Annotated in this window: 57 protein-coding genes (2 of these 57 cut by a window edge); 30 read left to right on the top strand and 27 right to left on the bottom strand. The window is 67.4% G+C overall.

Going from position 1 to position 56,635, the window contains the following annotated elements; translation table 11 throughout:
* The 3 genes in view from ACZYYX_RS25200 to ACZYYX_RS25190 are tightly spaced (at most 29 nt apart) and all read left to right on the top strand, a layout consistent with a single transcriptional unit that may run on beyond the window.
* On the top strand, positions 1-869 hold the 3' portion of the coding sequence (locus ACZYYX_RS25200) for an acyl-CoA dehydrogenase family protein (protein ID WP_463817465.1). 361 nt of this gene lie to the left of the window's left edge; 869 of the gene's 1,230 nt are visible here — the last part of the coding sequence; its start codon lies off the left edge, out of view; the stop codon is at positions 867-869.
* A gap of 29 nt (positions 870-898) precedes the next feature.
* On the top strand, positions 899-1,948 hold the full coding sequence (locus ACZYYX_RS25195) for a hypothetical protein (protein WP_463817464.1): 1,050 nt from the start codon (positions 899-901) through the stop codon (positions 1,946-1,948).
* 18 nt (positions 1,949-1,966) lie between these two features.
* Positions 1,967-2,608 (top strand): GPR1/FUN34/YaaH family transporter, encoded by a 642-nt coding sequence (locus ACZYYX_RS25190; RefSeq protein ID WP_463817463.1) that lies wholly within the window; start codon positions 1,967-1,969, stop codon positions 2,606-2,608.
* 290 nt (positions 2,609-2,898) lie between these two features.
* On the opposite strand, the gene ACZYYX_RS25185 is transcribed toward ACZYYX_RS25190, so the two are convergent.
* Genes ACZYYX_RS25185 through ACZYYX_RS25170 form a run of 4 tightly spaced genes read right to left on the bottom strand, consistent with a single transcriptional unit; the run spans position 2,899 to position 7,400 of the window.
* Positions 2,899-4,209, bottom strand: a complete 1,311-nt coding sequence (locus ACZYYX_RS25185; protein WP_463817462.1) for an NtaA/DmoA family FMN-dependent monooxygenase — start codon at positions 4,207-4,209, stop codon at positions 2,899-2,901.
* 1 nt (position 4,210) lies between these two features.
* Complete coding sequence (locus ACZYYX_RS25180; protein ID WP_463817461.1) at positions 4,211-5,530, bottom strand: LLM class flavin-dependent oxidoreductase; 1,320 nt, start codon at positions 5,528-5,530, stop codon at positions 4,211-4,213.
* Positions 5,527-5,865 (bottom strand): hypothetical protein, encoded by a 339-nt coding sequence (locus ACZYYX_RS25175; protein ID WP_463817460.1) that lies wholly within the window; start codon positions 5,863-5,865, stop codon positions 5,527-5,529. Before ACZYYX_RS25175 ends, ACZYYX_RS25180 begins: the two co-directional genes overlap by 4 nt.
* Positions 5,862-7,400 (bottom strand): sodium:solute symporter family protein, encoded by a 1,539-nt coding sequence (locus ACZYYX_RS25170; protein WP_463817459.1) that lies wholly within the window; start codon positions 7,398-7,400, stop codon positions 5,862-5,864. The genes ACZYYX_RS25175 and ACZYYX_RS25170 overlap by 4 nt, the downstream gene beginning before the upstream one ends.
* Positions 7,401-7,654: 254 nt before the next feature.
* Between ACZYYX_RS25170 and ACZYYX_RS25165 the strand changes: the two genes are divergently transcribed.
* Both ACZYYX_RS25165 and ACZYYX_RS25160 read left to right on the top strand, forming a co-directional pair.
* Positions 7,655-7,945, top strand: a complete 291-nt coding sequence (locus ACZYYX_RS25165; RefSeq protein ID WP_463817457.1) for a WhiB family transcriptional regulator — start codon at positions 7,655-7,657, stop codon at positions 7,943-7,945.
* Entirely contained in the window at positions 7,942-9,273 is a 1,332-nt protein-coding gene (locus ACZYYX_RS25160) for a glutamine synthetase family protein (protein WP_463817456.1), read from the top strand. Before ACZYYX_RS25165 ends, ACZYYX_RS25160 begins: the two co-directional genes overlap by 4 nt.
* A 3-nt stretch (positions 9,274-9,276) precedes the next feature.
* On the opposite strand, the gene ACZYYX_RS25155 is transcribed toward ACZYYX_RS25160, so the two are convergent.
* Genes ACZYYX_RS25155 through ACZYYX_RS25130 form a run of 6 tightly spaced genes read right to left on the bottom strand, consistent with a single transcriptional unit; the run spans position 9,277 to position 15,961 of the window.
* On the bottom strand, positions 9,277-11,964 hold the full coding sequence (locus tag ACZYYX_RS25155) for a fumarate reductase/succinate dehydrogenase flavoprotein subunit (RefSeq protein WP_463817767.1): 2,688 nt from the start codon (positions 11,962-11,964) through the stop codon (positions 9,277-9,279).
* Positions 11,961-12,695, bottom strand: a complete 735-nt coding sequence (locus ACZYYX_RS25150) for an ABC transporter ATP-binding protein (RefSeq protein WP_463817454.1) — start codon at positions 12,693-12,695, stop codon at positions 11,961-11,963. Before ACZYYX_RS25150 ends, ACZYYX_RS25155 begins: the two co-directional genes overlap by 4 nt.
* Positions 12,696-12,700: 5 nt before the next feature.
* Positions 12,701-13,558 carry an ABC transporter permease gene (locus ACZYYX_RS25145; RefSeq protein WP_463817451.1) on the bottom strand — a complete coding sequence of 286 codons (858 nt, stop codon included), beginning with the start codon at positions 13,556-13,558 and terminating at the stop codon, positions 12,701-12,703.
* Entirely contained in the window at positions 13,555-14,976 is a 1,422-nt protein-coding gene (locus ACZYYX_RS25140; RefSeq protein ID WP_463817450.1) for an ABC transporter substrate-binding protein, read from the bottom strand. Before ACZYYX_RS25140 ends, ACZYYX_RS25145 begins: the two co-directional genes overlap by 4 nt.
* A gap of 17 nt (positions 14,977-14,993) precedes the next feature.
* Complete coding sequence (locus ACZYYX_RS25135; RefSeq protein WP_463817449.1) at positions 14,994-15,221, bottom strand: 4Fe-4S dicluster domain-containing protein; 228 nt, start codon at positions 15,219-15,221, stop codon at positions 14,994-14,996.
* Positions 15,221-15,961 carry a GntR family transcriptional regulator gene (locus ACZYYX_RS25130; RefSeq protein WP_463817448.1) on the bottom strand — a complete coding sequence of 247 codons (741 nt, stop codon included), beginning with the start codon at positions 15,959-15,961 and terminating at the stop codon, positions 15,221-15,223. Before ACZYYX_RS25130 ends, ACZYYX_RS25135 begins: the two co-directional genes overlap by 1 nt.
* A gap of 282 nt (positions 15,962-16,243) precedes the next feature.
* Between ACZYYX_RS25130 and ACZYYX_RS25125 the strand changes: the two genes are divergently transcribed.
* Both ACZYYX_RS25125 and ACZYYX_RS25120 read left to right on the top strand, forming a co-directional pair.
* On the top strand, positions 16,244-16,972 hold the full coding sequence (locus ACZYYX_RS25125; RefSeq protein WP_463817447.1) for a sensor domain-containing protein: 729 nt from the start codon (positions 16,244-16,246) through the stop codon (positions 16,970-16,972).
* A gap of 18 nt (positions 16,973-16,990) precedes the next feature.
* On the top strand, positions 16,991-17,689 hold the full coding sequence (locus ACZYYX_RS25120) for a sensor domain-containing protein (protein WP_463817445.1): 699 nt from the start codon (positions 16,991-16,993) through the stop codon (positions 17,687-17,689).
* Here the strand turns inward: ACZYYX_RS25120 and ACZYYX_RS25115 are convergent.
* The 3 genes from ACZYYX_RS25115 to ACZYYX_RS25105 form a co-directional block, all read right to left on the bottom strand.
* Entirely contained in the window at positions 17,686-19,185 is a 1,500-nt protein-coding gene (locus ACZYYX_RS25115) for an APC family permease (protein WP_463817444.1), read from the bottom strand. The two genes, ACZYYX_RS25120 and ACZYYX_RS25115, sit on opposite strands and share 4 nt — an antisense overlap.
* Before the next feature lie 99 nt (positions 19,186-19,284).
* The gene (locus ACZYYX_RS25110) at positions 19,285-20,022 is read right to left on the bottom strand and encodes an SDR family oxidoreductase (protein WP_463817443.1); all 738 of its coding nucleotides are present in this window, start codon (positions 20,020-20,022) and stop codon (positions 19,285-19,287) included.
* 14 nt (positions 20,023-20,036) lie between these two features.
* Complete coding sequence (locus ACZYYX_RS25105; RefSeq protein WP_463817442.1) at positions 20,037-20,777, bottom strand: SDR family oxidoreductase; 741 nt, start codon at positions 20,775-20,777, stop codon at positions 20,037-20,039.
* Between the two features lie 102 nt (positions 20,778-20,879).
* Between ACZYYX_RS25105 and ACZYYX_RS25100 the strand changes: the two genes are divergently transcribed.
* Complete coding sequence (locus tag ACZYYX_RS25100) at positions 20,880-21,770, top strand: LysR family transcriptional regulator (RefSeq protein ID WP_463817441.1); 891 nt, start codon at positions 20,880-20,882, stop codon at positions 21,768-21,770.
* Between the two features lie 6 nt (positions 21,771-21,776).
* Here the strand turns inward: ACZYYX_RS25100 and ACZYYX_RS25095 are convergent, their stop codons facing one another.
* Together ACZYYX_RS25095 and ACZYYX_RS25090 are read right to left on the bottom strand one after the other, a co-directional pair.
* A complete protein-coding gene (locus ACZYYX_RS25095; protein WP_463817439.1) occupies positions 21,777-22,040 on the bottom strand; it encodes an ANTAR domain-containing protein in 264 nt (87 codons plus the stop codon).
* 75 nt (positions 22,041-22,115) lie between these two features.
* Positions 22,116-24,101 carry a glycoside hydrolase family 15 protein gene (locus tag ACZYYX_RS25090; protein ID WP_463817766.1) on the bottom strand — a complete coding sequence of 662 codons (1,986 nt, stop codon included), beginning with the start codon at positions 24,099-24,101 and terminating at the stop codon, positions 22,116-22,118.
* A 133-nt stretch (positions 24,102-24,234) separates the two neighbouring features.
* Between ACZYYX_RS25090 and ACZYYX_RS25085 the strand changes: the two genes are divergently transcribed.
* From ACZYYX_RS25085 to ACZYYX_RS25060, 6 genes are all read left to right on the top strand, one after another.
* Positions 24,235-24,450 (top strand): hypothetical protein, encoded by a 216-nt coding sequence (locus ACZYYX_RS25085; protein WP_463817438.1) that lies wholly within the window; start codon positions 24,235-24,237, stop codon positions 24,448-24,450.
* Between the two features lie 120 nt (positions 24,451-24,570).
* Positions 24,571-24,663, top strand: a complete 93-nt coding sequence (locus ACZYYX_RS25080) for an Ms4533A family Cys-rich leader peptide (protein ID WP_370464399.1) — start codon at positions 24,571-24,573, stop codon at positions 24,661-24,663.
* A 126-nt stretch (positions 24,664-24,789) separates the two neighbouring features.
* Positions 24,790-25,818, top strand: a complete 1,029-nt coding sequence (locus ACZYYX_RS25075) for a sulfate ABC transporter substrate-binding protein (protein ID WP_463817437.1) — start codon at positions 24,790-24,792, stop codon at positions 25,816-25,818.
* Complete coding sequence (cysT, locus tag ACZYYX_RS25070; RefSeq protein ID WP_463817436.1) at positions 25,815-26,663, top strand: sulfate ABC transporter permease subunit CysT; 849 nt, start codon at positions 25,815-25,817, stop codon at positions 26,661-26,663. The genes ACZYYX_RS25075 and cysT overlap by 4 nt, the downstream gene beginning before the upstream one ends.
* Complete coding sequence (gene cysW, locus ACZYYX_RS25065; RefSeq protein WP_463817435.1) at positions 26,660-27,472, top strand: sulfate ABC transporter permease subunit CysW; 813 nt, start codon at positions 26,660-26,662, stop codon at positions 27,470-27,472. Before cysT ends, cysW begins: the two co-directional genes overlap by 4 nt.
* Positions 27,473-27,503: 31 nt before the next feature.
* The gene (locus tag ACZYYX_RS25060; protein WP_463817434.1) at positions 27,504-28,550 is read left to right on the top strand and encodes a sulfate/molybdate ABC transporter ATP-binding protein; all 1,047 of its coding nucleotides are present in this window, start codon (positions 27,504-27,506) and stop codon (positions 28,548-28,550) included.
* A gap of 14 nt (positions 28,551-28,564) precedes the next feature.
* On the opposite strand, the gene ACZYYX_RS25055 is transcribed toward ACZYYX_RS25060, so the two are convergent.
* The 8 genes from ACZYYX_RS25055 to ACZYYX_RS25020 all read right to left on the bottom strand — a co-directional run bounded on the left by ACZYYX_RS25055 (position 28,565) and on the right by ACZYYX_RS25020 (position 36,800).
* Positions 28,565-28,840, bottom strand: a complete 276-nt coding sequence (locus tag ACZYYX_RS25055) for a metal-sensitive transcriptional regulator (protein ID WP_463817433.1) — start codon at positions 28,838-28,840, stop codon at positions 28,565-28,567.
* A gap of 38 nt (positions 28,841-28,878) precedes the next feature.
* A complete protein-coding gene (locus tag ACZYYX_RS25050; RefSeq protein WP_463817431.1) occupies positions 28,879-29,727 on the bottom strand; it encodes a sulfite exporter TauE/SafE family protein in 849 nt (282 codons plus the stop codon).
* A gap of 3 nt (positions 29,728-29,730) precedes the next feature.
* Positions 29,731-31,119, bottom strand: coding sequence for an MBL fold metallo-hydrolase (locus ACZYYX_RS25045; RefSeq protein ID WP_463817430.1), 1,389 nt, complete (start codon positions 31,117-31,119; stop codon positions 29,731-29,733).
* A gap of 92 nt (positions 31,120-31,211) precedes the next feature.
* Positions 31,212-32,216, bottom strand: coding sequence for a hemolysin family protein (locus tag ACZYYX_RS25040; protein WP_463817429.1), 1,005 nt, complete (start codon positions 32,214-32,216; stop codon positions 31,212-31,214).
* The gene (locus ACZYYX_RS25035; RefSeq protein ID WP_463817427.1) at positions 32,209-33,591 is read right to left on the bottom strand and encodes a hemolysin family protein; all 1,383 of its coding nucleotides are present in this window, start codon (positions 33,589-33,591) and stop codon (positions 32,209-32,211) included. Before ACZYYX_RS25035 ends, ACZYYX_RS25040 begins: the two co-directional genes overlap by 8 nt.
* A gap of 93 nt (positions 33,592-33,684) precedes the next feature.
* Positions 33,685-34,404, bottom strand: coding sequence for a sirohydrochlorin chelatase (locus ACZYYX_RS25030; protein ID WP_463817426.1), 720 nt, complete (start codon positions 34,402-34,404; stop codon positions 33,685-33,687).
* Positions 34,401-35,096, bottom strand: coding sequence for a phosphoadenylyl-sulfate reductase (locus ACZYYX_RS25025; protein ID WP_463817765.1), 696 nt, complete (start codon positions 35,094-35,096; stop codon positions 34,401-34,403). The genes ACZYYX_RS25030 and ACZYYX_RS25025 overlap by 4 nt, the downstream gene beginning before the upstream one ends.
* 18 nt (positions 35,097-35,114) lie before the next feature.
* Positions 35,115-36,800, bottom strand: coding sequence for a nitrite/sulfite reductase (locus ACZYYX_RS25020; protein WP_463817425.1), 1,686 nt, complete (start codon positions 36,798-36,800; stop codon positions 35,115-35,117).
* Between the two features lie 315 nt (positions 36,801-37,115).
* Between ACZYYX_RS25020 and hemW the strand changes: the two genes are divergently transcribed.
* On the top strand, positions 37,116-38,306 hold the full coding sequence (hemW, locus tag ACZYYX_RS25015) for a radical SAM family heme chaperone HemW (protein ID WP_463817424.1): 1,191 nt from the start codon (positions 37,116-37,118) through the stop codon (positions 38,304-38,306).
* 325 nt (positions 38,307-38,631) lie between these two features.
* Here hemW and ACZYYX_RS25010 read toward each other — a convergent pair whose 3' ends face one another.
* Together ACZYYX_RS25010 and ACZYYX_RS25005 are read right to left on the bottom strand one after the other, a co-directional pair.
* Positions 38,632-40,950, bottom strand: a complete 2,319-nt coding sequence (locus ACZYYX_RS25010) for an ATP-binding protein (RefSeq protein WP_463817423.1) — start codon at positions 40,948-40,950, stop codon at positions 38,632-38,634.
* 45 nt (positions 40,951-40,995) lie between these two features.
* Positions 40,996-41,856, bottom strand: coding sequence for an LLM class F420-dependent oxidoreductase (locus tag ACZYYX_RS25005; RefSeq protein ID WP_463817422.1), 861 nt, complete (start codon positions 41,854-41,856; stop codon positions 40,996-40,998).
* 83 nt (positions 41,857-41,939) lie between these two features.
* On the opposite strand from ACZYYX_RS25005, the gene ACZYYX_RS25000 reads away from it, so the two are divergent.
* Positions 41,940-42,809, top strand: a complete 870-nt coding sequence (locus ACZYYX_RS25000) for a 1-acyl-sn-glycerol-3-phosphate acyltransferase (RefSeq protein ID WP_463817421.1) — start codon at positions 41,940-41,942, stop codon at positions 42,807-42,809.
* 4 nt (positions 42,810-42,813) lie between these two features.
* Here the strand turns inward: ACZYYX_RS25000 and ACZYYX_RS24995 are convergent, their stop codons facing one another.
* Positions 42,814-43,128 carry a type II toxin-antitoxin system VapB family antitoxin gene (locus ACZYYX_RS24995; protein WP_463817420.1) on the bottom strand — a complete coding sequence of 105 codons (315 nt, stop codon included), beginning with the start codon at positions 43,126-43,128 and terminating at the stop codon, positions 42,814-42,816.
* A 154-nt stretch (positions 43,129-43,282) separates the two neighbouring features.
* Between ACZYYX_RS24995 and hrcA the strand changes: the two genes are divergently transcribed.
* From hrcA to ACZYYX_RS24925, 14 genes are all read left to right on the top strand, one after another.
* Positions 43,283-44,314 carry a heat-inducible transcriptional repressor HrcA gene (hrcA, locus tag ACZYYX_RS24990; protein ID WP_463817419.1) on the top strand — a complete coding sequence of 344 codons (1,032 nt, stop codon included), beginning with the start codon at positions 43,283-43,285 and terminating at the stop codon, positions 44,312-44,314.
* Between the two features lie 52 nt (positions 44,315-44,366).
* Positions 44,367-45,509: a molecular chaperone DnaJ gene (gene dnaJ, locus ACZYYX_RS24985; RefSeq protein ID WP_463817417.1), complete on the top strand. Its 1,143-nt coding sequence runs from the start codon at positions 44,367-44,369 to the stop codon at positions 45,507-45,509.
* A 3-nt stretch (positions 45,510-45,512) separates the two neighbouring features.
* Positions 45,513-46,253 carry a 16S rRNA (uracil(1498)-N(3))-methyltransferase gene (locus ACZYYX_RS24980; RefSeq protein ID WP_463817416.1) on the top strand — a complete coding sequence of 247 codons (741 nt, stop codon included), beginning with the start codon at positions 45,513-45,515 and terminating at the stop codon, positions 46,251-46,253.
* 67 nt (positions 46,254-46,320) lie between these two features.
* Positions 46,321-47,358, top strand: a complete 1,038-nt coding sequence (locus ACZYYX_RS24975) for a PhoH family protein (RefSeq protein ID WP_463817415.1) — start codon at positions 46,321-46,323, stop codon at positions 47,356-47,358.
* Between the two features lie 8 nt (positions 47,359-47,366).
* Positions 47,367-47,921: an rRNA maturation RNase YbeY gene (gene ybeY / locus ACZYYX_RS24970; protein ID WP_463817413.1), complete on the top strand. Its 555-nt coding sequence runs from the start codon at positions 47,367-47,369 to the stop codon at positions 47,919-47,921.
* Complete coding sequence (locus ACZYYX_RS24965; RefSeq protein WP_463817411.1) at positions 47,918-49,222, top strand: hemolysin family protein; 1,305 nt, start codon at positions 47,918-47,920, stop codon at positions 49,220-49,222. Before ybeY ends, ACZYYX_RS24965 begins: the two co-directional genes overlap by 4 nt.
* A gap of 46 nt (positions 49,223-49,268) precedes the next feature.
* Complete coding sequence (locus ACZYYX_RS24960; protein WP_463817764.1) at positions 49,269-49,532, top strand: cytidine deaminase; 264 nt, start codon at positions 49,269-49,271, stop codon at positions 49,530-49,532.
* Entirely contained in the window at positions 49,529-50,440 is a 912-nt protein-coding gene (era, locus tag ACZYYX_RS24955; protein WP_463817410.1) for a GTPase Era, read from the top strand. Before ACZYYX_RS24960 ends, era begins: the two co-directional genes overlap by 4 nt.
* Before the next feature lie 36 nt (positions 50,441-50,476).
* Entirely contained in the window at positions 50,477-51,154 is a 678-nt protein-coding gene (locus ACZYYX_RS24950; protein WP_463817409.1) for a TetR/AcrR family transcriptional regulator, read from the top strand.
* Between the two features lie 143 nt (positions 51,155-51,297).
* On the top strand, positions 51,298-52,155 hold the full coding sequence (locus ACZYYX_RS24945) for an ABC transporter substrate-binding protein (RefSeq protein WP_463817408.1): 858 nt from the start codon (positions 51,298-51,300) through the stop codon (positions 52,153-52,155).
* A 6-nt stretch (positions 52,156-52,161) separates the two neighbouring features.
* On the top strand, positions 52,162-52,962 hold the full coding sequence (locus ACZYYX_RS24940) for an amino acid ABC transporter permease (protein ID WP_463817407.1): 801 nt from the start codon (positions 52,162-52,164) through the stop codon (positions 52,960-52,962).
* Positions 52,959-53,723 (top strand): amino acid ABC transporter ATP-binding protein, encoded by a 765-nt coding sequence (locus ACZYYX_RS24935; protein ID WP_463817406.1) that lies wholly within the window; start codon positions 52,959-52,961, stop codon positions 53,721-53,723. The genes ACZYYX_RS24940 and ACZYYX_RS24935 overlap by 4 nt, the downstream gene beginning before the upstream one ends.
* 8 nt (positions 53,724-53,731) lie before the next feature.
* A complete protein-coding gene (locus ACZYYX_RS24930) occupies positions 53,732-55,327 on the top strand; it encodes a gamma-glutamyltransferase family protein (RefSeq protein WP_463817405.1) in 1,596 nt (531 codons plus the stop codon).
* Positions 55,328-55,350: 23 nt separating this feature from the next.
* On the top strand, positions 55,351-55,989 hold the full coding sequence (locus ACZYYX_RS24925; RefSeq protein ID WP_463817404.1) for a YoaK family protein: 639 nt from the start codon (positions 55,351-55,353) through the stop codon (positions 55,987-55,989).
* Between the two features lie 5 nt (positions 55,990-55,994).
* On the opposite strand, the gene ACZYYX_RS24920 is transcribed toward ACZYYX_RS24925, so the two are convergent.
* Positions 55,995-56,635, bottom strand: the end of a protein-coding gene (locus ACZYYX_RS24920; RefSeq protein WP_463817403.1) for a LuxR C-terminal-related transcriptional regulator. Its footprint extends 1,978 nt past the window's final position; the window shows 641 of its 2,619 coding nt (coding positions 1,979-2,619); its start codon lies off the right edge, out of view; the stop codon is at positions 55,995-55,997.

Here is a 56,635-nt window from a genome sequence, read left to right as displayed (position 1 = left end):
AGCTCGGTAACGCCACCGTCGAGCGCGGCACACGCACAAGCGTCGAACGGCGGACCACGGTGGCGCGTCGCGATGACGGATCGTGGCTTCTCAACGGAACGAAGTACTACGCGACCGGCACGCTCGGCGCTTCGTGGATCGCCGTCGCAGCGACGATTAGCGATACTGCGCCGGCACACGGGGCAACCGTGTTCGTCCGCCCCACCGACGCCGGCGTGACGTTGAACCTGGATCGGTGGAATGCCTTCGGACAGCGCGGAACGGCAAGTGGCGAGGTCATTTTCAGCGATGTCGTCGTCGACGGAACCTTCGTCGTGGACGAAGGTCCCGCCCCTGATCCGGTGACCGCGGAACCGTCGGTGCTCGGCGCCTTCGACCAGGCACTGCATGCCGCAATCGATATCGGCATCGCGCGGGCCGCCCTGCACGAGGGCGCGCACTTCGTCACCACCCGCAGCCGCCCCTGGTTCGAAGCCGGGGTCGAACGTGCCGACGAAGAGCCACACGTCGTACGTCGATTCGGTGAACTCACCGCCCGGCTCTACGCCCTCGAGGCTCTGCTCGCCCGCGGTTCAACCCTGGTCGACGATGCGCTCGCCGCGCCGGCGGTCACCCGTGACGGGGCAGCGGCGGCCTCACTGAGCGTGGCCGCCGCCAAGGCGCTGGCCCAGGAGTTCGCCGTGGAGATCGCCAGTGGCATCTTCGAACTCACAGGAGCCTCCGCCACCGATCGAGCGTTCGCGCTGGATCGGCATTGGCGCAACGTACGGGTGCATTCACTGCACGACCCGGCGCGATGGAAGTACGTCCACCTCGGCAACCACACACTGCGTGGCACCGTCCCGCCGCGGCTCGGCGTTCTGCTCTGACCCCCACCCGACCAACGAAGGACTTCCCGATGACCGGCTTCTACCTCACCGGCAGTATCAACGTGGCCACCGTCGACGACGCGTTCGCGTTGGTGGGTGCTCGACTTCAACCCGGCGTGACCCGAGTTCCCGATGGCGAACCCGGCGAGCGTGCCAATTGGGTTCTGACACAGGCGGATCACTTCCTGAACAACCCGACCCTCGACGTGGTCGACGGGCGTGCGCGTGTGCGCGCCGGTGTGGCGGTCGAGTTCGGGCCGGTCGACTACCACTCGATCGCCGCCGATTCGTATCGCCGGTTCGCCGCGGCGCGCCGGGATGGTGTGCTGGCCGAGAATTCCCGGTTCCTCGTGTCGATCCCGACCCCGTTCAACGCGGTGAACTCTTTCGCCGAGTGGGATTCGCAGGTGGCCATCGCCAACGCCTACGAACGCTCTCTGCGCGCGAGCGTGCAGCGCGTGCAGGAACTCGTCCCGCCGTCCGACCTCGCCATCCAGTGGGATCTGCCCACCGAACTGGCCACTATCGAAGGCTGGTTCGCCAACCCCTACGGTGACGTGGAGCCGATCTTCGAGGCGACGGCTCGGCTCGCCGCATGGGTCCACGATGACGCCGAGCTGGCGTTCCACTTCTGCTACGGCGACTCGAAGTTCGGCGCGTCGCCGTTCATGGGAGATCCGCCCGACGAGGAAGCTGCCGCACGCGGCGGCCGGCATGTCCTGCCTCGCGACGCCTCGGCCATCGTCACGCTCGCCAACGGGTTGTCTCGGCACGTGTCGCGCCGCATCGACGCGATCCAGGCCGCCACCGTGGCCTCCTGGAACAGGCGCGCTCACTGGCAGCCGCTGAGCGCCCTCGCGATCGAACCGCAGACCGAGTTCTACCTCGGGCTCCTGCACGCCGAAGACGGAGCTGCCGGCGCGCTCGAACGAGCTGCACTGGCCGCGGAGTTCCTCCCGCACTTCGGTATCGGTACCGAGTGCGGCCTGGGCCGTCACACACCGGAGCAGCTCACCGTCGTTCTCGATGCGTGGCAGAGCTACAGCGCCGCCCGTCAGCCCGCACTCGCCACCCGTTGACCTTCCTCAGGAGAGATCATGACCGACATCGTCGAATCACCCTCGTTGACAGCACTTTCCGTCGCTGATCGCACGGAGGACACCGTGGCGCCGCCGGACGGCAACCCTGGTCTGATCGGACTGCCGCTCATCATCGCCGGCGCGGTGGGGCTGGGATTCACCAACACCGGCATCGTGTCGACGGCAGCGGCACCCGTGCCTGTCCTACTGTCGGGGACGGCGGTGGGGTTGCTGATCACCACGATCTGGGCGGCCGCCCTGCGGCAGAACGTCACCGCGACGATCTACGGGACGTTCTTCGGCTTCTACGGGAGTTACTCGGTGTTGTCGCTGGGTCTGGCGCACAACTGGTTCGGCATCCCGGCCGCCGGCGTACAGGAGACGGTGTCCCTGTGGTTGGCGAGCTGGCTGCTGACCATCGGAATCCTCACGGTCCTGACGGTCCGACTTCCGTGGACCTTCCCGGTGCTGTTCGCCGTGGTCGATGTCGCATTGGCGCTTCTGCTGCTGGGTAACGTGACCGGAAGTGTGGCCGCCACCCGGCTCGGCGGATGGGCCGTGTTCGTGTTCGTCGCCTTCGTGATCTACTTCTGGGTGGCCGCGCTCTGGCAGGAAACCGGTGGACGTGCCCTGCCGCTGGGGCGACCCCTCAAGGCGTGACCGTTCGATCCCCTCGCTGCTTTTCCTCAGGCTGATCTGATTTGCTGATGCCACGAAAATCGTTACAGCAGAGATTGTTTGAGACCACAATGACGGCCGTCGGTCTATTCCACGCGCCGGTGACAAGCCGCTTTTCCTAGCCTGTGGACATGGAGGATCCAGCGACGCCGTGGGTCATCGCGGAATTGTCGGTCACGAGGATGTCCGAACGGTGGGCGTGGACGGTTCTTGCGTTGGGTGTGGCCTTCGTTGCCATAGGTGCAATCTTGATCTCCTGGACGTGAGGACGGCTAGTCGCTGAGTATGTTGTCGCGGAGCGTCTTTGCCGGGTAAGCGTGCCGATAACGGCCGCGCCGCTGCAGTTCAGGCACCACCATGTCGACGAACTCCTCGAAGCAGCCCGGCGTGTAGGTCGCAAGCACCATGAAGCCGTCAGCGCCACCGTCGTCCATGAAATGCTCGAGCTGATCGGCCACCGTGGCCGGCGAACCGATCACCTGCGGCATCGAGAATCGGAACGAGTATGTGTGTGCGGCTTCGGCGATCGTGACGCCGGCACCTGCGCCGCTCGCCACCAGAGCGTCCTTGACGCCCTGGATTCCCGGCACCGGAATGTCGTCCAACGGCGTCGACGGATCGTAGGTGGAGAAGTCGATGCCCAACTGTCCGGACAACATCGCTAGCGTCGCCTCCGGGTGTACCAGCGATTCCAGATACTCGGCCTTCGTGTGCGCCTCGGCGTCGGTGAGTGCCACGATCGGTTGCACGCCGTAGTAGAACCTGACCGACGCAGGGTCGCGTCCCGCCGCTGCGATACGCGCTCGCATATCGCGGGTGTAGTCACGCATCGTCTCGACCGTCGGATGGATCGCGAACACCGCCTCGGCGGTCGCCGCTGCGAACCGGCGCCCTTCGTCTGACGAACCCGCCTGCCACAGCACCGGCCGGCCCTGCGGCGAAGGCGCGACGAAATGCCGCCCGCGGCAGCGGAAGTATTTCCCGGTGAAGTCGATCTCGCGAATCTTGTCGGGATTGGCGTAGATTCCACTCGTCCGGTCGGCGACAACGGCACCATGCTCCCACGAGTCCCAGAGCGCACAACACAGGTCGACGTACTCAGCGATCCGCTCGTAGCGGGTCGACCGCTCGGGCATCTGCTCGCCGTAAGCTGCGAACTCCGATGGGGAGTAAGACCCTACGATGTTCCACGCGACCCGGCCACCCGATAGGTGGTCCAGCGTCGAGAGCCGGCGCGCCATCGAGTACGGGTGCTCGAAGGCGGTCGACAGCGTGACACCGACCCCGAGATGCTCGGTGGCGCCGGTGATCACGGTCGTCAAGGCACCCGGCTCGTGGGTCGGCGCCTGCACCGCATAGCGCACCGTTGCATCGGAGCTGCCGGCAAACGAGTTGTACGGGGCCAGCTCGTCGGCAAGGAAGATCGCGTCGAACAGCCCTCGCTCCAGAGTTCGGGCCATGTGCTGCCAGTACTTCGGGGACGCGTAATCGTAGCCGACTTTGTCGAGGGGATGGCGCCACATTCCCACCGAATGGCTGCTGACGCCGTGCTGCAGAAATGCCAGAAAGTGGGCCTTGCGCAACTCAGTACTCTTGCAGGCTCTCGCGCAGCGTCGTTCCGGGATAGCGGGTCCGGAAGCGGCCACGGCGCTGCAGTTCCGGCACCAGCAGCTCGGTCATGTCTGTGAAACAGCCTGGCGTGTCAGTCGCGAGCATCATAAACCCGTTGCAGCCGCCCTCGTCGACGTACTGCTCCATCTGGTCGGCGACATCTGACGGGGTCCCCACCGCGACCGGCGCACCCATCGACACGCCGTAGATCTGCGCTGCCTCGCGCACGGTCACCGGCGCCCCGTCCTTGGCCTCGAGAATCGCATCGAACAGGCCTCGGATGCCCTGCACGTCGGCGTCGACGACGTTGTCGTCCAAGCCGAGAGTGGAGAAGTCGAATCCTGTGTGGCCGGACAGAATTCCCAGTGCGCTTTCGATCTGCACCTTTTCGACGAACTCCGCGTAGCGGTCGTTGGCCCGCGACTTGTCGCGGTCGATGATCGTCTGCAGACCGTAGATGAGTTTCACCGAATCCGGATCGCGGCCGTGATTGTCGGCGCGGGTTCGGATGTCGTCCGCGTAGGCCCGCATGCTCTTGGGTGTCGGGAAGATGCCGAACACGGATTCGGCGTGCTTCGAGGCGAATTCGCGCCCCTGCTCGGAGGACCCGGCCTGCCACAGCACGGGCCGCCGCTGCGGTGACGGAGCGACGAAGTGGCGACCTTTGGACTGGAAGAACTCGCCCCGGAAGTCGACCTCGCGGACTTTCGAAGGGTCGGCGAAGATCCCGTTCTCGCGGTCGTACACGATCGCGTCGTCGTCCCACGAATCCCAGAGCTGGTAGAGCAGCTGCATGTACTCCTCGACCACCTCATATCGCTTGTCCCGTGGCGTCAGGTTCTCTTTGCCCATCGCCTGGAACTCGCTCTTGGAGTACGACGTCACGATGTTCCAACCGACCCTGCCGCCGGTGAGGTGATCCAGCGTGGACAGGTGACGGGCCATCATGTACGGCGGCACAAAGGACGTTGACAACGTGATGCCGATCCCGAGGTGTTTGGTGAACGCCCCGATGATCGGCACCAGTGTCGCAGGCTCATGCACCGGACACTGCCCGGCGTATTTGACGACGGGATCGGAATTTCCCTTGTAGGTGGTGTAGGGGGCCAGCTCGTCGGCGATGAACATCGCGTCGAACAGTCCGCGTTCCATCGTGCGGCCGAGGTCACGCCAGAATTCGGGCCGCGACCAGTGGTAGCCCACCTTGTCCCGGGGGTGCGCCCACATCGTCGACGCGTGGTTCATCACCCCGTGCTGGACGAAGCCCAGCAGGTGCATTTTCTTCGTGCTCATGAACTCTCGTTCTGTGTCCGGCGTTCCACAAGGAACGCGGTGATGACGGCGACGGCTGCGCCGACGGCGAGCAGGGGCGGCAAGTACCAGAAAACGCTGTTGACTCCGAGCAGCACGATCACCAGCGTCGAGGCCAGCACTGCGCCGACGGCTTTCCAGGTGAAGCCGCCTTCAGGTAGCGCGTCCCCGGAATCGAGCGGGAGTCCGGCGCGGTCGCCGACGGCGGCGTCGGAGAGCACCTCGCGACGCACCCGTCCGAACGCCTGCACGCCGAGAGTGATGTAGACAGCGGCGACGACGACACCGATCGCGACGGCGATCCAGAACGCGATCATCGGACCGGATCCGGGTCGCCGCTGGTGATCTCGCGCTCGGGCACGATCGCTCCGCCGAAGTCGACCGCGTGGTCGGATTCGATCAGCGCCGAATTCCGGCGGGTCAGGGAAGCGAAGTCGAACGTCTGACGTTGCGCCAGGCTGATTCCCACGGCAGCCACCAGGGAGATCGCCTCCAACGTAATGATTCCCTGCAACTCACCGACGAATTCGCGGACCGGGTAGCCGACGGCCACTGCCAAGACGAGGCTGGACACGAAGGCCTGCGCCGTCATTCGCCGCCAGAAGATCGCCAGTGCCAATGGAATTATGAGCGCCGCCTTGATGAAGTAGACGGTATTGACGAGTTCAACATAGTCGATGCCCGAGCTGACGACGACGCCGCCGATGACGCCGGCGATCAGAATCGAGCTCTTGGTCCATCGGAACAGGGTCTTCGGTGCGATGTCCGGCTTGGCCCGCTTGAGGATGTCCACGGCCACCACGGAGGACAGAGCCGAGAATGCGCCGTCGATCGAGGAGTAGCACGCGTTGAGGATGATCAGCACATACAGGGCGATCAGCACGATCGGCAGCCCGAGGTGGCTGATCACGTACGGTCCGACGCCGCCGGGGCCGGCCGCGCCGAGATCTTCGAGGCTGACGCCGTAGCCCAGACCGACCAGGCCGAGCAGGCCGAGCACGATCGGAATCGGGTAGAACCACAAGCCGGCCCACACGAAGGTGCGTCCCAACGTCGCCGGCTTGAGCGCCCAGGCCTTCTGCCAGAACGTCTGGTCGGCCATCGTCGAGGCGAGCAGGCCCAGCGACAGCGAGATGCCGAAGCCCGCGGCCGCGGCACCGTCGAACGCGTTCAAGGTGTTCGGGCCCGCCTGGTCGACCTTCTGGAACACGAGGCTCGGCCCGCCCACCTTGGCCAGCACGTACAGCACCACGATGGCCGCCGGCACCGTGATCAGCAGCGTGTTGAACGTGGCGGTGATCGCCGAGGTCCACAACCCGCCGAAGTAGGAGTAGATCGTGACGGTGGCAAGGGTGACGATCAAGACGACGGTCGGGTTGATGCCGAACACCACACCCATCACGAGGACCACACCGAACAGGTTGATGAAGATCTCGGCGAGCAGACCCAGCAGCATCGCCACCAACGCGATCGTGGTCGCGGGCTTGTTCTGGAATCGCTCGCGAATGAACTCGACGATCGTGTACCCGGCGGGCATCTGACGGCGCAGCCTGATCGCGAACGGCACCATCAACATCACCGCCAGACCGTTGGGCACGACGAACCAGATGAGACCTGACGTCCCGAAGGTGAAGGCCTGTGCCGAGGACATCATCACCGCCATCGACCACGTCCACACAGCGATGACGGAGCCCACACCGAAGCCGAAACCGATTCTGCGGTCAGCGATCACGAAATCGTGAGTGTTCTTCACCATTGACTTCACCACATAGGCGACGAAGAACATGAATGCGCCCAAGCCCAGCATCAGGGCAAAGCCGATGCCAGGCGACAGATTCGATGGGTGGAACACAGGACCTCCTGTGGTGCGCGCTCGCTGTGACCGCGTGCTGACGGGAAAGCGCGGCAGGAGACTGCGCCGCGAGGGCCGGAAGAGACTGTGACAGGCCCAGTGATTCGCTGTGAGCATTTGAATCACGGCGAATCAAACCACGGTGTCTGGTTACGACCTCCCGGGCGAGCTGCCACCGAGCGCGCAGGTGTGCGTTATCACTCACGTCGAGCAGATATCTGGGGGGCCACGGCGAGGTCGGAGACGATGCCACGGTGACTGCTGCACTGCCCATCGAGCCGCCGGACGAATTCTGGAGTTGGCAACTGCACGGGCGCTGCCTGGAGTTCCCGTCCGAATTGTTCTTTCCCGAGAGCGATCATCGGTCGATCCGGCGGCGCCATGAGGAAGAAGCCAAACGGATCTGCCGCACTTGCCCGGTGCTGTCCCGCTGCCGTGAGCACGCAATGAGCGTTCCGGAACGGTACGGGGTGTGGGGTGCAACCACACCCCGAGAGCGCGGCGTCGCCCCGACGCGGCGTACGGCCGGAAGGAGTTCGCGATGACGCAGATCGCCGGGCCGAGCGTGGCCGTCGACGACGTGCGGCGCGGCATCGTTGACGGCACGTTGACCGAGATCGAGGTCGCCTGGAGTGATTCTTTCGGGCACTCCGCAGGCAAGCGGATACCGGCTCGACAGTTCCTCGACCGCGCCACCGGTACCGGCTTCGCCTTCTGCGAAGCTGCGCTCGCCTGGAACACCGACGGCACGGTCATCGATTCGCTGGCGCTGACCAACTGGGCCGGCGGCTACCCGGACGTCTACGCCGTTCCCGACCTCAGCACCTTCACCCGCCTCCCGTGGCGCCCCGGCGTGGGGCACGTGATCTCCGACATCGTCACCCACCACCGCACGCCGTCGCTGCTCGATCCGCGCGGCGTGCTCAAACGTGTGCTGGCGCGACTGGCGAACCTCGGCTACACGGCCAAGATCGGTGTCGAGTTCGAGTTCTACCTGCTCGAGACCGACGGCACACCGATCATCGACGCCATCCAGGCGTACTCGCTCGAGAACGCCAACGGGCTCGACCCCCTGATTGCCGACCTCTACGAGACCCTGAGCGCCTTCACGCGATTGGAGGGCATCCAGACCGAATACGGACCAGGTCAGGTCGAGACCAATCTCGTCTACACCGACGCGCTGGCCGCCGCTGACGACAGTGCCCGTCTCAAGTACGCCGCCAAAGAGGTCGCGCGCCGGCACGGCAAGCTCGCGAGCTTCATGCCCAAACCGTTCTCCGAACATTCCGGCTCGTCTGCGCACCTGCACATCTCGCTCTGGGAGGGCGACCGCCCGGTCTTCGCGGCGGTCAACGGCGCCGAGAGCCAGATCGCCCGTTACGCGATCGCCGGCTTGTACGAGCATCTCCCGTCGATCACGCTGTTCGGCGCTCACTCGGTGAACGCCTACCGCCGTTTCGCACCGGACACGTTCGCTCCCGACACGGTGAACTGGAGCCGGGACAACCGCAGCGCGGCGATACGTTCGCTCGTGGACGACGCGCCTGAGGCGTCGCGGATCGAGTTGCGTTCCGGCGCGGCGGATTCCAACCCGTACTGGCTTGTCGCGTCAGCCCTGGCAGCCGTCGTCGCAGGATTGGAGGCCCGTCGGGAGCCACCCGAACCCGCCGCGGGAAACCTGTACGGCAAGGGTGTGCCCCTGCCCGATTCGCTGGGCACCGCGGTGGCGCTCGCCATCCAGGACGACACCATTCTCGACATCCTCGGTGAACAGTCCGTGCTGGACTTCGCGGTACTCGCACGCAGCGAATGGGACGCCTATCTCGGGCACGTCAGCGACTGGGAGCGCACGCGCTATCTCACCCGCTCGTGATGGTCAGTGTGCGGACTCCAGAGCTCGGCGGGCATAAGCCCGGACATCGGCATCGCCGTCATCGAGGGCACCGGTCAGTGCCGCGCGCGCGGCCTCTTCCGACGGCGCCCACCGGGTGAGGCTGAGCACCGCGGCCTTGCGGACGTCGAGGTGCGGGTCGGTCAGCGCACGTGAGAGCGGCGGCACGGCGGCCGACGGTGATGGTGCGCCGGCCAGCGCCCGCGCCGCCCCCTGACGGATCTGCCAGGCGGAGGAGCCCAACGCCTGCTCGACGGTCGCTCCGTCACCCTCGTGCCAGCCGATGTCGCCGATCGCGGCCAGCGCCGCAGCGCGGACCAGTGGGTCGGGATCGTCGAGCAGCAGCCGGACCGTCGGCGCGCCTGCCCGCAGTGTGCCCAGACCACCGGCCACCGCGATGCGCACCTCCCGGTTGGGATCGGTGTGTGCGGCAGCCACGCCGTCCGCGTCGTCGACCGACACCAACGCGCGGACGGCCTCGATGCGGACCCGATGATCGGGGTCTGTGACCAGGCGGCGATACGTCTCGACGTCACCGACGCGGCGCGAACTCAACACGTAGATCGCGGCGCCTCGAACCCCCGCGTCGGCCGAATCGACGACATGGGCAACCGATTCCGGGCTCGGCAACACCTCGACCAGTTCGCGTAACCCGTCTGCAGCGACCCTGCGGACCCCGGCGTCGTCATCGGACAGGGCGCCGACGAGCGGTTCGGCGTACCCATCGCACAGGTGCTCGGTCAGGACGTCGACGGCTGTGCGCCGCACTCCGGGGTCATCGTCGGTCAAGAACTGCGCGAGATCGTCGACGGACGGCTCGTCGAGCGCGAGGACCGCGGCGATCCGTGGCGAGGGTGGCGGCCCGGCAGAGTCGATCACCCGCGACAGTTCTGACGCGGGTGCCCGTCCGCCGACCAGCGCCGGCTCGGTGATCACGACCGGTTCGTCTGTGTCGCTGGGAATCTCGTCGAGCCCGGGGACGGGCACGAAGTAGGGCGCGACGGGGCGCTTGAGGAATTCGATCTCACCGCCGGGCGTCTTGCGCAGATTGAGGTGGTAGCGCCACGCCTCGTCGTCGCGGTCCGGCAGGTCGCTGCGGTCGTGGTAGAGACCCCACCGGGATTCGGTGCGGGTGAGCGACGACCGGGCGGCCATCTCGGCGCAGTCGCGGATGAAGGACACCTCCACAGCCCGCATCAGCTCGTGCGGTGTGGTGGCACCGATGCCGGCGACCTCGGCGCGCATCCGCTCGAACGTCTCCACCGCCAATGACAGCTTGGCTGCCGTCTTCGGCGGCGCCACGTAGTCGTTGACGAACCGTCGCAGCTTGTACTCGACCTGCGGCTGGGGCGGGCCGTCGGGCTGACGGAGCGGCCGGTAGATCAGCTCGTGCGCGGCCGTGATCTGATCTGCCGGCAGCTTCTGCGGCGCAGCCAGTTCCGTGGCGGTGGACGCAGCGTCGGCACCCGCGAGCTCACCGTAGACGAAAGCCCCGATCATGTAGTTGTGCGGGACGCACGCGAGGTCGCCGGCCGCGTACAGGCCAGGCACCGTGGTGCGAGCGTTCTCGTCCACCCAGACTCCGGACGCGGAATGGCCACTGCACAAGCCGATCTCGGAGATGTGCATCTCGATGTCGTGGGTGCGGTAGTCGTGACCGCGGTTGGCGTGGAAGGTGCCGCGGGTGGGGCGCTCGGTCGAATGCAGGATGCCTTCCAGCGTCGACAGCGTCTCGTCGGGCAGGTGGCTGACCTTCAGATAGATCGGACCGCGCGCGGATTCGATCTCGCTCTTGACCTCGGCCATCATCTGACCCGACCAGTAGTCGGAGTCGACGAAGCGCTCTCCGAGAGCGTTGACCTGGTATCCGCCGAACGGGTTCGCCACGTAGGCGCAGGCCGGACCGTTGTAGTCCTTGATCAACGGATTGATCTGGAAGCACTCGATTCCCGACAGTTCGGCGCCCGCATGCAGAGCCATCGCGTAACCGTCACCGGCGTTGGTCGGGTTTTCGTAGGTGCCGTACAGGTAACCCGACGCGGGCAGCCCCAGCCGTCCGCACGCTCCTGTCGCGAGGATCACGGATTTGGCTCCCACGACCACGAATTCGCCGGTGCGGCTGTTGAGTGCGGCCGCACCGACCGCGCGGCCCGCCGACGTGAGTACCCGCACCGGGACCAACCGGTTCTCGATGCGGATCTTCTCCCGCATCGTGCGCTGCCGCAGCACGCGATAGAGGGCCTTCTTGACGTCCTTGCCTTCGGGCATCGGCAGTACGTAGGAGCCCGAGCGGTGCACGCGGCGCACGGCGTACTCACCGTGTTCGTCCTTTTCGAACTTCACCCCGTAACGTTCGAGGCGCTGGACCATAGCGAAACCGCGGGTGGCGGTCTGATAGATGGTGCGCTGGTTGACGATTCCGTCGTTGGCCCGGGTGATCTCGGCGACGTAGTCCTCCGGGGTGGCCTTGCCGGGGATCACGGCATTGTTGACGCCGTCCATGCCCATGGCCAGCGCGCCCGAATGCCTCACGTGGGCCTTCTCCAGCAGCAGAACGTTCGCGCCGTGTTCGGCGGCGGTGAGCGCGGCCATCGTGCCGGCTGTCCCGCCCCCGATGACCAGGACGTCACAGTCGAGCCGAATCGCGTCGTCGAGCGAGGGAATCTGCATCAGGACACCAACTCCGAATTCTCGAGTGCGGCAATGACCTCGGCGCGCAGCGCAGTGCGCGGCACCGAGGGATCGCGAGGATTGGGAACGTCGAGCAGCGCGCGCAGCGGTTGACCGGCGCGGCCTAGTACGGCGACGCGGTCGCCCAGCAGCAGTGCTTCGTCGACGTCGTGAGTGACGAACACGATCGTGGTCGGATGCGCGCACCAGGTGTCGATGAGCAGTCGCTGCATCGTGGCGCGGGTCTGGGTGTCGAGCGCGCCGAACGGTTCGTCCATCATGACCGCGCGGGGCGCGCCGGCCAGCCCGCGGGCCAACTGGACACGCTGCCTCATGCCACCGGACAGGCGCTTGGGCAGGTAGTCCTCGAAACCGGCGAGGCCGACGTCGGAGATCCACCTCAGCGCTTCCTCACGACGGAACCGTCGGGGTCGGCCTGCCAGGGCGAGCGCGAGTTCGACGTTGGATTGCACGGTGCGCCACGGCAACAGCGCGTTGTCCTGGAACACCATGGACCGGTCGCGCGAGGTCGTGACGATGGGATCCCCGTCGCCCAGCACAACCCCCGCATCCGGAGCAAGGAGGCCGGCCAGAGCGCGCAGAACCGTCGATTTGCCGCACCCCGACGGGCCGGTCAACACCAAGATCTCACCCGGCGCGACAGTCAGGTCCAGTCCGTCGACCACGGGGGCGCCGCCATAGCTGAGGGTGACGTCGCGAAGCGTGAGACTCATCCCGGTCACCGGTCGTTCTCCTCGCCCCGGGGGAGCCACCGTGTCACGCGTCGCCCGACCAGTTCCACCCCGGCCGAGGTGGCGAATCCGAGCACGCCGATGGTGATGATGCCGACGAACACGTCCGGATAGGCGAGCACGGTGTAGGCCTGCCAGGTCCGGTACCCGACCCCCAATCTGCCGGAGATCATCTCCGCGGAGATGACGCAGATCCACGCGACTCCGATTCCGACGGACAATCCGCCGAACACACCGGGCAGAATGCCGGGCAGAACGACCCGGACGAGGACATCTCGACGGGTTCCGCCCAGCGTGCGCACGGAGTCTTCCCACAGGGTCGGCAGGGCTCGGACAGCGTGGCGGGTGCTCACCATGATCGGGAAGTAGGCAGCGAGGAACGTGATGAACACGATCCCGGCCTCGTCGGTGGGGAACAACAGGATCGCGACGGGAACGATCGCGATCGCGGGGATCGGCCGGGCCAGTTCGGTCAACGGCCCGAGGACGTCGGCCGACCTCGGCGATCGACCGAGCAGGATGCCGGTGATCACGCCGGCGATCGCGGCCAACCCGAAGCCGGTCAGGATGCGGATCAGCGACTGGCCGAGATCGAGCCAGTAATCGGGCGTGCCCAGTCGCGCGGCGAACGCGTGGACGATCTCGGTGACGGTCGGCAGAGTGTCGAACCGCAGCCACAACCGCACGTCGTTGGCGGTCAGCAGCTGCCACAGCCCGATCGCGGCGGCGACCGACGCGACACGCACCAGCGCCGACGGCCAACTGCGGCGGCGTGCCGGTGGGGGTGGCAGCGCCACTGTCGCCGGCTGTTCCGCGGCGCCGAGCACCGCCGGGACCGTCGTCATACTGCACCCGCCAAGGCCTGCTGGTAGTCGACGACGACCGCGCCGGGGTGCGTAGCGGTGTAGCGGCTTGCTCCCGCCGCCGTGTCGAACGGTAGGTGGCGAGTGCCATCGCGGACCCAGACGGACTTGTCGGCAAACCAGCGGGTGCCGAACTCGGAATCGGGCACGTAGGCAGCGCGGACGGTGTCACCTCTGGCGGCGGCATCGCGGACGGCGCGCAGCAGGCAGTCGGGGTTCGCCGCCGCTTGCGTGGTGTCCTTGCCATCGATCCACACTTCTCCCGCGAGCGCCGCATCGGTGACCTCGAGGCCGCACACGGGATCACGGCCGCGCAGCACCGAGGGGTTCGCGGTCTTGTCGAGGGTCGCTTCGTAGTCCTGGCCTCGGTCGGCGTACGCCTTCTTCAGCGGATCGGCATTCACGAAACCGGGCACGTCGAGCGGCGCGAACTCACCGATCGATTGCAGGTACGGCACGTCACCCTGAAGAGCCTGTACGAGAGAGGGTTTCAGGGTGGCGTCGAAGCTGGTGCCGCCGGGGCCGTTGTACAGATAGACGACTTCCGGCGGAAGTCCACTGTTCTCGGCGACGAGGTTGGCCGACTCGAGAGGGTGTTGGTTGAGGTAGTCGGTCGCATCCAACTGCGCCTGGAGGAACGCATCGAGCACCTCGGGGTGGCCACTCGCGTAATCACGGCGTACGACGACCCCGTGGAAGGTCGGGTACTTTCCCTCAGCGCCGTCGTAGAGCAACGTCGCCTTACCCTGGAACGCGAGCAGACCGGGCCATGCCACGAATTGTGAAAGTGCGTTCACCTGACCGGATTCCAGCGCGGACGCGCCGACCTGCGGCTGCTGGTTGAGCACCTCGACCCCGTTCTTGGGGTCGATGCCGGAATTATCGAGTGCACGCACGAGTGTGCCGTGCCCGGCTGAACCGACACTGGCTGAGACTTTCTGGCCCTTCAGGTCGGCGATGGTGCGGGCCGGCGAACCGGGCGGAACGACCACCATGTTCAACGATCCCGTCGGGCTGTAGCCGGTGACCGACACCAACTCCGTGCGTGCCCGCTCGTTGGCTTGGGTCTTGGACCCGTTGATCAGTAGCGGATAGTCACCCATGGAGCCGATGTCGATCTTCTCTGCGACCATCTGGGCGGTGATCGGCGCACCGGTGTCGTAGTCCTGCCATTCGACCTGATAGGTCGTGCCCGAGGACTTTCCGAGGTCGGAGAGTCGCTTCTCCAGAAAACCTTTGGCGCGCAGCAGTGTTCCGGCCGTCACGGTGTTGATGGTCTTGGACTGATATCCCACGACGACGCGGATGGTGTCGGCCGACGATGATTGACCGCCGAGTGAGCATGCGGCCAGCGAAGCGGTGGTGACGGCGGTGAGCAGCAGAGAGAGTGGGCGTTTCATCGAACGTGCCGGCGTTCTCATCGCAGGAGGTAGGGCATGTTGACGGTGACGGCGCCGGTGGGGCAGCGGGCGGCGCACGGCCCGCAGTACCAGCATTCGTCGACATGCATGAACGCTTTGCCGTTGGCGGGGTTGATGGCCAGCGAATCCAGCGGGCAGATCTCCACGCACAGCGTGCATCCCTCGATGCACAGGGATTCGTCGATGGTGACGGGAACGTCTACGCGCTGGGTGACCTGGGCCATCATTCTCCTCTGATCAGGTTGCTGCGCAGCGTGATTCGATCGCCGCGAAGCCGGATGTACTCGAGGTCGACGGGCCTTCCGTCGTCGAGGTGGGTGAGCCGCTCGAGGAGCAGCAGGGACGCGGACTGCGGCACCTGGAGGATGGCGGCGGAATGCGGGTCGGCCGACACGGCCTCGACCGCGACATCGGCGCCACCGAGCCGCTGGGCGGTGACGAGCTCGATGAGGGCGAACACATCATTGTGCTCCAGAGAGTGCTCCAGGACGGCCTCGCCGATGTCACGCGCGAGGTAGGTCATGTCGAGGCTGAGGGGCAACTCGCCGAGAAAGCGGAGCCGCTCGATGAACACGACGGAGTCACCGGGTTTCACAGCGAGTCGGGCCGCCACCGACGGCGGGGCGCTGACCGTCATCGAGGCGCGGACCTCGTTGCGGATGTCGCCGTAATCGCGAAACGTCTCCTTCAGTCCCACGAGGTGATTGAGCCCGTGGTCGTACTTGCGGACCGCGACGCGGGTACCGACCTTGGGTTCCCGGTCGATCAAGCCTTCGGCCTTGAGCACCGCGAGTGCCTCGCGCACGGCGTTGCGCGACACGAGGAAGTCGGCGGCCAGGTCGGCTTCGGTGGGCAGACCGTCGGGATAACCGCCGGCATGGATCTGGTGGCGCACGACGTCGGCCACCAGGCGTGCCTGGTCGGCGCGCGGTCTGCGCAACGGAGTCGGCGCGGGCTCGGTCATCGTTCACCTCCTGTCGGAACAGCGTTGGTGGCGACGCTAAAGGGGGCCGAGACGCGAGCCGTCGCCGTCACGGTGAGTGCCGGCCACGCTGCCGACAATGCGCCACCCGATAGCGGCTCGGACCTGCGCGGACAGCGCCGAACATCGCCAATGCGCCACCATCTCGGCGGCGGGCGAATTTGCGATCCCGCTGAGCAGAAGTCCACGCTGGCGTTCGCTGATGGCGACCGTGTTCTCGCCGAACCGGTCGCGCCCGCACGCCCAACGTGCTATCGAAGGGGTGTGTCCATCAAACTCGCGGCGGCTGCCGGCGCCTGCCTGGTGCTCGCCGGCTGTGCGGCCGCGCCGGTGGACGACCGGCCCGTGGTGAGGATCGCCGAAGCGGCTCAACCGACACCGGCTCTTCCGCTCGGCCAGTTCCTCCCGACGACGCCCGAGTTGGCGGCGCAACTGGGCACCCCACCCAGCGGCTTCGCCGGCCACCTCTTGCAGGGCGGATCCGACATGCTGCTGCGCAGCGTCGGCGCCGGCGAAGCGTCACCGCCCGACTGCCTCGGTGCCGCGTACCGGATGCAGCAGGCGGTCTACGACGGCAGCCCCGTCCAGTCGGTGGCCACCAACTCCTGGGCGGGTGGCACCTTCGACGGACCACCGGTCAGCGCTTTCTTCGGCATCGTCCAGATGGGCAGCCCGTCTGCCGCGCAAACGTTCTTCGCCACCACCAGCGAGCGCTGGCGGCGATGCAACGGGGTCACGGTCGCTCGTGATCAGCTCGGAGCCGGCGAACTCAGCAGGATCGCCGACGTGGCCTTCGACGACAGTCAGATCGTGTCGGCTAACGTGCTGCACACCTCGGCGGGTACTGCGTCGCCGACCGCTCACCGTGCGGTCGCCCTGGCCGGCGACTGCATCGTCGAGGTCGAGATCGCCGACCCACGCCCCGCGGGCCAGGATCGGTCCGCCGTCGGCGTCGCCGAACTGATCGCGAACAAGATCGCCGCGCACCGCTGACGGTGCGAGAATGGCGCGGTGAAATCTGTGCCGTGGGTGAGCGGTGTGCTGCTCGCCGCATCGACTGTGCTGGCCGGGTGCGTCAGCACGGTCGACGGTGCAGCCGTGCGGGCCAGCGGGGCGGGCCGCGAAGTACCCGTGCTCGACGACGCCGCGCTGGACCGGCTCCTGCTCAGCATCGGTGAGGTCAACGGGATTATGGGTAGCACCCAGATGCAGGTCGCCGGCGATGTCGACGAGATGACCGACCACTCCGACAGTGTGTCCGACGTCGACTGCCTCGGCGCCGTCTACGCAGCTGAGGAGCCCGTCTATGCCGGTTCGGGCTGGACGGCGGTACGTGACAGGGTCGCCCGAGAACCGGACGACGACAACCAGCACTGGGTCGAGCAGACCGCGGTGCGCTACCCGGCGGCACGCGACGCGCAGGCATTCTTCGAGTCGTCGTCGCAGACATGGCAGGGGTGCGCGAATCAGTCGATCGGCACCAACAACGGCGACTACAGCTGGGCGCTCGGTGCCGTCGACGTCGACGTGACCGAGGGCGGCGCGCCTCTGCTCACCCAGACGACCGAGCAGTCCGGCGCTGCGGGCTGGCAGTGCCAGCATGCCCTGTCCGTGGTGTCGAACGCGACGGTCGAGGCGTGGGCCTGCGGCTACCGCATCGACGGCGAGGCGGCCGACATCGCAACGGCGATGGTCGCCAACGCGGGCTAGTGGGTTCCCGATGATGCTGTCGTGCTTGGTGATTGGCTGACATCGAGGGTGACGTTCGGACGTCTCACCGCGATCGTGGCGCCGCCTGCGAACGCCGCGACGAGCAGCGCCACGACACCGATCGCGACCGGTGTCGAGCCGCCGACCAGGGTCGGCAGGTTCTGGAACACGAGCAGCAGGACCGCGATCAGGCCGACGAGGCCGATGCCCGGCGCGACGAAGGCCCGCCACACCGAGACATCTGAGGCGCCGGTGCGCCGCCGGCGGGTGAAGAACGCGAGAACCGCTGCGCTGGTGGCGATCAACAGGATGATGATGCCGACGGTCGAGATACCGGCGAGCCACGTGTAGAACTGGGTCACCGGATCGAGGCCCAACGCGATGCCGGCGATCACGAACAGCAGCACCACGATGCCGTCGATCCCCGACGCCAGATGCGGGGACGCGTGGCGCGGGTGGGCTTCGCCGAGCGCACCCGGGAACACATTGCGGTTCGACAGGGTGAAGACGTAGCGCGCCACCACATTGTGGAACGACAGGATGCAGGCGAACAGGCTGGTGACGAACAGCACCTGCACGATGTGCAGACCAGCCGAACCGAGATACTCCTCGGTGGCTCCTGGGAGCAGGCCCGACGGATCGGCGGCTGCCTGCTCGACCACCCTGCTGTCACCCCACGCCGTGATCAACGCCCACGTCGACACCGTGTAGAACACCCCGATCAGCAGCAGCGCGACGAAAGTGGCACGGGGGATGGTCCGTAGGGGGTCGCGCGCCTCGTCGCGGAACACCGCGGTGGCCTCGAAACCGATGAAGCTCAAGAACGCGAATAGCAGCGCTATTCCCGGTGCGCCGGAGGTGATCTCGGACGGCGACAGGAATCCGGTCGACAGTCCTTCATGGCCTCCGGTGAACGCGACGACGGCGTCCAACACGAGGACGATGGCAACCTCGGCGATCAACAGGACGCCCAGGACGTTGCGGGACAGATCGATGTTGCGATGCCCCAGCACCGTCACGACGAGCAGGGTGACCAAGGCCCAGACACCCCAGTGGATGTCGGGTGCGCCGTAGGACGAGAACAGCGCCTGTGCACCCTGGCCGATCAGACCGTAGACGCCGATCTCGAGGGCGAGGTAGGAGATCAGCGCGACGAAGGCGAATCCGAAGCCGGTGACCCGACCGAGGCCCTTGCCGATGTAGGAGTAGAACGCACCGGCATTGGGCACATGCGGGGTCAGCGCAGTGAAACCCACCGCGAACAGCAGCACCAGAACGGTACTGACGATGAAGATCGCCGGAAAGCCCGTCCCGTTGCCGCTGGCGATACCCAGCGGCACCGGACCGCCGATGACGCCCAGCGGGGATGCCGCCGCCACCACGACGAAAACGATGCCCCACACGCCGAGGGTGCCCCGTAATCGCCGGTGGGATGGGGGGTTTCCCGTGTCAGTGGCGGTGCGTGCATCACCGACGTCGTCAATCCGATTCGCCATGGTTCGTCCTCGAGGCCGGGCAACAGGTCGACGGACAGTAACGCCTCCTGGGCCCGGCTCCGGAGAGTTGCGATCAGCACGATTGCGACGGGGCCGTGATCACAGATCTGATGCGCCCCCGTCGACCAGGAACTCGGTGCCGGTGGTGTAGGTGGCATCGAATCCGAGGAAGATGATCGCCTTGGCTACTTCCTCGGGTTCGCCGAATCTGCCCATCGGATTCGTGGCCTTGATCTGTTCGAGGAACTCGCGGGCGGCCTCCGCCGACATCGTGCGTTCGAGGATGCCGGTGTCGATCGGACCGGGGGACACCGCGTTGACCCGCACGCCGCTGTCGAGGAGTTCGCGGGCGAATGTCCGTGTCATGGAACGCAATGCCGCCTTGGTCGCCGAGTAGACGCTGGTCGTCGCAATCCCCTTGGTGTTGCTCACCGACGTCGTGAGCACTACGGAGCTGCCCGCCGGTAGCAGAGGAAGGAATTTCTGCAACGTGAAGAACGGCGCTTTGGCATTGAGTTCGAAAAGCCTGTCGTACATCGCTTCTCCGGTGTCGGCGACCATCGCGGTATCGGTGCCGCCCGCATTGAGGACCAGCAGGTCGACGCTGCCGAACTCGGTCCTCACCCGCTCCACGAGCGCATCGATCCCGGACACGGCATCGCTTTCGACGACGACGGCGCCCTGGCCCAGTGTCGCACGCGCGGATTCCAGCGAGGAGGGGGTTCGACCCGTCACCAGCACGCGTGCGCCGCCGTCGAGCAGGAGTCTGGCGGTGGCCAGCCCGATTCCGCTCGTTCCGCCGGTGACGACCACCCTTTTCCCATCGTAGACAGTCATGTTCGCGTCTCCGCTCATAGTTGTGATTCGCCCCCGTCGACGACGAGCTCTATTCCTGCGACATAGGTCGCGTCGAAGGCCAGAAACGCCATCGCAGGGGCGAATTCGTCGGGATGCCCCCACCGTTGCATCGGACTGCTGGCCTGGAACTCGGCCTTGAGTTGCGCGGCCTTCTCCGGTGCCTCCTTCTCGAGCTTGCCGGTGTCGATCGAGCCGGGGCTGATCGCGTTGACACGAATTCCCCTCGGCAGCAACTCCTTACTGAGAGTCCGGGCCATCGATCGCAACGCCGCCTTGCTCGCCGAATAGACGCTCAGAGCATCCCAGCCGGTCTGATTCGCGATCGAGGTCGTCAGCACCACGCCGCTGCCCTCGGTCAGCATCGGAGCGAGCTTCTGCACCGTGAAGAACGGCCCCTTGGTGTTGATCGCGAAGACGTCGTCGAAGGTCTGCTCCGTGACCGCGAAGAACGGGTCGAAGCTGCCGATGCCCGCATTGACGATCAACGCGTCGAGGGTGCCGAATTCGCGTCGGACGCGAGTGGCCAGATCATCGATCGCCGCGAGCGAGCCCGCGTCGCTCTGCACTGCGATCGCACGCTCGCCGAGCTGGCGGGCGGCATCGTCGAGCGTGTCCCGATTCCGCCCCGTCACCATCACCCGGGCACCGTTGTCGATCAGATGACGTGCGGTGGCCAGTCCCAGGCCGCTGCTTCCGCCGGTGATCACCACGCTCTTGCCGTCGTATCTGCTCATGGCATCGAGTCTTCGACGCACGGCGGCAGCTGTCCAAGGCCTGTTCGGTACCCCGCCATACCGAAACGGAATACTCGCGATCGGCGTCGGGTTGGACGGCGGGTGAACGATCTCGGCGTCGATCTGGAACTGCGGCTGGTCCGGTATTTCACCGCGGTCGCCAAGCATTCGAATTTCAGCCGCGCTGCCGACGAACTCCATGTGGGGCAGCCGTCCCTGAGCAGGCAGATCCAGCGCCTGGAGCACCGCCTCGGTGTCCGCCTGCTCGACCGCACACCGCAGGGCGCGACGCTGACCGAGGCGGGTACGGCGTTCCTCCCCGAGGCGCAGGCCCTCCTGCACGCGGCCCGCCAGGCGGCGCGCACCGCGCGTGCCCATGCGCCCTCGGGCACGATCGTCATCGGCTACGTCGAGGATCTCGTCGTCACACCCGCCGTCCGCGAACTGCGCCGAGCGCATCCGCAGGCCGACATCGTGACCCGACACCTGGAATGCCACGAACAGGGCGTGTTCACCGACGGCCAGGTCGACGTGCTCGTCGCCCGGGCGCCGCTGTTCATCCCGACCGACGACGTCCGTGTGTCGGTCCTCTACGAGGAGCCGCGCATGCTGGTCCTGCCCGCCGATCACGAGCTGGCCCACCGGACGTCCGTGTCGTTGGATGACTTCGCGAAGGGCGAGACGATCATCTGCTCGCACGGCGGAACCCGAGCGGTCTTCCCGGTCGAGACCTACCAGCGAGCAGACCCGGGGCCTGTGTCCGCCGGTCCCGTCGTCGAAAGCTTCGAGGACAGAATGGAACTCGTCGCAAGCGGCCAGGCCGTCGCGGTCCTTCCCGTGGGCGACCGCCGTAGCTCGGTCCGCCCGGACCTGGCCACGGTCCCCCTCGAGGGTTTCCCCGTGAGCAGCGTGGTGGTCGCGACGCGGATCGGTGAGACGAACCCGCTGGTCGCCGACTTCCTCGCTGCGGCGAGAACGTCGCTTGTCAGCTGAGCGCGCTCAGCTGACGGCGCTCAGCGCCCGCCGTTCCCGCCCGACCGCGTCGCCCCACGCAGCGAACGCTTCGGCGTGCTCGGCCGTCGACGCCCCGGTGGCGACTGCGACCAATCCGGCAGCGGCACTTCCCAATCCGATGCCGGTTTCGCGGACCACGCGAACCAGCTCGTCGAACGCTTCCGGTCGGGAGTAGCCCCGTACGCCGATCAAGATGCCCACGGCTATGTCGATGAGCTGACGAGACGTGTCGTCTGAGCGCACATTCATCCGTCGATGGTCAACCCTCGCGCCGTCTCGCGGAAAGCGTTGCGCGCAGGCAGACGCAAAATCGCGACCCTCTTGTTACACAGGCCCGTTCGCCGGCTGGAAGACCCCCGAGCTGTCGGCTTCCTCCTCGGCGCGGATCACGTGCACCACGGCATTGATCAGAGCCAGGTGGGTGAACGCCTGGGGGAAGTTCCCGAGATGCCTGCCGGTGCGCGGTTCGATCTCCTCGGCGTAGAGGTGCAGCGGGCTGGCGAACGACAGCAGACGCTCGCACAGGTGCCGGGCCTGATGGATCTCACCGATCTCCACCAGCGCCGACACCAGCCAAAACGAACAGATCGTGAACGTGCCTTCTTCGCCGGCCAGACCGTCGTCGGTCTCCTCGACGCGGTAGCGCAGCACCAACCCGTCCTCGGTCAGCTCCTCGGCGATGGCCAGCACGGTGGCGCGGATCCGCGGATCCTCCGGCGGCAGGAAGCGGGTCAGCACCGCGAGCAGCAGCGAGGCGTCGAGCGCGTCGTCGCCGTAGCGCTGGGTGAGCACGCCTCGGGAGTCGACCCCGTGCGCGAGGATGTCGTCCTTGATCTCCTCGGCGATGGCTCGCCACTGCTGTGCGTAGGACTTCTCGCCTTCCAGTTCGGCGAGTTTCGACCCGCGGTCGAGCGCCACCCAGCACATGATCTTGCTGGAGGTGAAGTGCTGCGGCTCGCCGCGCACCTCCCAGATGCCGCGATCGGGCTCGCGCCAGTGCTTGATCGCTTCCTCGACCTGCTCTTTGAGGACCGGCCACAGTGTTTCGGGGATCTGCTCGCGGGACTTGGTGTGCAGGTACACCGAGTCCAGCATCGTGCCCCAGATGTCGTGCTGCATCTGGTCGAAGGCGCCGTTGCCGATGCGCACCGGGCGGGCGTTGTCGTACCCGGAGAGGTGGTTGAGTTCCTCTTCTACGAGGCTGCGTTCCCCGCCCACCCCGTACATCACCTGCAGCGGATGGCGCTGGCCGTTGTTGGCGCCCGACACATCGGCGATGAACGCGAAGAAGTCGTCTGCCTCACGGTCCAGGCCCAACGTGTAGAGACCCCACAGAGCGAATGTTGAATCGCGCACCCACGCGTAGCGGTAGTCCCAGTTGCGTTCTCCCTGGGGCGTTTCCGGCAACGAGGTGGTGGGTGCGGCGAGCAGCGCGCCGGTGGGGGAGTAGGTCAGCCCCTTCAAGGTGAGCGCACTGCGCTGCAGATACGACCGCCACGGATGATCCGGGAAGTCGCCGACGTTGATCCACTGCCGCCAACACTCGCTGGTCTGCCACATCTTGTCGGCGGCCTCGTCGAACGTCTGTGGCGCGGGATGGCCCGACCAGCTCAGCGCGACGAAGACCTTGTCTCCCTCTTTGAGCCGGGTCCTGGCGCGCGCCTCACGGCCTTCCAGCCCGATTCGCAGGTTGGTGGTCAGCCGCAGCGTGGGGTGGGAGTCCGGGTTCTTCGTCGCCCGTGCGATCGCCTCCCCGTACGCCTGTGCCGAGTACTCCCAGCTGGCGCTGGTGCGGTGATAGTCGAACGACGGCTCGCAGTTCATCACCAGCTCGACGGTCCCGCTCACGCAGCGCACCGTGCGCAGCAGGATGTGCTCGGCATCCCAGTCCATCGGGGTGCGGCGGTGGGTGCGCGACCGTCGTTCGAGGTCGTGCCACGGACCCATGACCAGCGCGTCACGCACGATCAGCCAGCCGGTGTGGGTCTGCCAGGTGGTCTCCAGGATCAGGCTGCCCGGCAGGTAGCGGCGGGCGGCGGGAACAGACACCCCATAGGGCCCCAACCTGAAGTGGCCCGCGCCGCGGTCGAGGATCGCGCCGAACACGCTCGGTGAGTCCGGCCGCGGGACGCACAGCCATTCCACCGACCCCGCCGAGGAGATCAGGCAGGTGTTCTCGCAGTCGGACAGGAACGCGTAGTCCGCGATCGGCGGGAAGGGGTTGCGCAGCGGAGCCGAGCTGGCGTACGCCGGGGCGGTGGCCAGGGCGAACGCTGACGACTCTCCGTTGGCGCTCACGGCGCTCGCCATGGAGTCGGACACGGCCTCGCTGGGCTGGGAAACCATTTGCTCATCATCGACTGCCCGGCGCCCTGGCGTCTACTCAAACGCCGGAGTGCAGCGCGAGGGACCGATGCGAACCCGGTACGCATAGTCTGGATCGGTGGGCGGATTCCTCGGGTGGTGGGACGGCGTCGAACTGTGGCTCACCGGGCTGCCGTTCGTCCTGCAGACCGTGGTGGTGATGCCTGTGGTGCTGGCGCTGGCATACGGGGCGGCCGTCGTGCTCGACATGGTGGTCGACGGCGGGACCAAACTGCAGGCCCACCTGCGCCGCCCGCGGGCAGACCCGACGGGCGACGTCGAGGAAGGCCGGTGAGTGGTATGCCGCGGTCGCGGGTGACGCTTGCGCTGATCGCGCTCATCGTGCTGGTGATCCTGATGTGGTTACTGACTCGCTGACCACCAACTGACACAGGGTGGTGTTATTCTTCGCGCCATGCAGACGGCGAGCGGCGTCAACGGGGGTCACATCGTGGCCCTCATTGCCGTGGGTTTCTCGGCCGTCGCTGACGTTTGTTGTTGTTGCTGACTCCTCACCCCGTTCGGCGGTCAGGTGTTCGGCAACCGTGTCTCGTGCCGTTCGTGCACGGTCAGCCCCCACCTTCCGCGTGACCGGATTCCGCTCGACGTTCGTAGAAACCCGGAAAGGTCGCTCATGAAACTCCACAACCGCTGGCGCGCGGTAGCAGCGCTGGCCCTCACCACGTCACTCGTCGCGGCATGCGGTGGTGGCGGCTCCAGCGATGTCGCCGGCGAAGGCGGCGGAGCCGCCGCCGACACGACGTTGACGCTGGTGGCCTACGCGGTGCCCGAACCCGGGTGGAGCAAGATCATCCCCGCGTTCGCGGCCACCCCCGAGGGCAAGGGTGTGGCGGTGACGACCTCCTACGGCGCCTCGGGCGACCAGTCCCGCGCCGTCGTCGACGGTAAGCCGGCAGACATCGTGAACTTCTCGGTCGAGCCCGACGTGACCCGTCTGGTGAAAGCCAAGAAGGTGGCCGACGACTGGAGTGCCGGCGCCACCAAGGGCATCCCGTTCGGTTCGGTCGTGTCGCTCGTGGTGCGCAAGGGCAACCCCAAGAACATCAGGGACTGGGACGACCTGTTGCAGCCCGGCATCGAGGTGGTCACGCCCAGCCCGCTGAGCTCCGGTTCGGCCAAGTGGAACCTGCTTGCGCCGTACGCGGCCAAGAGCGACGGCGGCAAGAACTCCGAGGCGGGACTGGACTTCGTCAACAAGCTGGTCACCGAGCACGTCAAGACGCGGCCCGGATCGGGTCGTGAGGCCACCGATGTCTTCCTGCAGGGCACGGGCGACGTGCTGATCTCCTACGAGAACGAGGCGATCAACGTCGAGCGGCAGGGCAAGCCCGTCGAGCACGTCAACCCGCCGCAGACCTTCAAGATCGAGAATCCCGTCGCGGTGGTGACGTCGTCGCAGCACCAGCAGCAGGCCAACGCCCTGAAGAACTTCCTCTACACCCCCGAGGGGCAGAAGCTGTGGGCCGAGGCCGGTTTCCGGCCGGTCGACCCTGCGGTCGCCGAGCAGTTCGCAGGCGATTTCCCGACGCCGCAGAAGTTGTGGACGATCGCCGATCTCGGCGGGTGGGGTGACGTGGACCCGGCGCTGTTCGACAAGGACAACGGCTCGATCACCAAGATCTACAAGCAGGCGACGGGATGACGTCGATCGCCGTCGAGCCCGCAGCACCGAGTGCGCCCCCGCGGGGGCGTAACCGGCACGGCAGTACGTCGCTGCGCGTGGGCGCCGCGACGCTGTGGTTGTCGGTCATCGTGCTGCTCCCGCTCGCGGCGATCGTCTGGCAGTCCGCGACGGGGGGATGGCACGCGTTCTGGTTGGCCATCACCTCCAACGCGGCGATCGAGTCGTTCAAGGTGACGTTGACCATCTCGGTGGGAGTGACGCTGATCAACGCGGTGTTCGGGCTGATCGTCGCGTGGGTGCTCACCCGCGACGACTTCCCGGGCAAGCGACTCGTCGACGCCGTGATCGATTTGCCGTTCGCCCTGCCCACGATCGTGGCCAGCCTCGTGATGCTCGCGCTCTACGGGCCGAACAGCCCGGTCGGGCTGCACCTGCAGCACACCAAATGGGGTGTGGGGATCGCGCTGCTGTTCGTCACGCTGCCGTTCGTGGTGCGGTCGGTGCAGCCGGTGCTGCTCGAACTCGACCGTGAGGTGGAGGAGGCGGCTGCGTCGCTGGGCGCCACCAACCGCGTGATCTTCCTCAAGGTCATCCTGCCGGCGCTGCTGCCCTCGCTGCTGTCAGGCGCCGGTCTGGCGTTCTCGCGGGCGATCGGAGAGTTCGGCTCTGTGGTGCTGATCGGCGGGGCCGTTCCCGGAGAGACCGAAGTGTCCTCGCAGTGGATCCGCACTCTCATCGAGAACGACGACAAGGTCGGTGCCGCGGCTATTTCTATCGTGCTGCTGGTGATCTCGTTCTTGGTGCTGTTCGTGTTGCGGGCCCTCGGTGCTCGGGCGGCCAAACGGGAGGAGCTCGCACCGTGATCCTGTCCCCGGCGGTGAAGCTGCTGCTGCGATGGGTGGCCATCGGCTACGTCGCGATCCTCGTCTTGGTGCCGGTCGGGCTGATCCTGTGGCGCACCTTCTCCCCGGGGATCGGCGAGTTCTTCGCCTCGATCGGCACCCCTGCGGCGATCTCGGCGCTGCAGCTGTCCCTGCTGGTGGTCGCGATCGTGGTGCCTCTGAACGTGTTGTTCGGAGTACCGACCGCGTTGGTGTTGGCGCGTAACCGCTTCCGCGGCAAGAGCGTTCTGCAGGCCGTCATCGACCTGCCGTTCGCGGTCTCGCCGGTGGTGGTGGGTGTCGCGCTGATCCTGCTCTGGGGATCGGCGGGGCTGTTCGGCTTCGTCGAGAACGACTTCGGGCTGAAGATCATCTTCAGCTTCCCCGGCATCGTGCTGGCCAGCGTCTTCGTCACCGTCCCGTTCGTCATCCGCGAGGTCGAGCCGGTCCTGCACGAAATCGGCACCGACCAGGAGGAGGCCTCGGCGACGCTCGGCGCGCAGTGGTGGCAGACGTTCTGGCGCATCACGCTGCCGTCGATCCGCTGGGGCCTGACCTACGGGATCGTGCTGACCATCGCCCGCACCCTGGGCGAGTTCGGCGCGGTGATCATGGTGTCGTCGAACCTGCCTGGCCAATCGCAGACGCTGACGCTCCTGGTCGCCGACCGTTACAACCGCGGCGCCGAGTACGGCGCCTACGCGATCGCCACGTTGTTGATGACCGTCGCCGTCCTCGTCCTGGTCGCGCAGGTGATCCTCGACGCCCGCCGGGCCAAGGCCGCACAATGAACATCGACCACGACCCGGGAGTCACACCCTCATGACCCACGCGATCACCGTCTCCGGCGCCAACAAGCGTTACGGCGATTTCGCCGCGCTCGACAACATCGACTTCGTCGTTCCCGCCGGGTCGTTGACGGCGCTGCTGGGGCCCAGCGGATCGGGTAAGTCGACGCTGCTGCGCGCGATCGCCGGACTGGACGAACCGGACACGGGCACCATCACGATCCACGGTCGTGACGTCACCGACGTGCCGCCGCAGAAGCGTGGCATCGGGTTCGTGTTCCAGCACTATGCGGCCTTCAAACACCTGACGGTGCGGGAGAACGTCGCGTTCGGACTCAAGATCCGCAAGCGGCCGAAGTCTGAGATCAAGGACAAGGTCGACAATCTCCTCGAGGTGGTCGGGCTCGCCGGATTCCAGACCCGCTACCCGAACCAGCTCTCCGGCGGTCAGCGTCAGCGCATGGCGCTGGCTCGCGCGCTCGCCGTGGACCCGCAGGTGTTGCTGCTCGACGAGCCGTTCGGCGCGCTCGATGCGAAGGTGCGCGAGGACCTTCGCGCCTGGCTACGACGCCTGCACGACGAGGTTCACGTCACGACGGTCCTGGTCACTCACGATCAACAGGAAGCGCTTGACGTCGCTGACCGGATCGCGGTGCTCAACAAGGGCCGCATCGAGCAGGTGGGTTCGCCCACAGACGTTTACGATCGGCCCGCCAACGCGTTCGTGATGGGTTTCCTCGGTGCGGTGTCCACGCTCAACGGGGCGCTGGTGCGCCCGCACGACATCCGCGTGGGCCGCAATTCGGACATGGCGATCGCCAGCACGGACGATTCCGTGCTGTCCACCGGCGTCACCAAGGCGGTCATCGATCGCATCGTGATGCTCGGTTTCGAGGTGCGGGTGGAACTCACCAACGCCGCTACGCACACGCCGTTCACCGCGCAGATCACGCGCGGCGATGCTGAGGCGCTGGGGCTCAAGGCCGGTGACACCGTCTTCGTCCGGGCCACCCGGGTGCCGCAGCTGCCCGAGGCGGCGACGACAGAGGCCGCGGTTGCCGAGGTCGCGCAGATCTCGTAGGTCAGGCCCTTTCGTCAGGCCAAAGCCAGGAAGAGCTTCTCCAGCTCCTCGACACTCATCTCGCGCGAACCGCCGTCGGACGCTTTGCCTTCGGTGATGCACTCCCGAAGGCCGGTCGCGACGATCTTGAAACCGGCGCGGTCGAGTGCCCGAGACACCGCGGCGAGCTGGGTCACGACGTCCTTGCACTCCCGGCCCTGCTCGATCATCGAGATCACGCCGGCCAGTTGGCCTTGCGCACGACGGAGTCTGTTCAAGACAGCGCCGATGGCTTCTTCGTCACCGACCATGACGGTTCCTTCCGGGGGTTCGGGGGTTGCCGACGATCTTACCCACGGGGGTATAACGCTCGGATCGGGCAGAAGTATCCCAGCCGGCAGGATGCGTACATCGCGCCCGTCAGAACCGTGAGTGCCGCCGTCAGGACGCCGACGAGCGGATGGATCTCCTGGGCCAGGATCAGCGAGGCCATCATCAGGATGAACCAGCCGAAGCCGGTGCGCAGGACCTCGACGCTGGCCAGTGTGGTGAGCCTGGCTCCGGCCAGGCCTCCGACCACCGCGGCCCCGGTCACCGCTGCCGCCAACCCCCAGTCGATCGTCGTTGTCGACAGATGGCCAGCCAGACCGGCGAATGAGTTCATGACGATCACCACCAGCGAGGTGCCGATCGCGGTGGGCATCGGCAGGCCGCCCAGCAGGGCGAGCGCGGGCACCACCAGGAATCCGCCGCCCGCGCCCACCAGGCCGGTGACGAGGCCGACGGCCGCGCCCTGCAGCAGCAGAGCGCTCGGTCGGCCGGTGGGGGAGTCCACCGTCTCGGCGGAGCGGCCGCGCAGCATCGCGATCGCCGCGGTGATCATCACCGCGGCCAGGCCGACCAGCAGCAGCGAGCCGGGAAGGAACTGGCTGACCCAGCCGCCGGCGTAGGCACCCGCCATTCCGGCCGCGCCGAACACCAGTCCCGTCCGCCACCGCACGTGTCCGGCGCGCGCGTGCGATATCGCGCCGACGGCGCTGGTCACGCCGACCACCACCAGTGACGTCGCGATCGCGTCGGCGGCGTCGAGGCCTGCCACGTAGGCGAGTAGCGGGACCGTCAGGATCGAACCGCCACCGCCCAGAAGGCCGAGCGACAGCCCGACCCCCAGGGCGAGGACGACGGTCAGCGCGATCATGACTCAGGCGTTCTGAGTGGTCTCGGCCCACGCGCCGAATCCGCCGAGGATGTCGCTGACATCGGCGAACCCGTTGCGGCGCAGCACACTTGCCGCCACGGATGAACGGTAGCCGCCTGCGCAGTAGACGACCGTCGGTGCCGACGGGTCCAATTCGACGAACCGGCCAGGCAATTGGCCGACGGGGATGTTGACCGCGCCGGGGATCATGCCCGCCTCGGTCTCTGCGGGATTGCGGACGTCGATGATCTGGAGACCGGTGATGCCGGCGGCCCGCTGATCGAAGTCCTCGGCGGATAACCGGGATGCGACCTGCACGTGGTCGGGGTGGGTCAGCATCGCCTGCTCGGGGTTCTCCAGGTGGCCGATCACCCGGTCGAACCCGATGCGGGCCAGGCGGTTCTTGCCTTCGAGCTCGTAGCCGGGGTCGGTGATCAGGACGATGTCGTGGTCCGGCGTGACCACGGAGCCCGCGAATTCGGCGTAGCGGCCCTCGAGTCCGATGTTGACCGCCTCGCGGAAGTGGCCCTGCGCGAATTGCACCGGGCTGCGGCCGTCGACGAGCACCGCGCCTGCGACCAACCGTTCCTCCACCTCGGCGTAGGTGAGCGCCGGGGGTGCCTGATCCTCGTCGAGCAGGGCGTGGTCCTTCCGGTTGAGGGTGGCGTCGTAAGCGAAGTAACCCGGCGCGGGTGGCTGGCCCTCAATGACCAGCGCGATGAATGTCTCCCGGTCCGGTGCCTTCAGCGCGTAGTTCCAGCGCTTCTGCTCGCCGATGGTCGAGGACAATTCGGTGGACAGGTTCTTGCCGCATGCCGAGCCGGCGCCGTGTGCCGGGTAGACGCGGGTGTCGTCGGGCAGCGTCATCAGCTTCTGGTGCAGCGAGTCGTACAGCATCGTCGCGAGCTGCTCGCGGGAGTAGCCGACCGACGCGAGCAGGTCGGGTCGGCCGACGTCACCGATGAACAGGGTGTCGCCGGTCAGCACGCCATAGGGCGCCACATCGGCGGCGCGTTCGTAGACCACGACGCTCATCGACTCGGGTGTGTGGCCGGGGGTGTGCCGGAACTCGAGAGTGACCCCGCCGTCTGAGCTCAGCGTGTACCGCTGCCCGTCCTCGACGCCCAGGACGTCGAACTCGGGCGACGCCACCGACGAGTAGACGATCGTGGCTCCGGTGGCATCGGCGAGCTCGAGATGGCCGGACAGGAAGTCGGCGTGGAAGTGGGTCTCGATCACCAGCTCGATGTGCAGGCCCAGCTCGCGCGCGTCGGCGAGGTACTCGGCCACGTCGCGTTGCGGGTCGACGACGACTGCGCGCCCGGACGTTTCGTCGCCGATCAGGTACGACGCGTGCGACAGGCAGTCGAGGTAGTACTGGATGAACTTCATCGTCCGTCTCCTTTGATACCCTAGGGGGTATATATCGATACGACGAAGATATACCCCCTTGGGTATGGGAATCAAGGAATGGGCGGTGTGAGCTACGCCGCGTCGATGGCCAGCAGGCGATGCATCACGTCGGTCAACGTCAACACCCGCACGCCACCGCTTCCGGGCACCACGGCGAGGTGCGTCCGCGTGCTCTGCATCAACTGCAGGGCCTCGTAGATCGGCAGGTCCGCCGACAACGTGACCGCGGGCCGCATCAGCTCGCGCGCCCGCGCGGTGGAGGCCAGGCCGTCGCGCATGTGCACGACCCCGACGACGGTGCCGGTCGACTGGTCGCCCACCAGGAGTCGTAGATGACCGGATTCGCTTGCGGCAGAACGGATTCGCGCAGTGTCGGCCTCGGGGGCAACCCCGCCGCTCGGCGACGCGGGACGCGCCAGCTCTTCGACCCGCAGGCCGTTCAGCTCCAGGGCGCTCGACAGCTTCGCGTGATACTCCGCGTCGAGCGTGCCGGCGGCTGCGGAGTGCTCCACCAGCTGACGAAGCGTCTGGGGGTCCTGACTGTCGGCCAGTTCGTCCACCGGAACGACGCCGACGCGGCGCAGACACCAGTTCGCGGCCTGGTTCAACGCGTGCAACAGGGGGCGTGTGACGAACATGAAGCCGCGCATCGGTGCGGCCAACAGGGCGGCCGACCGCTCCGGATGGGCGATCGCCCAGGACTTGGGGGCCATCTCACCGATCACCAGGTGCAGGAACGTGACGATGACCAGGGCCAGGACGAAGCCGCCGACGTCGGCAAGCCAGGTCGGTGCGCCGATGTCCTTCAACCACGGCGACAGTGCATAGTGCACAGCCGGTTTGGTGATCGCGCCGAGTAGCAGGGTGCAGGCGGTGATCCCGAGTTGAGCTCCCGCCAGCACCACCGAGAGTTCGGCGGCGCTGCGCAGCGCCGCACGGGCGCCTCGGCTGTCGGCGGCCGCGTCCTCGAGCCGGCTGCGCCGGGCAGCGATCAGGGAGAACTCGACGGCGACGAAGAAGGCACTCAACGCGATCAGAGCCGCGGTGATCAGGGATATGGACCACAGGCTAGACATCGTTGTCCACCCGTGATTTCGGTCCGGTGACGGCCACACTCAACTGCACGCGCGCCGGGACGCGCCGGCGTACGGCACGGACCTCGGCGATCAGTGCCCGCTCGACGGGCGGTTGTGTGCTCAGGAAGTCGGACGGTTCGGCGGACAGGGGTACCGACACCCGGTCGCCGACGGCCGGTAGTCCGTCGGCGTGTGCGATCACCATGCCCGCCACGGTCTCGTAGTCTCCGACCGGCAGGGTCACCCCCAGCACCCGTTCCGCCTCGTCGACGGGGAGATCCGCGGCCACCAGCCAACCGTCCGCGACCTCGGTCACGGCATCCTGCTGTCGCGTTCCGTCATGCTCGTCGTCGATGTCGCCGACCAGTTCCTCGGCCAGATCCTCCATCGTGACGATCCCGGCGAACCCGCCGAACTCGTCGATGACGACGGCCATCTCTTGCCGCGAATCTGCCAGCGCGCGAACGACATTCGGCAGTGGCAGCGTCTCGGGTACGACGACCGCCTGCCGACAGTGATCTGCCGCAGTTCCCGCCGCCGCATCGATCGACAGCAGGTCGTGCAGGTGGATGACGCCGACGACGTCGTCGTGCCCAGCCGCCACGACCGGGTAACGAGTATGCGCAGACGCCATGCGCGCCAACACATCCGACACCGGCTCGGTATCGAGCACCGTGTCGACGCGGGCCCGCGGGATCATCGCGTGCCGGGCCGTGGAGGTGGGGAAGTCCAGGATTCGGTCCAGCAGTGTCGACAGTTCCACTGGAATCTCGCCCGCCTCACGCGATGTCGCGACGATGTACTCCACGTCGCGTGGTGTGGCGGAGTGCTCGACGTCGTGTACCGGTTCGATGCGCAGCACGCGCAGCAGGAGGTTCGACGACTGATCGAACAACCAGATCAGCCAGCCGAACAGCATCAGGTACGTGGTGGTGGACCAGGCCAGCCGCCGCGCCAGCTGCTCGGGCCGGGCCAGCGCGAGGTTCTTGGGGAACAGCTCCCCGAACAGCATCTGGATCACCGTCGAGGCGCCGATCGCGGCCACGCCGCCGATCGCGACGGCGATCGCGACCGGAATCCCCGAACCGCCCAGCAAGGCCTCGAGGCCACGGCCGATCAATGGCTCGGCGGCGTAACCGACGAGCAGCCCGGTGACGGTGATCCCCAGCTGTGCGCCCGAAAGCATGAACGACGTGCGCTTCGTGACGGACAGGGCACGTTCGGCGGCTCGGTCACCGGCGTCGGCGCGTGCCTTCAGTCGGGATCGGTCGACCGCCATGTAGGCGAACTCCTGGGCGACGAAGTATCCCGTCGCCACCGTGATCGCGAACACCACGACGAGGCCAAGCAGAATTGCAGCAACGGCGGTCAGCATGTGACCGCCTCGGGTCTATGGGGGTGCATCGAGTCCTTGCTCGTCCAGCCGTCAGGTGGCCCCGATCGTACGTGGGATCGGTATCTTCGCTGGTCAGGCAGCTGCGTGGGTGGAGCGAGCGGTGTCGAAGCGATCCAGCACCGTCTCGGCGACCTGACGATGGGCACCCAGCGGCGCCGACAGCGGGATGGCCTCCTGCCGCGCGTACGCCGCGACCCGGTCGGTGATGCGACCCGGCGCGAGAAACCACGGTGCGATCACCAGACGGGTCGCCCCGCGCCTCCGAAGATCGGCGACCGCCTCCGCAGGAGACGGCGACGGGCCCGTCGCGAACGCCGTGGTGGCCGTCCACCGCGTCGTCAGCACCACCTCACGTGCGACGGCGCCGGTGCGGGCGTTGGCCTGCGCATGCGACGACCCGACCGCGGTGACGATCACGCCGACGTCCGGGTCCAGGCGTGAAACCCCGGCGTGCTCCAGGCGTTGCCGCAGCACCGAGATGAGGCGCTCGTCCTCACCCAGAACCTCGGCCTGACGGGCCTGCGAGCCGGACTCCTCGATCATGGCCGGGATGTCCACACGCGCGTGGTAGGCGTCGGCCAGCAGCAGAGGCACCACCACCGCACGTCCGCGCGGTAGAGCCGTCAGGACGTCGACGAGATTGGGCGAGTTCTGCTCACAGAACGCCACTCGTGCGTCGAGGCCGGGGCGCAGGCGGCCGATGCACTCGACGATCGCCCGCGCGGTCGCGGCCGAGCGGGGATCTGCGCTGCCGTGAGCCGTCAGCACCAACGAGTCCGCGCGCAGGGTCACGACGCGTGCAGCCCGCACTCCGTCTTGGCCTGCCCGAGCCACCGGCCGCTGCGCGGATCGGCGCCGGCGATCGGCTTGGCGGTGCACGGCGCGCAACCGATCGAGGGGTAGCCCTCGTCGACCAGCGGGTTCACCAGGATGCCGTGGGTGTCGATGTAGTCCTGCATGTCATCGTCGGTCCACGCCGCCAATGGGTTGATCTTCACCAGCCCGAACGCCTTGTCCCAGCTGATCAGCGGGGCGTTGGCCCTCGTCGGCGCCTCGACTCGGCGGATGCCGGTCACCCACGCCGAGTAGCCGCGCAGCGCCTTCGACAACGGCTCGACCTTGCGCATCCGGCAGCACTCGTTGGGGCTGCGCTCGAACAGGTTCTTGCCGAACAACGCATCCTGCTCGGCGACGGTGTTCTCCGGCCGCACGTTGACGACGTTCACGTCGTAGACCGCCTCGACCGCGTCCCGGGTGCCGATGGTCTCGACGAAGTGGTACCCGGTGTCGAGGAACAGCACGTCGACACCCGGACGTACTGCGGCGGCCATCTCGACGAGCACCGCGTCCTGCATGTTCGACGCCACGATGTAGTTGCCGGCGAAGTTCTCGTCGGTCCATCGCAGCAGCTCGACGGCTGAGGCATGCGGCCCCAACTCCGCCGCGCCGCGTTCAGCCAGCTGCTGCAAGTCCGTCTCGGTCATCACGTCGGTCACGTCACATCACCTCAAGTCCGCGTCGTCTGCTCGTAGTGCCCACGTAGCGAAACGCTCGCCCTGCTCCCGTTGTTTCACGAAGTTACGAACAACCCGCTCGATGTAGTCGCCGAGCTCCGTGGCGACCACCTTGTGCTGGCGCAGCTTGCGGCCGAAGCCACTGTCGAGACCCAGACTTCCCCCGAGGTGGACCTGGAAACCCTCTTCGGGACCGTCACCGTCGTCGACCATCTGGCCCTTGAACCCGATGTCGGCGACCTGGATGCGGGCGCACGAGTTCGGGCAGCCGTTGATGTTGATCGTGATCGGCACGTCGAGCTGGCTGTTGATGTCCTCGAGCCGCTTCTCCAGCTCGGGCACCAGCACCTGCGAGCGGCTGCGGGTCTCGGCGAAGCTCAGCTTGCAGAACTCGATGCCGGTGCAGGCCATCAGGTTGCGCCGCCAGTGCGACGGGGTGGACGGCAGCCCCAGCGCATCCAGACCGGTCCGCAGCTCGTCGAGCTTGTCGTCGGGGACGTCGAGGATGATCAGCTTCTGATACGGCGTGAACCGGATACGGTCGCTGCCCGCCGCTTCGGCGAGGTCGGCGACCTTGGTCAGGATCGTGCCCGACACGCGGCCCGCGATCGGGGCGACCCCGACGGCGTTGAGGCCGTTCTTGAGCTTCTGCACGCCGACGTGGTCGATGGGACGGGTCACCGGCTCGGGGGCCGGCCCGTCGATCAACGGGCGCTTCAGGTACTCCGTCTCGAGAACCTCGCGAAATTTCTCGACACCCCAGTCCTTGATCAGGAACTTCAGGCGCGCCTTCGAGCGCAGTCGCCGGTAGCCGTAATCACGGAAGACGCTGACCACGCCCTCCCACACGTCGGGCACCTCGTCGAGGGGAACCCACGCACCGACCCGTTGCCCCAGCATCGGGTTGGTCGACAGGCCGCCGCCGACCCACAGGTCGAAGCCCGGACCGTGCTCGGGATGCTCGACGCCGATGAAGGCGACGTCGTTGACCTCGTGGACGACGTCCTGCAGGCCCGAGATCGCGGTCTTGAACTTGCGCGGCAGGTTCGAGTACTCCGGCTTGCCGATGTAGCGCTTGACGATCTCGTCTACCGCGGGGGTGCCGTCGATGACCTCGTCGAGCGACTCGCCGGCCAGCGGCGAGCCGAGCACGACGCGCGGGCAGTCGCCGCACGCCTCGGTGGTCTGAAGTCCGACCTCGTCGAGCCGGCGCCAGATCTCCGGCATGTCCTCGACGCGGATCCAGTGGTACTGGACGTTCTGCCGGTCGGAGATGTCGGCGGTGTCGCGCGCGAACTCGGTCGAGATACCGCCGAGCGCGCGCAGCGCCGCCGCGGTCAGTGCGCCGCCGTCGCTGCGCACCCGCAGCATGAAGTACTCGTCCTCGAGCATGTCGGTGTTCTCGTCACCGGTCCAGGTGCCGTCGTAGCCGGGCTTGCGCTGGGTGTAGAGCCCCCACCAGCGGAACCGGCCGCGCAAGTCACCCTTGTCGATCGACTCGAAGCCGTTCTTGGCGTAGATGTTCTCGATGCGAGCCCGCACGTTGAGCGGGTTGTCGTCCTTCTTGGCCTGCTCGTTGGCATTGAGCGGCTCGCGGTATCCGAGCGCCCACTGGCCTTCGCCGCGGGGACGCTTGGCGGGCTTGGGTGTCGCCGCAGGTGTTGTTGATGTCATCTTGGCTCCTGGATCGGAGCCGGCGTTCGTCACTGCGCACTGTCACCGGGGGCTGTCCGGCGACGCAGATCCGGCGGCCAGCTGAAAAGTGCAGGTGGGCAGGTCTACGAAGTCACAGAGGACAACAACAGCTGCTGCACACACGCTTGAAGTCGACGTGACGACGGATCACCAGCGCTACGCAGGTGGGCAGGATGCCGGCGTCGATCACCCGGCCATTGTGCCACGAGGGGGCCCACCGATCCCAACCGGCACAGATTTGCGCTCACCGCGAGCAAAAGTCCCCGCCGCCGGGTCACCTGGGACACTGGTCGCATGTCCGTCGTGTCCACCCAGGCCGCGCAGCTCCCGGAGCTGACGCTCGCCCCCGGTGCACCGTTCGGCCTCTACATCCACGTGCCGTTCTGCGCCACGCGCTGCGGATACTGCGACTTCAACACCTACACCCCGGCCGAGCTGGGCGGTGCTGTCTCGGGTGCCTCGCCCGCCGGCTGGCTGGCCGGGTTGCGCACCGAACTGGCACTGGCTGCGGCCCGGCTCGGGACCGCGCCGCAGGTGTCCACGGTGTTCGTCGGCGGCGGAACCCCGTCCCTGCTCGGGGCTGCCGGGCTCACCGCGGTGCTCGATGCGATCCGCGAGCACTTCACGCTCGCGCCCGACGCGGAGGTGACGACCGAAGCCAACCCGGAATCGACATCGCCGGTGTTCTTCGACGGTCTGCGCGCGGCCGGCTTCACGCGGGTGTCGCTGGGCATGCAGTCCACCGCGCCGCACGTGCTTGCGACGCTGGATCGGGTCCACTCCCCGGGCCGACCGCTGGAGGCGGCGCAGGAGGCCCTGCGGGCGGGCTTCGAGCACGTCAACATCGACCTGATCTACGGCACCCCGGGGGAGAGCGACGACGATCTGCTTCGGTCGGCCGACGCCGCGATCGAGGCGGGTGTCGACCACGTGTCGGCGTATGCCCTCATCGTCGAGGACGGCACCGCGCTGGCCCGCAAGGTGCGCCGCCGCGAGCTTCCCGCTCCCGACGACGACGTACTCGCACGTCGCTACGAACTGCTGGACCGCAGGCTCGCCGACGCCGGCTTCGACTGGTACGAGGTGTCGAACTGGTCGCGTCCCGGTGGTGAGTGCCGGCACAACGTCGGCTACTGGAACGGTGGGCAGTGGTGGGGCGCCGGACCGGGAGCGCACGGCTATGTCGGCGCCATCAGATGGTGGAATGTCAAGCACCCGAACGCCTATGCCATGTCCCTGGACAAGGGTGAGCTGCCCGTCGCCGACTTCGAGCACCTCGACGCGGCGACGATCCACGTCGAGGACGTGATGTTGCGGATGCGGCTGCGTACCGGGCTGCCGACCGCACTGCTGGATCACGACGAGCGGGCCCGCGCGGCGCGCATCGTCGACGACGGCCTGCTGCGTGCCGACGGTGATCGGCTGGTGCTCACCGACCGGGGACGGCTGCTGGCCGACGCGGTGGTGCGGGACCTGTTGAGCTGAAAGACGTTCTGAGACAACCGGATCACGCAGCACCTCGGGCGAACGACAGCGCGGAGTATCGGGGCGGGCCTTGGAGGGCGTCGGAGTCCGCGTCGTGTGGCCATTCGCGGCAGATGTCGGCGAAGCACACCTCCAGCCGCACGCTGGGATTGGGCGTTTCGCACGTCTGTCTGGTGATCACGTCGCGTCCCCTTCGTCGAATCTGCGCCAGTGCGGCTTTCGACTAGGGACTGTGCCAACGCGGGTGGTACGCGGACATCCGCTGAATTACCGATTCAGCTACGCATGCGAGGAAGGGAACGTTCGTAGGTATGCGCGCCGTGGTTCAGCGCCGCCTGGCCACCCATCCGGCGATCTGGCTGCGCGAGTTGAAGTCCAGCTTGGTCAGGATGTGCTGCACGTGGCTGTCGACGGTGCGGCTGGACAGCACGAGCTTGGCCGCGATCTCGCGGTTGGTCAGGCCGTCGGCAACGAGGTGCGCGACTTCGCTCTCGCGGGCGGTCAGCGGTGATTCCGGTGCCGGGGCGGGACGATCGTCATCCGACGCGGTCCCCCCGACGAGGTCGGCGGAGAGCTGGTCGAGGCGCAGCGACGCGCCTTCGGCGATGAACGCATCCGCTGCGGATGCGCCGAGGGCGTCTCGAATACGGTTCTCCGTGGCGACTTCGCAGTTGTGCAGATACGTGCCGAAGGCCTGCATTGACGTGCCGAGGCTGTCCCACAGTGTGCGAGCCGCCCCGAGCAGCCGCGCGCTCTCGCCATACCGGGCGTCGGATGCACTGATCCAGGACAGCAGTTCGATCATGTGCACGATGCCGAGTTGGTCGCCGAACTCGACGGTGACCCGCAGGCCTTCGCGCGCCACATCGGTGGCCCCCGCGAAATCCCCGCGATGCCATTTGTTGACCCCCAGGGCCCACGACGCGTACGACGTCGCCCAGCGCTCCCCGAAACGAGCGCTCGACTGCAGCGACGCCTCGCACAGCGAGGCGGCCCTGTCATGTTCACCGGTGAACACGCACACGACCGCGAGCTGGAACAGCATGCCCAGCGCCGAAGCGCTGTCGCCGCGCGCTTCGTGCCGGGCCAGCGCCTGCTCGTAGAACGTTCGCGCCTCGGACAGTTCGCCATCGAACAACGCGGCCATGCCGCGAAGTTGCGCGATCAGACCGTCGAGCCCGGGAACGTCGATACCGGACGCCATCTCCTCCTCGGCCTCGTCCAGTCGCGCGTGCGCGGCCGCGGGCTCGCCCCGCAACAACGCGAGGTAGGCGTCGACCCCCATCGCGGTGGCTTTCGCGGGCGATGGCTCGGTGTCGGCGGATGCCTCCAGGGCCTGGGTGAGCCACTGGCGGCCCTCACCGAGGTTTCCTCCGGCGATCCAGAACCACTGCAGGTTCGTGGCAAAGACACACGCCTGCTCGACACGGCCTGACGCGATGCAACCGTCGAAAGCGGTTCGGAGATCGGCGTGTTCCGCCGCGAGCCGCGCGAGCCACTCTGCCTGCTTCGGGCCGCACCATTCCTCGAAACTCTGGGCGGCCAAACGCTGGAAGTACTCCCGGTGTGACTGCTGAACGAGCCCGGACTCCGCCATCGCCGCCAGCCGGTCCCGTCCGTACTCCCGCAGCGTCTCCAGCAGCCGGTAGCGCACCTGCTCACCAGCACGATCCACGATCAGTATCGACTTGCGAACCAGAGAATCGATCAGGTCGATGATCTCGTCGGCATCCAAACCTTCACCGGCGCAGACGGTTTCGGCGGCGGTCAAGACGAAGCTGCCGGCGAACACCGAGAGGCGAGCCCGCAGCGTCTGCTCTTTGACCGAACACAGCGCGTGACTCCGGTCGATGAGCGCCGCCAGGGTCTGGTGCCGCGGCAGGGCCGAGCTGTTGCCCGCACTCAAGAGCTGGAAGCGGCGGTCCAACCGGTCCAGCACCTCACCCACCGGAAGGGACCTCAGCCGGGCCGCGGCGAGTTCGATGGCCAGGGGGATGCCGTCGAGGCGTTCGCACAGCCGGGCCACCAGCGCGCTGTTGTCCTTCGTGATGTCGAAGCCCGACGCGCTGTTGGATGCGCGGGCGCGAAGCAATGCCACGGAGTCGAATTCGTCGAGTTTCGACGGGTCCAGCGGAGTCCCGGAGCGGGGCGTCGACAACGGCGGCACGGTGAAGATGTGCTCGCCCAAGACATTCAGCGAGTGGCGACTGGTGACGAGGAACTGCATCTTCGGCGCGCCGCGCAGGACCTCGTCGACGAGACCCGCGCACGCGTCGCTGAGGTGTTCACAATTGTCCAGCACGATCAGCATGTGCTTGCCGCCCAGCTGATGTCGCAGCTGCGACAGCGGCGCCTTCGAGGTGTGGTTCTCCAGCCCGAGCGTCGTTGCCACCGTGTCGGCCAGCAGGGTGGCGTCCTTCAACGCCGCCAGTTCGACGAACCACGCGCCGTCGGCGAACGCCCGCTGTGACTCCGCGGCCACCTTCATCGCCATCCGCGTCTTGCCCACACCGCCGACGCCGGTGAGCGTCACCAGCCGCGAGGCGGACAACTGTGCTCGCAGCACGGCGACCTCGGACCGCCGCCCGACGAAGCTGGTCACGTCCGCTGGCAGATTGCCGTCGCTGCGCGTCATGGATCGCATGGCAGCTGAGATGATATGGCACGGACGTGATCAGAGCTGGCCTGATCAGGCCAGCGCGGCTGCCAGCCGGCGCCACTGCTCCCGCGGGAACTCCCGTGGATCCGCGGTGAGTACCTGGATGCACACGTGGTCGGCGCCGGCGTCAAGATGCTCGGTGACCCGCCGCAGCACGGCCTCCTCGTCGCCCCAGGCGATCAACGCATCGAACAGCCTGTCGCTGACCGTGCTGAGGTCCTCCTCGGTGAACCCGGTGCGCAGGATGTTGTTCGCATAGTTCGGCAGTGCCAGGTAGGAGCGCAGCCAGTCGGTGCCGATCGCGCGCGCCTCGTCGCGGCTGTCGGTGAGCAGCACGCTCTGCTCGGGCAGCAGCATCGGACCGTCGCCGAGCACCTCCCTCGCCGTCCGGGTGTGGTCCGGGGTGGTCAGATATGGGTGGGCACCGGCAGCGCGGGTCGCCGACAGCTCGAGCATCTTCGGGCCGAGCGCCGCGAGCACCCGGTTACCCGTCGGCACCGGGGTCTCCGATGCGTCGATGCCGTCGAGGAACGCCTTGGTGGCGGCCAGCGGTTTGCGGTAGCGGCCCGGCTCCTGTGAGTCGATCAGCGGGGCGTGGCTGACCCCGATGCCCAACAGGAAGCGCTCGCCATGGGTCTGGGTCAGCGTGGCGTAGCGCGCGGCCACCTCGGCCGGCTCGTGCATCCAGAGATTCAGGATGCCGGTGGCGATGACGGTCTTCGACGTCGCGGACAGGAGATTGTCGACCGCGTCGAGCACCGGCCCGCCGACGTCGGGGATCCACAGCGCCGGGAACCCGAGCTCGTCGAGCTCTGCGGCCGCCTCGGCGGCCTCTCCGGCGTTGCCGTACCGCAACTGCGAACTCCACAACCCGACACCTGTCAATTTCATAGCTCTACTCATACCGTGCGCGCACTCGGCTCCGCCAGCACCGGGCGTGTGCTTCGATAACCCCCGACGTGAAGGGGGTTGCCGTGGCGGACGCGGACGAGCGGGGTCGGCTGGAGAGCCTTGCCGACGGAATTCTGTCCGCGCTCGACGGCGTGGCCGAGAGTCTGCGTGGTGAGCCCGTCGTCGACGACGCGATCGCGCGGGCCATGGCGGCGGTCGCCACCGTGGGAGGCGAGTTCGTCCGGCGCTACCACCGGCTCGACATCGAGGCGTCGATCGACGCGCCGGATGAGCCCGTGCTATTCGTCGCCAATCACGGCTTCGGCGGCGTCGTCGACCTGAACGTCTTCGCCGTCCGGGCAGCCCTGGACGAGATGCAGCTGGACCGCCCGCTGACGATCCTGACCCATCAAATGGCCTGGACGCTGGGGGTGGGCCGACTCTTCGAGCCGCTCGGCGCCCGTCCGGCCAACCGCGACAGTGCCGTGGAGGCCTTCGCGGAGGGTCACCACGTCCTGGTGTTCCCCGGTGGCGACAAGGACGCGGCGAAGACGTTCGAGGAGCGCAACCTGATCAAGTTCGACGGCCGCACCGGCTTCGCCCGGCTCTCCATCGAGCAGCGGGTGCCGATCGTGCCGCTGGTCACCGCCGGGGCGGGGGAGTCGCTGCTCGTGCTGTCCAGCGGCGAGCGGCTGGCGCGGGCTCTGCGCCTGGACAAGGCGCTGCGCGTCAAGGCGCTGCCGGTGAGCGTGTCGGTGCCGTGGGGTCTCAACGTCGGCGCCGTCGGCATGCTGCCCTACCTACCGTTGCCGACCAAGCTGGTGACCCGCGTGCTCGCGCCGATGAACCCCGAGCAGGACGAGACTGCCGAACAGTTCGCCGGACGCGTGGAGGCTGCGATGCAGGACGCGATGACCGACCTGACCCGGGACCGCAAGCCGCTGCTGGGGTGAGGGCTCAGCCCGTCTGCGGCGCGGGCATGTCCATGTCGAACACCCGCGCGTGCAGCACCGTGCGATTACGCAGCGCTGCCCGCACCGCGCGGTGCAGCCCGTCCTCGAGATAGACGTTGCCGCGCCAGCGCACCGCATGGGGGAACAGGTCGCCGTAGAAGGTCGAGTCCTCCGACAGCAGCCGGTCCAACGCGAGCACCGTCGTCGTCATCACGAGCTCGTCGAGGCGGATCTGGCGGGGAGGAATCTGGGCCCATTGCCGGTGGGACAGACCGTGATCCGGATACGGCCTGCCATCGCGGACACCCTTGAAGATCATCGACGCGCCTTTGGTTGCCTACCATCGCTTTTGCTTAGCTTCGCAAGGTTAACCCGACGCCGACGAGTGCGCCGGACCGCTCAGACGCGATCACTGCTGTTGATGACCGTAAAATGGACCGGTCGGTCACATGCGAGTCGAAGTGGGGTGAGCAATGGGTAGCGCTGATGAGCGCCGATTCGAAGTTCTCCGCGCGATCGTCGCCGATTTCGTCGCGACGAAGGAGCCCATCGGCTCCAAGACCTTGGTCGAGCGACACAACCTCGGGGTGTCCAGTGCGACCGTGCGCAACGACATGGCTGTGCTGGAAGCCGAGGGATACATCACCCAGCCGCACACGAGCTCCGGCAGGGTACCGACCGAGAAGGGCTACCGCGAGTTCGTCGACCGCCTCGACGACGTCAAGCCGATGTCGGGGGCGGAGCGACGCGCGATCCTTTCCTTCCTCGAATCCGGCGTCGACCTCGACGACGTGCTGCGCCGCGCGGTCCGGCTGCTGGCGCAGCTGACTCGCCAGGTCGCGATCGTGCAGTACCCGACGCTGTCCACATCGACCGTGCGCCGCCTCGAGGTGGTCGCACTGACCCCGGCCCGGCTGCTGCTGGTCGTGATCACGGACTCCGGGCGTGTCGATCAGCGCATCGTCGAACTCGGGGACGGCATCGACGACGCCCAGCTGTCCCAGTTGAGGGATCTTCTCGGCCAGGCGCTCGAGGGCAAACCGCTGGCCGCCGCCTCGATCGCGGTGTCGGACCTCGCCTCGCACCTCACCGGGCAGGGCGGGCTGGCCAACGCGGTCGGCCGGGCCGCCACAGTTCTGGTCGAGACGCTCGTCGAGCACACCGAGGAGCGTCTGCTGCTCGGCGGCACGGCCAACCTGACCCGCAACACCGCCGATTTCGGTGGCTCGCTGCGGTCGGTCCTGGAGGCGCTCGAGGAACAGGTGGTGGTGCTGCGGCTGCTGGCCAAGCAGCAGGAGGCGGGCCGGGTGACCGTGCGGATCGGGCACGAGACCGAGGCGGAGCAGATGGCCGGCACCTCGGTGGTCAGCACGGCCTACGGTAGTTCGGGCAAGGTGTTCGGCGGCATGGGCGTGTTGGGTCCCACACGGATGGACTATCCGGGAACCATCGCCAACGTCGCCGCAGTTGCTCTCTATATTGGCGAAGTCTTAGGTAGCCGCTGATCTGTGCTGCGCTGGGTATGCAGCACGGATCGACGGGTGGGAGAGGTTGAGCGTGGCACGCGACTATTACGGCTTGCTCGGAGTGAGCAAAGGCGCCAGCGATACGGAGATCAAGCGCGCCTATCGCAAGCTGGCCCGTGAACTGCACCCCGACGTCAACCCCGACGAAGAGGCGCAGGCGCGTTTCAAGGAGGTCAGCGCCGCCTACGAGGTGCTCAGCGATCCGGAGAAGCGCCGCATCGTCGACATGGGCGGGGACCCCTTGGAGTCCGCGGGCGCCGGGGGCGGCTTCGGTGGCTTCGGCGGTCTCGGCGACGTCTTCGAGGCATTCTTCGGCGGCGGCGCCACATCCCGCGGTCCGATCGGCCGCGTCCGGCCCGGCTCGGATTCGCTGCTGCGGATGCGTCTGGATCTCGAAGAATGCGCCACCGGGGTGACCAAGCAGGTCACCGTCGACACCGCGGTGCTGTGCGACCTGTGTCACGGCAAAGGCACGCACGGTAACTCGACGCCGATCACCTGCGACACCTGCCACGGCCGCGGCGAGGTGCAGACGGTGCAGCGCTCGCTGCTCGGTCAGGTGATGACGTCGCGGCCCTGTCCGGTGTGCGGCGGTGTCGGTGAGGTGATCCCCGATCCGTGCAACCGGTGTGCCGGTGACGGGCGGGTGCGGGCGCGCCGCGAGATCAGCGTCAAGATCCCCGCCGGTGTCGGCGAGGGGATGCGGGTGCGCCTGGCAGCTCAGGGTGAGGTAGGGCCCGGTGGCGGTCCTGCTGGTGACCTGTACGTCGAGGTGCACGAGAAGCCGCACGATGTGTTCGTCCGCGACGGCGACGACCTGCACTGCACGATCTCGGTTCCGATGGTCGACGCCGCGTTGGGCACCTCGGTGTCGGTGGACGCGATCCTCGACGGTCCGACCGAGATCACGATCGGTGCGGGTACGCAGCCGGGGTCGGTGACGACGCTGCGTGGTCACGGGATGCCGCATCTGCGCTCCGGTGTGCGCGGTGATCTGCACGCCCACATCGACGTGGTGGTGCCGTCGCGGCTGGATCACGACGACATCGAACTGCTGCGAGCCTTCAAGGAGCGCAGCCGCGACGCCGCGCAGGTGCGATCATCGCAGAATTCGGCCACGAACAACGGCGGCGGCCTGTTCTCCCGGTTGCGCGAGACGTTCACGGGTCGCTGACGTTTGCGGACCCTGTTCTACGTCGACACGGTTCCCGCCGTCGGTGAGCTCGCCGTCGTCGACGGCGACGAGGGATTTCACGCCGCCACGGTGCGCCGCATCCGCCCCGGGGAGGAGCTCGACGTCGGCGACGGAGCCGGCACCGTGGCGGACTGCGTCGTTGAAGACGTCGCCAAGAGTCGGCTGACCGCGCGGGTGCGGGGACGCACCCATGTCGAACCGCGCAGGCCGATGGTCACCGTGGTGCAGGCCCTGCCCAAATCGGAGCGGGCCGAGCTCGCTGTCGAGCTGGCGACCGAAGCCGGGGCAGACGCCTTCGTGCCATGGCAGGCGGCCCGGTGCGTCGCCCGCTGGGACGGCGCTTCCAAGGTCGACAAGGGTCAGCGCCGGTGGGCCGCGGTGGCACGGTCGGCCGCCCGTCAGTCCCGTCGCCCGCACGTCCCCGCCGTCCACGACGTCGTGTCCACTGCCGGACTCGCTGAGCTCGTGCGGGCCGCAGACCCCGAACCGGTTCTGGTGTTGCACGAATCGGCGGATCGTCCGCTGGCCGAGGTGCCGCTGGCCGACGCCGCGGCGGTGATGCTGGTGGTCGGCCCGGAAGGAGGCATCTCCGACGCCGAACTGGCCACCCTGACCGGGGCTGGTGCGCGAATCGTGCGGCTGGGTCCCTCCGTGCTGCGGACCTCCACGGCGGCCGCCGTCGCGCTGGGTGCGCTCGGGGTGCTGACCCCGCGCTGGTCCTGACGCTAAACTGGGACTTCAGCATCGATCAGCATCCACCCGCTTTCAGGAAGCAGGCAGAAAACCCCACGTGACGCCCCGCGAGACGAACGCAGGCTCGGACAGTTCGCAGGTCCGCAGCAGCATCACCGTTCCGCCCGACCTCGTGGTGGGCCTGCTCGGCCGCTCCGACGAGAACCTCCGGGCGCTGGAATCCCTGCTCACCGCCGATATCCACGCCCGTGGCAACGCGCTGACCGTGTCCGGTGAACCGGCCGACGTCGCGCTGGCCGAACGGGTGGTCTCCGAGCTCCTGGAGATCCTCGGCAGCGGTCAACGGCTCACGCCCGACGCCGTGCGGCACAGTGTGGCCATGCTGACCGGGGCCGGTGACGAATCACCGGCCGATGTGCTGACTCTGGACATCCTGAGCCGGCGCGGCAAGACCATCCGGCCCAAGACGCTGAACCAGAAGCGCTACGTCGACGCGATCGATCACCACACCATCGTGTTCGGCATCGGGCCGGCAGGCACAGGCAAGACCTATCTGGCGATGGCCAAGGCCGTCAGCGCTTTGCAGTCCAAGCAGGTCAGCCGCATCATCCTGACCCGACCCGCCGTCGAGGCCGGCGAACGTCTGGGCTTCCTGCCCGGGACGCTGAGCGAGAAGATCGATCCCTATCTGCGCCCGCTGTACGACGCGCTGCACGACATGATGGATCCGGAGCTCATCCCCAAGCTGATGAGCGCCGGCGTGATCGAGGTCGCGCCGCTGGCCTACATGCGCGGCCGCACGATCTCCGATGCGTTCATCATTCTCGACGAAGCGCAGAACACCACCGCCGAGCAGATGAAGATGTTCCTGACCCGGTTGGGCTTCAACTCGAAAATCGTTGTCACAGGCGACATCACTCAGGTCGACCTGCCCGGTGGGGCGCCGTCGGGGCTCAATGCCGCCATGCGGATTCTCGATGGCATCGACGACATCCACTTCGCCGAACTCACCAGCGCCGACGTGGTGCGTCACCGGTTGGTGTCCGAGATCGTCGATGCTTACGCCAAATTCGAGGAGCCGACTCTGATGAACCGGGCCCAGCGCCGCTCGGGCACCGGACGGCCGAGGCGGTAACGACACCCATGACCATCGAGGTGTCCAACGAGTCGGGCATCGACGTCTCCGAATCCGAACTCGTGAGCGTCGCGCGCTTCGTGATCCGCAAGATGGACGTCAACCCTGCCGCCGAATTGTCGATGGTGCTGCTGGATTCGGCCGCCATGGCCGACTTGCACATGCGCTGGATGGATCTGCCCGGCCCCACCGACGTGATGAGCTTCCCGATGGACGAGCTCGAGCCGGGCGGGCGTCCCGACGCCCCCGAGCCGGGCCCGGAGATGCTGGGCGACATCGTGCTGTGCCCTGAGTTCGCCGCCAAGCAGGCGACTGACGCTGGCCACACGCTCGGACAGGAGCTGGCCCTGCTCACCGTGCACGGGGTGCTGCATCTGCTGGGGTACGACCACGCCGAACCCGACGAGGAAAAAGAGATGTTCGCCCTGCAGCGTCAGCTGCTCGAGGAGTGGGTGGCCGAACAGGTCGAGGCTTACCACCAAGACCGGCAAATCGAGAAGGATCGCCGGTTGCTCGACGAATCACGGTATTTCAACGAATCCCACTTCGGCGACACTCCGTGACCGGGTTGGGCCAGCTCGTCGGGGCGATCCTGCTGATCGCCTCCGCGGGCCTCTTCGCCGCGATCGACGCCGCGGTCAGCACTGTGTCGATGGCTCGTGTCGAGGAGTTGGTGCGCGACGAACGACCCGGCGCGGTACGCCTTCTCCAAGTGATGGCCGATCGCCCTCGTTACATCAATCTCGTTGTGCTGCTGCGTATTGCGTGCGAGGTGAGCGCGACGGTGCTGCTGGCGGCCTACCTCGACGACTATCTGGGCGTCAGTGGCGGCCTGATGACGGCGGCGGCCATCATGACGGTGATCAGCTTCGTCGCGATCGGCGTGGGTCCGCGCACCGTGGGCCGGCAGAACGCCTACACGATCGCGTTGGTCTCGGCGCTTCCGCTGCAAGGCATCTCGGTGGTGTTCACCCCCGTGAGTCGGCTGCTGGTCCTGCTGGGTAATGCGCTCACGCCGGGCCGGGGATTCCGCAACGGGCCGTTCGCCTCGGAGATCGAGTTGCGTGAGGTGGTCGACCTCGCCCAGCAGCGGGGTGTGGTGGCCGACGACGAACGCCGGATGATCCAGTCGGTGTTCGAACTCGGCGACACCCCGGCGCGCGAGGTGATGGTGCCGCGCACCGAGATGGTGTGGATCGAATCAGACAAAACAGCCGGTCAAGCCACATCGTTGGCGGTGCGCAGCGGGCATTCCCGGATCCCGGTGATCGGTGAGAACGTCGACGACATCGTCGGTGTTGTCTATCTCAAAGACCTTGTGCAGCGGACGTACTCGTCGCGCAACGGCGGCCGGGACACCTCGGTGGCCGAGGTGATGCGCAAGCCGGCGTTCGTGCCGGACTCCAAGCCCCTGGACGCGCTGCTGCGCGAGATGCAGCTCGACCGCGTGCACATGGTGCTGTTGGTCGACGAGTACGGCGCCATCGCCGGTCTGGTCACGATCGAAGACGTGCTGGAGGAGATCGTCGGTGAGATCGCCGACGAGTACGACGTCGACGAGGTCGCTCCCGTCGAGGATCTCGGCGAACGCCAGTACCGGGTGTCGGCGCGGTTGCCCATCGAGGATCTCGGCGAGCTCTACGACCTCGAGTTGTCCGAGGACCTCGACGTGGACACGGTCGGTGGACTGCTGGCTCTCGAACTGGGCCGGGTTCCGCTGCCCGGCGCCGAGATCATCTGGGACGGGCTGCTGTTGCGTGCCGAAGGCGGCCCGGATCCGCGCGGGCGCGTCCGGGTCGGCACGGTGCTCGTCAGTCCGGTCGACCCCGAACCCGAGGACACGGAGGACAGCGAACGTGAGTGAACTCGATGCTGAAGACGCCAAATTGGTGGTGCTCGCCCGCGGCGCCATGGCGCGCGCGGAGGCGAGCAGCGGGGCCGCGGTACGCGACGCCGACGGCCGCACCTACGCCGGCGCCCCCGTGCGGTTGACGGCACTGGAGTTGACGGCCCTTCAGGCGGCGGTCGCGGCGGCGGTGTCCAGCGGCGCGACGGGTCTGGAAGCCGCTGTGGTGACCGGCGGTGACGCCGACGATCCTGGTGTCGCCGCGGTGCGCGAGTTGAGCGCGGACGCCGCGATCATCGTGACAGACCGGGCCGGAACACCGCAGTGAGCGACGAATTCCGGTCAGGCTTCGCGTGTTTCGTGGGAAGGCCGAACACCGGGAAGTCCACGCTGACCAATGCGCTGGTGGGCGCCAAGGTGGCGATCACGTCGAACCGGCCGCAGACCACCCGCCACACGATCCGCGGAATCGTGCACCGGGACAGCTTCCAGATCGTGCTCGTCGACACCCCGGGGTTGCACCGGCCACGCACGCTGCTGGGGCAGCGGCTCAACGATCTGGTCAAGGACACCTACTCCGAGGTCGACGTCATCGGCCTCTGCATCCCGGCCGACGAAAAGATCGGACCGGGTGACCGTTTCATCTACGAGCAGATCCGAGCGGTGGCACCCAGGACCACGCTGGTCGCGATCGTCACGAAGATCGACAAGGTCAGCAAAGAGGCTGTGGCACAACAGCTGATCGCGGTCAGCGAGCTCGTCGGTCCTGAAGCGGACATCGTGCCAGTCTCGGCGACCGAGGCCACCCAACTCGACGTGCTGACCAACGTCATCGTCTCGCATCTGCCGCCCGGTCCGGCCTTCTATCCCGACGGAGAGCTCACCGACGAGCCCGAAGAAGTGCTGATGGCCGAGCTGATTCGCGAGGCCGCGCTCGAGGGTGTCCGCGACGAACTGCCGCACTCGCTGGCCGTGGTCATCGACGAGATCGAGGAGCGGGAGAGAAGAGACGATCAGCCGCCGCTGATCGCCGTGCACGCGATCCTCTACGTCGAGCGGGATTCGCAGAAGGGCATCGTCATCGGCAAGGGCGGTGCCCGGTTGCGCGAGGTCGGCACCGCGGCGCGCACACAGATCGAGAAGCTGCTCGGCACCAAGGTCTACCTCGACCTGCGGGTCAAGATCGCCAAGAACTGGCAGCGCGATCCCAAACAGCTGGGGAGGCTGGGGTTCTGATCGGGTGATCCGCTCGTGCTGTGTCAGAGTGGACCGGTGAAGTACGGGCAGGGGTGGGAACCGCCGGTGGTGGACTGGTCCTCGACGCGGGGGCGGATTCTGCTGGCGGCGTCGGTGTTGTTCGCCCAGCGGGGCTATTTCGGCACCTCGACCCGCGACATCGCCGAGGCCGTGCAGATCCGGCAGCCGTCGCTGTTCCACCACTTCCAGGCCAAACACGAGATCTTCCGCACGCTGGTCGAACTCGACCTCGGGCCGTCGATCGCGCGGATGGACCGGAGGCTGGGGGAGACGTCGAGCTGGGCCGAGAAGCTCCACCTCGCCATCGCCTGCGACGTCCAGGAGATCCTGGTGCAGCCGTTCGACGCGCGGGGGCTCTACCAGGACGCGGTACTGGCGCTCGATGAGTTCGAGGCCGAGCGACGCGGCATCGAGACGTTCCACCGGCAGATCGAGCGCGTGGTGACCGGGGGTAGGCGCGCAGGCGAGTTCGCGTCGTTCGAGCCGTCGTTCGTGGTGCGCGCCACCAACGGCGTGCTGTTCGAAACCCTGCGGGAGCAGGGCGGGCCTGCAGGGCCGGTGCATCGGCAGCGCCCCGTCCAGGCGGCCGACTTCGTAGTGCGCTCACTGTTGCTCGACCAGGCCCGCCTCGACGGCATCCGGACCGTCACGAGACGCCGTCTCAAGGAACTGGCCTCCTCCCGCGCCAGCTGAGCACCCGTGTCCGGCAACCCGGCCGTGTGACATCCGGGTAAAACATCTCGCCGATCCGTGGCCTATCGATCGATAGTAGCCTATCGTCCGATAGGTAGATCGGGTGGCGTGGTCCATCCGGCACCGGAGTTTTGGGAGGACCCGTGACAGGACCATTGAAACACTCACTCGTCGCCGTGGTGGCCGCTGCTCTGAGCATGGGGTTGGGTGCCTGCTCGTCGGATGATTCCTCGACCGCCGAGCCGACCGGACCGGCGAAAGTCCAACCGCCAGCCATCCTGCAGGCCGGCACCTTGAAGATCTGTGCCCCCAACGACGGCACGCCCCCCAACGTCTACCACGACGAATCCGGTGAGTTGATCGGCAGCGAGGTTGACCTGGGCAAGGCGCTCGCCGCACAGATGGGGCTCAAGCCGCAGTTCGTCGAATCCGCCTTCGCCGCAGTCATTCCGACGCTGCAGGCCAAGCAGTGCGACGTGATCATGGCGCAGCTCTACATCAAGCCCGAGCGCGAGGCCGTCGTCGACTTCGTGCCCTACGTCTACTCGGGCACCGGCATCGCCGTGGCCAAGGAGAAACCGGCCGATGTCACCGGACTCGACGACAGCCTGTGCGGCAAGAAGGTCATGGTGGCCGTCGCGACCACCGCCGAGTCCCTGGCGATGGAGCAGTCCGACAAGTGCGCCGCCGCAGGCAAACCCGCCGTGGACGTCAACCGCAGCAACCAGGCCGACGTGTCGCTGCAACAGCTGCAGAACGGCCAGGTCGACGCGTTCATGGACACGGCCGAGACGCTGGGCTACTACCAGACCAAGACCGGCGCGAAGATCCAGACGGTCGGCGCACCGTTCGGCACGATCAAAATCGGCGCTGCCACGCTCAAGGGCGACACGGCGCTGCACGACGCCATCGCCGCCGCGCTCGGCGAATTGGAGAGCAACGGCACCTACGCCAAGATCCTCGACGAGTGGGGCATGTCCGACCTCAGCATCCAGAAATAGGCTGCGATGCAATTCGACTGGCAGTTCTTCTGGAAATCGCTGTTCACCCCGAGCGACGCGTTCCTCGAGGGATTGACGCTGACGATCGTGGTGTCGGTCATCGCGATGGTGCTCGCCACCGTCGTCGGGCTGGTCATCGCCCTGATGCGCCGATCCCCGTACGCGGTCGTTCGATGGTGCGCCAGCATCTACATCTGGGTCATCCGGGGCACGCCCCTTCTGGTACAACTGGTGATCATCTACACCGGTCTGGCCGCGGTGGGGCTCTACCAGTTCCATGACGTCTCGCTGCTCGGTCTGTCGGTCAAAGCCGCCGTGCAGGCCGCCATCGTCGGGCTGATGATCAACGAGAGCGCTTACATCGCCGAGATCATCAGGGCCGGACTCGATTCGGTGGCCAAGGGGCAGTTCGAGGCGGCCGCCTCCCTGGGTATGACGACGACCAAGCTGATGCGCTGGATCATCGTGCCGCAGGCGCTGAGGGTGATGGTGCCGCCGCTCGGCAACTCTTTCAACGGGCTGATGAAAACCACATCGGTGCTGTCGGTGATCGGGGTGAGCGAGATGTTCCTGGTCACCCAGTCGATCAGCTCGGCGACGTTCCACACGTTCGAGATCTTCATCGTCGCGGCCATCTACTACCTCGCGCTGACGACCGTGTGGACCTACATCCAGGCGTGGATCGAGAACCGACTGGCCCGCCAGCTCGGCATCGACGCGCGGGTCAGTCTGACGCAGCGGCTGTTGGGTGCCCGACGGTCCGCGTCACCGGCGGCCGAGCAGCTCGAACTCAAGGAGGCGCGATGACCGCGTCGGTGACCCCGGTGGTGTCGGTGCGTTCGGCGTGCTGCTCCCTGGGTGGGCGGCGCGTTCTCGACGACGTGAACCTCGACGTGCACCGCGGTGAGGTCGTGGTGCTCATCGGCCCGTCCGGCGCGGGTAAGACCACGCTGCTGCGTTCGCTCAACAACCTCGAGACGTTGGACAGCGGCGAGGTCCTGATCGCGGGCGAGTCGATCGCACACGGCACGGGTGGCCGCACCATCGGCAAGGGCGAGCTCGCCCGCCGCCGGCGCGAGATCGGTTTCGTGTTCCAGCATTTCAACCTCTTCCCGCACATGACTGCGCTGGAGAACGTGTGGAACGGCCCGGTACGCGTGCTGGGCCAGCCGAAGGCGAAAGCGGCAGAAGACGCACGCGCCCTGCTCGAGCGCGTCGGCCTGGCCGACAAGGCGCAAGCGCGACCCAGCCAGCTGTCGGGCGGTCAGCAGCAGCGGGTCGCGATCGCGCGAGCGCTGGCGATGCGGCCGAAGGTCATGCTGTTCGACGAGCCGACCAGCGCGCTCGATGTCGAGATGGTCGGCGAAGTGCTGCAGGTGATGCGGGAGCTGGCCGCCGAGCAGATGACCATGGTCATCGTCACCCACGAGATGCGCTTCGCCCGAGATGTCGCCGACCGGATCGTGGTGATGGACGCCGGCCGGATCATCGAAGACGCCGCGCCCGCAGAGTTGTTCGCCAATCCCCGCAGCGAACGTACGCGCACGTTCCTGTCCACGATCCACTAGGAGTCCCCGTGCTCACCTCCAGCGGTCCGACATCGTCGACCGGTGCTGTCGCCACGCCGCACCGGCTGGCCACCGACGCTGCCGCCGAGATCTACCGCGACGGCGGAACGGCCATCGACGCGGCGATCGCGGCGGCCGCGGTCCTCACTGTCGTCTATCCGCACAACGTCGCGCTCGGCGGTGATCTCATCGCGCTGGTGCGCACCCCCGACGGCGTCACCACCTGTGTGAACGCCTCTGGATGGGCAGGTGCAGCGGCCGACCCCGACGCGATGCGCGCGAGGCACGGGGACAGGTTGCCCGACCGAGGTGTGGACACGGTGACGGTGCCTGGTGGGGTCCGCGGATGGGAAGCGTTGCGGCGCTTGGGCGGCGGTCTGCGCTGGAGCAGACTGCTCGAACCTGCCGAACGCGTCGCCCGCGGCGGAGTGCCCGTGGCCGCGTCGGTCGCTGCCCACCTCGACGATGCCGAGAACGCCGACCTGGCGGGCATCGTCGACTTCGACACCGTGTTCCGCCCAGCCGGTCGGACGCTGAAGGAGGGCGAGATCTTTCGCCAGCCGGCGCTGGCCGACACGTTCGCCGCCCTGCGGTTCGGCGGACCCGACGAGTTCTACACCGGAGCTCTGGGGCGGCGCACGGTGGCCTACCTACGCTCACGTGGCTCGGTGCTCCAGGACGCGGACTTCGCCGACTTCGCTGCGGAGGTCACCGAGCCCCTGTCGGTGCAGTATCGCGCGCTGACGGTGTTCACCAGCCCGCCCAACACCCACGGGTTCGTCATGCTGCGGGCGCTGCGGGCTCTCGACGCGCTCGGCGTGCGGGCACCGCTCGGCGAGGACTTGCCGACGCTGATGCAGATCTTCGGTCACGCGAACCTGCTGCGGACCGCCTGTCTAGCGGACCCCCGACAGTCCGACGTGGACATCGCCGCACTCGTCCACGGCGACCTGAGTACCCGTGCCCCGCTCGCGGGCGCCCGTGACATGACGGGCTCGGTGCCCGCCGGTGACACCGTCGGGGTGGCCGCCGCCGACGGGCAGGGCTTCGCCGTGTCGCTGATCCAGAGCGTGTATCACGCCTTCGGCTCCGGATTGATCGATCCGCAGACGGGCATCCTGTTCCACGACCGCGGAACCAGTTTCGACCTCACCCACGGCTCACCGAACGTGCTGGCGCCACGCAAACGGCCGCGCCATACGCTGATGCCCGCGCTGACGACCGAGGGCGGTAGGCTCCGCCACGTGCTGGCCACGATGGGCGGGCAGGGCCAACCTCAGATCCTCACCGAGATCCTGCTGCGGATGCTCGACGGAGCTGCGCCTGCCGATGCGGTCGCGGCGCCACGCGCGATCGTCGGCCGCCAGACCCACCTCGCCGGTGCAGACACGACCTCCGTCGAGGACGGCTTCGACGAATCCGCCCGCGCGGCGATGACGCGGTCCGGCTTCGACGTGCTGGAGCTCCCCGCGCACAGTGAGTCCTGCGGTCAGGCGAATGTCGTTGTCGCTCATGCAGATGGTTCGTTGGTGGCGGCCAGCGACCCGCGTTCGGACGGCTCGGCGGCCGTCGTCCACCATGTGCGTCTTCCGGCTCGCGCGTGACTCGTCACCTGCGGGTCGGCCTGATGCTGACCCTGACGGCGGTGACGGGGGCGCTCGACGCGGTGGGTTACCTGAGCCTGGATCGGGTGTTCACCGGGAACATGACCGGCAACGTGGTGATCCTGGGGATGGGCATCGCGTCGGAGGAGGGCCTGCCGGTTGCGGGCCCGCTGATCGCGCTGGGCGGCTTCACCGTCGGCGCTGCGGCGGCCGGCCTACTCACGCGGGGTCGGATCGCCGGCTGGAATCGCGTCGTGACCCTGACGCTGTGGACCAACGCCGTGGTCCTCGCGGTGGTGGCGACCGTGTTGACGGTCGCCACCCCGGCCGGTTCGTCGGCGGGCGGAATCGCCTGTGCGACAACGCTTGCTGTCGTGATGGGCATGCAGGCTGCGATCGCGCGGTTCCTCGCTGTGCCGGATATGACCACCGTCGTCGTGACCTCGACCATCACCTCGTTCGCGGGAGAGACGCTGCTCGCCGGTGGCCTGGGATGGGTCGCGCACCGGCGGCTGTGGGCCGTGGTGTTGATCTTCACCGGCGCGCTGGTGGGGGCGCTGCTGACACGGGTGGGCGTCGGGGTGCCGGTCTATGTGGCGGCCGCGGCGGTGCTCGTCTGCGCGCTGATGGGGCACCGATACTGGGATCGCGCGCCCGCCTGAGAGCGTCACCCCCCAACCGTCGGCGGCGGCCTGACCAGAGCCGCGAGCTCCTCACGGGTGGCCGTACCGGTCTTCGACATCGCTCGGTGGGTGTGGCTTTCCACCGTACGGACCGACAGCGACAAGCATTCCGCGATCATCCGGTTCGTCATGTTCTGCCCGATCAGAACGGCGATTTCGCGTTCGCGGTTGGTCAACGGCAGCGGAACGAGGGCGCAGCTCAGAGCCGGGGTGCGAACCCCGCTTTTCTCGGCGAGCTCCGACGCTCGCTTGACCATCTGCAGCGCCGAGCCGCGCTTGCCGCTCTCACTATGGAGCTGGGCGGCGTATGCAGCGGCATCGACCGCTGCCACCACGTCACCCATGTCCTCGAATTCCCTTGAGAGAGCATCGAGCTGATGAGCGTCCGAGTTGCACAGAGCGCTGGCGAATCGGGCCACCGTCCCGACGCGCACCCCCTCGACGAGGGGTTCGAGCTCGCGCAGACGTGCCGCACATCCGTGGTGACCGAATTGAACGGCGGCTTGCAGGCACGAGACCTCTGCGGCGAACTGTCCCCTCGACGCCGCGCGTTGGGCCGCGGCGAGGACTGTGCTGATCGCAACGCTGTGGGCACCCTGTGCGGCTGCCAGCCACGCGCGTGCGC

Source organism: Mycobacterium sp. IDUB_1 (assembly GCF_055419625.1).
Note: the sequence above shows the minus strand (reverse complement) of the source record. Positions and strands in the feature narration are given on the sequence as shown.

Bases quoted from the DNA above. Each gene is read 5' to 3' on its own strand.
- ACZYYX_RS25195 (WP_463817464.1), top strand. From the start codon at position 899: ATGACCGGCTTCTACCTCACCGGCAGTATCAACGTGGCCACCGTCGAC.
- ACZYYX_RS25190 (WP_463817463.1), top strand. From the start codon at position 1,967: ATGACCGACATCGTCGAATCACCCTCGTTGACAGCACTTTCCGTCGCT.
- ACZYYX_RS25180 (WP_463817461.1), bottom strand. From the start codon at position 5,530: ATGAGCACGAAGAAAATGCACCTGCTGGGCTTCGTCCAGCACGGGGTG.
- ACZYYX_RS25175 (WP_463817460.1), bottom strand. From the start codon at position 5,865: ATGATCGCGTTCTGGATCGCCGTCGCGATCGGTGTCGTCGTCGCCGCT.
- ACZYYX_RS25160 (WP_463817456.1), top strand. From the start codon at position 7,942: ATGACGCAGATCGCCGGGCCGAGCGTGGCCGTCGACGACGTGCGGCGC.
- ACZYYX_RS25150 (WP_463817454.1), bottom strand. From the start codon at position 12,695: ATGAGTCTCACGCTTCGCGACGTCACCCTCAGCTATGGCGGCGCCCCC.
- ACZYYX_RS25145 (WP_463817451.1), bottom strand. From the start codon at position 13,558: ATGACGACGGTCCCGGCGGTGCTCGGCGCCGCGGAACAGCCGGCGACA.
- ACZYYX_RS25140 (WP_463817450.1), bottom strand. From the start codon at position 14,976: ATGAAACGCCCACTCTCTCTGCTGCTCACCGCCGTCACCACCGCTTCG.
- ACZYYX_RS25135 (WP_463817449.1), bottom strand. From the start codon at position 15,221: ATGGCCCAGGTCACCCAGCGCGTAGACGTTCCCGTCACCATCGACGAA.
- ACZYYX_RS25130 (WP_463817448.1), bottom strand. From the start codon at position 15,961: ATGACCGAGCCCGCGCCGACTCCGTTGCGCAGACCGCGCGCCGACCAG.
- ACZYYX_RS25115 (WP_463817444.1), bottom strand. From the start codon at position 19,185: ATGGCGAATCGGATTGACGACGTCGGTGATGCACGCACCGCCACTGAC.
- ACZYYX_RS25110 (WP_463817443.1), bottom strand. From the start codon at position 20,022: ATGACTGTCTACGATGGGAAAAGGGTGGTCGTCACCGGCGGAACGAGC.
- ACZYYX_RS25105 (WP_463817442.1), bottom strand. From the start codon at position 20,777: ATGAGCAGATACGACGGCAAGAGCGTGGTGATCACCGGCGGAAGCAGC.
- ACZYYX_RS25095 (WP_463817439.1), bottom strand. From the start codon at position 22,040: ATGAATGTGCGCTCAGACGACACGTCTCGTCAGCTCATCGACATAGCC.
- ACZYYX_RS25090 (WP_463817766.1), bottom strand. From the start codon at position 24,101: ATGGCGAGCGCCGTGAGCGCCAACGGAGAGTCGTCAGCGTTCGCCCTG.
- ACZYYX_RS25080 (WP_370464399.1), top strand. From the start codon at position 24,571: ATGCAGACGGCGAGCGGCGTCAACGGGGGTCACATCGTGGCCCTCATT.
- ACZYYX_RS25075 (WP_463817437.1), top strand. From the start codon at position 24,790: ATGAAACTCCACAACCGCTGGCGCGCGGTAGCAGCGCTGGCCCTCACC.
- cysT (WP_463817436.1), top strand. From the start codon at position 25,815: ATGACGTCGATCGCCGTCGAGCCCGCAGCACCGAGTGCGCCCCCGCGG.
- ACZYYX_RS25060 (WP_463817434.1), top strand. From the start codon at position 27,504: ATGACCCACGCGATCACCGTCTCCGGCGCCAACAAGCGTTACGGCGAT.
- ACZYYX_RS25055 (WP_463817433.1), bottom strand. From the start codon at position 28,840: ATGGTCGGTGACGAAGAAGCCATCGGCGCTGTCTTGAACAGACTCCGT.
- ACZYYX_RS25050 (WP_463817431.1), bottom strand. From the start codon at position 29,727: ATGATCGCGCTGACCGTCGTCCTCGCCCTGGGGGTCGGGCTGTCGCTC.
- ACZYYX_RS25045 (WP_463817430.1), bottom strand. From the start codon at position 31,119: ATGAAGTTCATCCAGTACTACCTCGACTGCCTGTCGCACGCGTCGTAC.
- ACZYYX_RS25040 (WP_463817429.1), bottom strand. From the start codon at position 32,216: ATGTCTAGCCTGTGGTCCATATCCCTGATCACCGCGGCTCTGATCGCG.
- ACZYYX_RS25035 (WP_463817427.1), bottom strand. From the start codon at position 33,591: ATGCTGACCGCCGTTGCTGCAATTCTGCTTGGCCTCGTCGTGGTGTTC.
- ACZYYX_RS25025 (WP_463817765.1), bottom strand. From the start codon at position 35,096: ATGACCGAGACGGACTTGCAGCAGCTGGCTGAACGCGGCGCGGCGGAG.
- ACZYYX_RS25020 (WP_463817425.1), bottom strand. From the start codon at position 36,800: ATGACATCAACAACACCTGCGGCGACACCCAAGCCCGCCAAGCGTCCC.
- hemW (WP_463817424.1), top strand. From the start codon at position 37,116: ATGTCCGTCGTGTCCACCCAGGCCGCGCAGCTCCCGGAGCTGACGCTC.
- ACZYYX_RS25010 (WP_463817423.1), bottom strand. From the start codon at position 40,950: ATGCGATCCATGACGCGCAGCGACGGCAATCTGCCAGCGGACGTGACC.
- ACZYYX_RS25005 (WP_463817422.1), bottom strand. From the start codon at position 41,856: ATGAAATTGACAGGTGTCGGGTTGTGGAGTTCGCAGTTGCGGTACGGC.
- ACZYYX_RS24995 (WP_463817420.1), bottom strand. From the start codon at position 43,128: ATGATCTTCAAGGGTGTCCGCGATGGCAGGCCGTATCCGGATCACGGT.
- hrcA (WP_463817419.1), top strand. From the start codon at position 43,283: ATGGGTAGCGCTGATGAGCGCCGATTCGAAGTTCTCCGCGCGATCGTC.
- ybeY (WP_463817413.1), top strand. From the start codon at position 47,367: ATGACCATCGAGGTGTCCAACGAGTCGGGCATCGACGTCTCCGAATCC.
- ACZYYX_RS24960 (WP_463817764.1), top strand. From the start codon at position 49,269: ATGGCGCGCGCGGAGGCGAGCAGCGGGGCCGCGGTACGCGACGCCGAC.
- ACZYYX_RS24940 (WP_463817407.1), top strand. From the start codon at position 52,162: ATGCAATTCGACTGGCAGTTCTTCTGGAAATCGCTGTTCACCCCGAGC.
- ACZYYX_RS24935 (WP_463817406.1), top strand. From the start codon at position 52,959: ATGACCGCGTCGGTGACCCCGGTGGTGTCGGTGCGTTCGGCGTGCTGC.
- ACZYYX_RS24925 (WP_463817404.1), top strand. From the start codon at position 55,351: ATGCTGACCCTGACGGCGGTGACGGGGGCGCTCGACGCGGTGGGTTAC.